This window comes from Streptomyces guryensis, from assembly GCF_021261325.1.
GTDB lineage: Bacteria > Actinomycetota > Actinomycetes > Streptomycetales > Streptomycetaceae > Streptomyces > Streptomyces guryensis.
Window position 1 is genome coordinate 79950 of the sequence record NZ_JAJSBI010000026.1, and the last position, 55331, is coordinate 135280.

The window sequence follows — 55331 nt, forward strand, 5'->3', positions numbered from 1 at the left end:
CCTGGCCGGCCGGCGCGACGCCTCCTGCACCCGCCCCGCCGGACGGCGCCCCCGAGGTGCGGACCGCCGCCCGGGCAGCGGCCGGGCCGCCTCCGGGCAGGACCGGCTCCCCGGCGGTGGCTCCGGGCACCGCGCCCCCGTGCGCCTCGGGCCCCGGCACGTACCCCATGGCCGGCGCAGCGGCGCCCGCGGAGAAGTTCACGCCCCGCTCGATCCGGTCGAGGCGGGCCATCACCGAACGCTCGTCCCCGTATGCGGCCGGCAGCAGCACGCGGGCGCAGATCAGCTCCAGCTGGAGGCGGGGCGAGTTGGCGCCGCGCATCTCGGTCAGGCCCTCGTTGACCAGGTCGGCGGCGCGGCTGAGCTCGGCGGCGCCGAACGTGCCCGCCTGGGCCTGCATGCGCTCGACGACATCGGCCGGGGCGTCGATGAGCCCCTTCTCCGCGGCGTCCGGCACCGCGGCGAGGATCACCAGGTCGCGCAAGCGCTCCAGCAGGTCGGCGACGAAGCGGCGCGGGTCGTTGCCGCCCTCGATGATGCGGTCGACGACCTCGAAGGCGGCGGCCCCGTCACCGGTCGCGAAGGCCTCGACGACGGAGTCGAGGAGCGAACCGTCGGTGTAGCCGAGGAGGGACGTCGCCATGGCATACGTCACACCCTCCTCCCGCGCTCCGGCGAGCAGCTGGTCCATGACGGACATGGAGTCACGCACGGAACCCTGACCGGCCCGTACGACCAGGGGCAGCACGCCGTCCTCGATCGGGATGTTCTCCTTGCCGCACACCTCGCCGAGGTACTCGCGCAGGGTGCCCGGCGGCACGAGACGGAACGGGTAGTGGTGCGTCCGCGAGCGGATCGTCCCGATGACCTTCTCGGGCTCGGTCGTCGCGAAGATGAACTTGAGGTGCTCCGGGGGCTCCTCGACGACCTTCAGCAGCGCGTTGAAACCGGCCGACGTGACCATGTGGGCCTCGTCGATGATGTAGATCTTGTACCGGCTGGCGGCGGGCCCGAAGAAGGCCTTCTCGCGCAGCTCACGCGCGTCGTCCACACCACCGTGCGAAGCTGCGTCGATCTCGATGACGTCGATGGAGCCCGGTCCGTTGCGCGCCAGGTCGAGGCAGGACTGGCACTCCCCGCAGGGCGTCGGCGTGGGTCCCTGTTCGCAGTTCAGGCAGCGGGCCAGGATGCGTGCGCTCGTCGTCTTGCCGCAGCCGCGCGGCCCGCTGAACAGGTACGCGTGATTGACCCGGTTGTTCCGCAGCGCCTGCTGCAGCGGGTCGGTTACATGCTCCTGCCCGATGACCTCGGCGAACGACTCCGGGCGATAGCGGCGGTACAGCGCGAGAGACGACACGCCTACGAGGTTATAGGCGCCCACTGACAACGCGGGCCGCCCGGATGCGCCCGGCAATCCCGGGGAACGCAAGACCCCCCACGCACCCGCCAGAGCCGACCTACCCTTGCTGCCTTCCGGCCCTGGGGGAGTTCAGTCAGATAGCGCCGCGTGAGGGGCTGAGGCCCAGCGTACCCGATCGCAGGGCGCCCGAACGAGTTCGCTAGCACCCTCCGACGTCATGTAATGTTTCCGGCGGAGGATTCGCCTAGAGGCCTAGGGCGCACGCTTGGAAAGCGTGTTGGGGGCAACCCCTCACGAGTTCGAATCTCGTATCCTCCGCCAGTGCCTCACCGGGCACGATGTCGAAGGGCCCCACCGTTCACGGTGGGGCCCTTCGACGTGCGTGGTTGCAGTTTTGGTTGCAGTTGCGGTCGGCGTACGCAACCGGACCAGGGCGGACGCGATGAGTGCCGACATCAAACGGCTCACATTCCCCTGGGCACGCGCAAACCCCGAAACGTCCGGAGGAGCACACTGGGAGGGCCAGGACGTCGGTGCTCGTAAGGGGGTGTCGACCGTGGCCAGGACGTGTCGCTCCAGCGTGTGGATGTGGCGGTGGCGGCGCAATGCGCTGCGACGCCGCAGCGACGTCTTCGAAGCGTGGCTCCTGCTCGCCGTATGGATCCTCGCCGCAGCGGGCAGTCTGTTCACGGCACTGGCGGTGGCGGGCTCGGTGGAACACAACCTGAACCAGCAGCGCCTGGAGCGCCACGCCGTCGCGGCCGTGCTCACCGAAAAAGCGGCCGGCCGGACATCAGCGGCGGCGGTGGACGACGAGCACGTGTGGGCCACGGCGCGCTGGACCGCACCGGACGGCTCCCCGCGCACCGGCCAGACCAAGGTGGCTCCTGACAGTGCGAAGGGCACGCCGGTCATGGTGTGGACGGACCGGCGGGGCCGGCTGACGCCCAAGCCGGCCGGCCCTGGGGACGCCCGGTTCCGGGGTGTCTGGGCGGGCACGATGACCGGGATCGGCGTTGGCACCGCCGTAATCGGGGCCGGACTGGCCGGGCGCGGGCTGCTGGAGCGCCGGCGCTTGCGGGAGTGGGCCGAGGAATGGCAGCGCGTCGACACCCGCTGGGGCCACACAACCGGCTGACCGCTCCTGGGGGAAATGATGTTGTTGCTCTGCTCGTTCATGGGGCGGTGATCCGGATGACGCAGCAGTACCTGGTCGGAGAGGCATCCGTGCTCCTTTCCGAGCTCCAGGCGTCGGGTACCGATCCGCTCGCCGTGCGCGAGCTCGCGCGGCTGCGCCACGAAGCGGAGACCGGGCCGGTCAGCGAACTGGGGTCGGTGGCGCTACGGGCCTTGGAACTGACCGACCATCTGTGCCGACAGTCGTTGCAGCGCGGAGATGTTCCCCACTTCGTCCGCCAGTGCGCCGGAGCTGCGGAGCTGCGCGAGTTCTGCCTCTGCGCGCAGCTACTGGCCGAGCATGACCCTTCCGGCGCCGAACGTCGGATGTCGGAGCGTCTACAGCGTCTTTCGCGGGCCTACCCTGGCCCTACAATTGAAGAGTTCTTCAATTGGTTAGTTGCCGTGATCTCTACATGATTCGCTACCCGGAGGTCTCAGTGAACGAAGTCGCCGAGGCGCTGCTGGCGCGGGTGCGCGCGGCGCGGGCGGGGCTGGCGGCTGCCGTGAGTGCCGGGGACGCGTACGAGGTGGCGGTGGCCGAGGACGAGCTGGACGACGCGGTGCGGCTGGCGCGGCGGCACGGGCTGGACGTCGAGGCGGCTGGCGTGGACGAAGGGTGATGGGGATGCCGGTTCCGCTGTATGAGGCGAAGGCCGAGTTCTTCCGGATGCTCGGCCACCCGGTGCGCATACGGGTGCTGGAGCTCTTGCAGGACGGACCGAAACCGGTGCGCGAGCTGCTAGCCGACATCGAGGTCGAGCCGTCGAACCTGTCCCAGCAGCTGGCCGTGCTGCGCCGCTCGGGCATCGTGACGGCGACGCGTTCCGGGTCGACGGTGGTGTACGAGCTGGCCGGGGGCGACGTGGCCGAACTCCTCGCCGCCGCGCGGCGGATCCTCGCCACGCTGCTGACCGGACGCCAGGACATGCTCGACGAGCTGCGCGCGACGGAAGTGTCCCGTTGACCGGCAGCGGAGGATTTCGGATGCCGTGGCCGCGTGGCAGACCGGCTGCGGCGACCGAGCATGTGCGGCCCGCGGTCCAGCGGCACATCGCCTCGTTCCGGTTGGGGCCCGAGGCGGTGCGGCGGGCCCGGGAGGCGGTGGCCGAGCACCTTCCTGCCGCAGGCGTCGCGCCGGGCTCCGCGTTCGCGGACGCGGTGCTGCTGGTGACCAGCGAGCTGGTCGTGAACGTGCTGCGGCATGCCCCTCGCTCGCCGGTGATGGATGTGGGGATCACTGCCGGGGCCGGGCAACTGGTCGTCAGCGTCGCCGACGCCGAGCCGAAGTTGCCGGATCTCAGCGCCGAGGGGATGGGCGCGGGGCTGCGGATGGTGGCCGAGCTGGCCGCCGACTACGACGGCGACATCAGCGCGGAGCCCGCCGTCGACCATGACGGCAAGGTCGTCCTCGTGCGGTTCATCGTGCCGTCGCAGGGACGTGGACAGCAGTGGACACCACAGGAGAGCAGGGAGACGACACCGTGACCGACCAGGCATCCGAGCAGTCCGCGGGCAAGCAGTCGACGTCCAGGACCAAGGACAGGGAGTGGCGGATCGAGCGCGGCGTCGCGATCCGGGCGGGCTTCTACATCTTCGGCACGCATCTGTTCGCCGGCTTCGTGTGGCTGCTCTTCTACCTGGGTGAACACGCGCACAAGTGACTCGGCGACGGCGTGCGCGGTCTGGGCCCAGGGCCGGTCGGCCCCGCTGTCGACCCGCCCGGCCTATGGATCCTCGCCCTGCAGCCAGGGAAAATCGACTGCCCCTCCTATGGGCTGCTGGACAGGACGGCCAGGGGACCATGCCCGAGTCAGATTGAAGACGTCTTCAACTGTGCACTTGCCGCCACCGATATGTACTCGACCGGCCGGAGGCTGCGGAACCGCACCTGGACGGGTTCGGCGCGGAGAAAGGACTGCCTGAGGTGATCGCTGTTGTGGGACATGCCGACCTCACCGCCCCCACGCTGGCGATGCTGGAGGAGGAGCTGTACTGGCGGCTGGCCGAGTTCGCCCGGGCGGGCAGGGCAGGGCTGGTGCGTGCCGGGCGGGGGCTGCCCGTCGCCTTCGGCAGGGCCGCTCGCGCCGCGGGGGTGGCGCTCGTGACCGTGTTGCCCTCCAGGAACGGCGTGCCCGAGGTGCTGGAGTCGTGCGACCGCCGGGCGGCCGGCGAACTGCTGCTGCTCTCCGAGCACGTGCGGCTGCTGGAGTACGACCCGTCAGACCGCGATGCCTGCGTGGGTGCGGACGAAAGCGTGCTGGGTTCCTGTGCCCGACTACTGGCCGTTTGGGACGGCTCCCCCTCCACCAGACGGGACGCCACGGCCCATCTCGTGGCTTTCGCCCGCGCCAGCGGCATAGAGGTCGAGATCCTGTGGCCCGAGGGAGCCGGCCGCATGGCACCGAACGAGGAGACGTCATGACCTCGACGCTGCCGGACCCCGCCTCGCCCGCGCGCATGGTGGAGCTGGGCCGTGACGAGGCTCTGAAGCTGCTGGGGAGTGTGCAGTTGGGGCGCGTGGCCTTCACGGATCAGGCGCTGCCGGCGATCCGCCCGGTCAACCACCTCGTGGACGAGGGCGACATCATCGTGCGCACACACGGCGGCTCTGCCCTGCTGGGCCACGCGTTGCAGTCCGAGGTGGTGGCGTACGAGGCCGACGAGATCGACGCGACGACCCAGACCGGGTGGAGCGTCGTGGTCACCGGCACGGCGACCCGGGTCGTGGACCCCGGGACGCTGGCCCGTTACCGGAGTCTGCTCATGCCGTGGATCGACGCGGAGATGGAGCAGGTGGTGCGGATCCGCCCGGAGATCGTCAACGGCTACCGGCTGGTGCAAGCCACAGGTTCGTGACCCGGGGAGCGACGCAGACCGACGACCATGCCGAGGCGCATGGAGCTCCGAATGCCCTGGAGTCGACGCCACTGGGGTTTCGGGTGTGGCGCGCTGCGCTGGGCCGAGCAGACGACGCCCGACCGGGTGCCGGCGACCTACCACCGTACCCACAGGGTGCGCTACTTCCACGGCTGCTACTCGGTCGGCGACGACCGTCTGTGGGGCGTCAACCGCCGCAAGAAAGGTGCCGCGAACACGCTGGCCGCGCTGAAGTCGATCCGCGCCGCCCGGCCCGACGGCGCACCCATCTATGTGATCCTGGACAACCTCTCCGCCCACAAGGGCGCCGACATTCGCCGCTGGGCGAAGAAGCACAAGGTCGAGTTGTGCTTCACCCCGACCTACGCCTCGTGGGCGAACCCGATCGAGGCGCACTTCGGACCGCTGAGGCAGTTCAGCATCGCCAACTCCAACCATCCCAACCACACCGTGCAGCCCCGGGCCCTGCACGCCTACCTGCGCTGGCGCAACGCCAACGCCCGTCACCGCGACGTCCTGGCCGCCGAACGCAAGGAACGCGCCCGCATCCGAAGCGAGAAGGGCATCCGCTGGGGCGGTCGCCCCCTCACCGCCGCAGCCTGAACTCGAGTAGGCCCTCGCGTCACCTTCGCCAGAACAGGTGGTGCGTCACGCCGCTCGGGCTGGGCACGACCTCCAGGTGGAAGCGGTCGAGCAGCTCATCGGGGGACTCCCAGAGTCGTAGTCCGGACCCGAGCTTTACCGGCGAGACCGCCACATGCAGAGTGTCGACGAGATCGGCGTCGAGGAACTGCCGGATGGTGGTGACCCCGCCGCCGAGCCGGACATCCTTGCCCTGTGCCGCTTCCCGCGCCCGTTCGAGGACCATGGCCGCATCGCCGTCGACGAAGTGGAACGTGGTGTCGGAGAGCGTGAACGACGGACGCTCGTGGTGGGTCATGACGAACACCGGGGTGTGGAACGGGGGCTCCTCCCCCCACCAGCCGCGCCACTCATCGTCTGGCCAGGGTCCGCGCTGGGGCCCGAACTTGTTGCGGCCCATGATCTCGGCGCCGATGTTGCGTGCGAAGTCTCGCGTGAAGTAGTCGTCGAGGCCCCGGCTCCCGCCGGGATCCATGCGCATGGGCCAGCTCGCCGTGGCTCCGGCCCAGGCGAACAGCCTCTCGGGATGGTCGTGGCCGAACGGCCGCTCGAGACTCTGGTGCTCACCGGCACCGATGCCATCACTCGAGATGTTGAAGTTCATGACTCTCAGCAGTTGATCCACGTTTTTCCTCGTCAGGTCCTGTCGCGTCACCGTGCGGCGAGGCGCCGCACATCATGACGTCGAACGGGACGTGGCCGGATCGACGGCGGCCCACAACTTTTTTCCAAGGCGTGTCAGGAAGCGACCCATGCGTCACGCCGGACGTCACCGCCCATCCAACCGCCAACCCGGCGAACCTAATCCGGTCAGAGCGCTAGAGGTCGTTGCCCGCGTAGGAGAGGTTGAAGCTCTTGTTGGTCAGCGGGAAGTCCGGCACGATCGTGTCCGCCAACGCGACCGGCAGGGCGGGCCAGTTGAAGAAGGACGGGTCGACGGGCTTGACGCGAGCCAGGGTGCCGTCGGGGGCGAGTTCGACGCGGGTGGTGATCGAGCCGCGCCAGCCCTCCACGAGGCCCACGCCGGTACGGAGGGTCGTCGTCCCGGACGCCGACGGAGGCGCCAGCACGGCCATCGGGGCCGACAGCCCCTCGGTGAAGTGCTCGATCAGGGCCAGGGAGACGTCGATCTCCTCGGCACGGACCAGGAAGCGTGCCAGGACGTCTCCGCTGTCGTGGACGGGCACGGTGAGCCTTGTGTCGTCGTACGGCGTGAAGGGGTGGGTGATCCGGGCGTCGGCGCCAAGGCCGCTGGCGCGGGCGACGTAACCGAGGCAGCCGATCGTGCGGGCTGCCTCGGTGTGCAGGATCGCGGTGCCGGTGAACCGGTCGTGGACGGTGGAATGGCCGAGGGCCAGGTCGGCGATCTCCCGGATGTCCTCGCCGATCGCCTTCAGGCGCACGAGGTCGGGCAGGGCGTGCAGTGCCGCGCCGCCGGGGACGACGCCGCCGCGCAGCAGCCGGTGTCCGGTGACTTCCTTGTTGAGGCGCAGGAGTTGCTCGCGCACCCGCTGGGCGTGGGCGTTGAGGATGCCGTGACCGACGTCGTTGCAGAGCATGCCGAGGTCGGCGACGTGGTTGTGGATCCGCTCCAGTTCCAGGAGCATCGCGCGGGCGTTCTGGGCCTCGAGGGGGACCTCGGTGCCGGTGGCCTCCTCGACGGCCAGGCAGTACGCGAGGGCGTGGCCGACAGCGGTGTCTCCGCTGATGCGTTCGGCCAGCGGGAGTCCGGCGGCCACCGAGCGCCCCTGGAAAAGCTTCTCCACGCCCCTGTGGACGAACCAGAGGCGGGCTTTGAGCTTGAGGATGGTCTCGCCGACCACGGAGAAGCGGAAGTGGCCCGGCTCGATCAGTCCGGCGTGCACCGGGCCGACCGGGATCTCGTAGACGCCGTCGCCTTCGACTTCCAGGAAGGGGTATGGCCCTTCCTGCTCGCCGAAGGCCGGCGTCGGTCCGGCCTGGGGGCGCATGGGGTACCAGCCGCGCGGCCAGTGGAAGTGCCGTACGAGGCGGCGCGGGAGCGGGTGGTCGAGGGGGACGATGCCGAACAGGTCGCGCATCTCGCGCTCGAACCGGCCTGCAGGGAAGGAGAGATGGGCGAGGGTCGGCACGGCCTCGGGCTGGTTCGGTGCCAGGCGGACGTGGAGTTCGGTGCGGGTGTCGGGCGGGCCGGCCACGAACAGGTACACCACGCGGAGCCCGTGCTCGTCGTGGTGGGCGGCGACCAGCGCGAGCCGGTGGCCGCCGGTCAGCAACTCCTCGGCGCGCTGTGGTAGTTCGGTGACGTCGATGTCGTGCGTGTTGCGCATCGCTTCAGCCTCCGATCGCCTGGGCGGCGGCGTGCAGCAAGTCGGTGAGCGGGCCCAGGGCCACGCCCAGGGCGGCGCAGGCGGCCAGGCCCAGCAGCAAAGGCCACACAGCAGACGGGCTTTCCTCGGATGGTGTGCCCGGCCCCAACAGCATGCGGGCAGTCCGCGCGGCGAGGGCTGCGAAGGCGACCAGCACGAGCAGCAGGGCCACCGCCATGACCCAACCCAAGCCCCCTCCGGCGGCGAAGCCGGCCCGGGCGATGCCCAGCTCGGAGGCGAAGAGGCTGAACGGCGGGAAGGCCATCAGCGCCACCACCGCAAGCCCGAACGCCCCTGCGAGCGGCGGCGCCTGGGCAAGCAGCCCGCGGACTAGCCCGATCCGCGCCGTACCAGTGATCTGCAGGATCCGGCCCGAAGCGCAGAAAGCGACCGACTTGGCCAGCCCGTGGCCGGCGATGTGCAGCAGCGCGGCGGACAGCGCGAGCGGGCTTCCGATCGCCGCGGCCAGCGCGATCAGGCTCATGTGCTCCATGGACGAGTAGGCCAGCATCCGCTTGTAGTCGCGCTGGGCGAGCAGCAGCCCGGCCGCGAGGGCGAGGGTGAGCAGCGCGATCCCGGCGAGCAGGACACGGGTGAAGCCGGGGCCGAGGGCGGCGTCCGCGATGACCCGGTAGCGCAGGATCGCCGCGAAGGCGACCGACAGCAGCACCCCCGACATAAGGGCCGAGACCGGTGCAGGGGCTTGGCTGTGGGCGTCCGGCAGCCAGGCGTGCAGGGGGATCAGACCGGCTTTGGCGCCGAAGCCGAGGACGACCAGGGTGATGCCGAGCCGGGTGACTGCCGGGTCGAGACGGTCGGCGCGGGCGACGAGGGTGGGCCAGTCCAGCGCCCACGCCTCCGCGATGCCGGCCTGCCGGGCCGCGTAGTAGATGAGTACCGTGCCGAGGAAGGCGAGCGCGATGCCGGCCGAGCAGATCACCACGTACTTCCAGGCCGCCTCCACCGAGGTACGGGTGTGGCGGTGGCCGACGAGGAAGGCGGTGACGATGGTGGTGGCCTCGATGGCGACCCACAGCACGCCAAGGTTGGCAGTGACGACGGCCAAGGACATCGCGGCCAGGAACGCCTGGACGAGGACGTGGTAGCGCGACACCGCCCGGGCGCTTGCCCGCCCCGCGTCGCGCTCGCCATGCAAATACGCGGGTGCCGAGCCGCAGGCGATCAGTGCGACCGTGCCGATGACCAGCAGCATCCATGCGGTCAGCGCGTCCGCCCGCAGGAGTCCGGAGTACGCCCGCTGGGATCCGCCGCTGTCGACGTCCGCCGCGAGCAGGCTCCCGCACGTGAGGATCACGGCGGGCGAGACGAGCCCGGCCCAGTCCTGCCCATGCCTCGCGGACACCTGGTCGGGCTCGGGGGCTTCCACCAGCAGGACAGGGCCCTGTGCGGACGCGCGCTGCCGAGCCTCGGTGAGTTCCGCGGCGAACGCTGCCGCCGTCGGGCGGGTGCGCGGTGTGGCCAGTGCGTACGCGCCGGCCACTGCCAGCGGCACGGCGGCGGGCGCGGTGAGGAGGAACGCGGAAGCGGTCGCCCCTCCTGATAGATGCAGCATCAGTCGTGCAGCTCCCGCAGGTCGTCGATGTCGGTGGTGCCGAACGCCTCCCGCATCCGGGTGGTGAGGATCTGCAGCACCAGTACCGCCAGCAACACGTCGAAGGAAACGCCGAGTTCGACGATCAGCGGCACTCCGGAGGTGGCCAGGAAGGCGGTGGCGGTGATGCCGTTGTCCAGCAGCAGGAAGCCGACCACCTGGGCCAGCGCTCGCCTGCGGGTCACCAGCACGAAGAAGCCGATCAGGACGACGGCAAGGCCGACCGGCAGGGCGTGGGTGGCCGGCGTCGGATGCAGTGCAGTCAGTGGCCGGGCCACCGCGTAGGCCAGCAGCGTCAGCAGCGAGGCGGTCAGCAGGGAGGCGGCGACGTTGACGAGGGGTTGTGTCTCCCGGGTCTCCGCGCCCCCGTCGGCGTAACGCCGCCGGTCCTGGGTGAGCGCGGCCAGAGCGCGGCGCATCAGATACGGCAGGACACCGGCCCTGAGGGCTCCGATACCGATCCCGACTGCGATCAGGTCCCAGCGTTCCTCGTGCGCGCCGAGCAGGACGGCGATCGCGGCGAGGGCGATGCCCTGCAGGGCGAAGACGCGGACGATCGAGGCCAGTTCGCGCATCCACAGCACGATCACGGCGGCCAGCAGGAAGGCCCCGCAGGCCAGGTCGAGGAGCTGGGTGTACAGGCCGCCGCTCATGACACCCCGCTCAGGAAGTACGAAGCGGTCACCGCGAGCAGCGCCAACAGGAAGGAACCGGCAAGAAGTTCGGGCACCCTGAACAACCGGACCTTCGCCCAGAACACCTCGGCCGCCGCGAGCACCGCGCCCAGCAGGCAGATCTTCGCCGCGAACAGCACCAGCGCCACGCCGAGGGCCACCCACGAGGAGCCGGTGGCGATCCCCCACGGCACGAACAGCGACGACAGCAGGCCGAGCAGCAGGGTGAGCCGCATCTGGGCGCCGAGCTCGACCAGCGCCAGGTCGGGACCGGCGTACTCCAGCACCATCGCCTCGTGGATCATGGTCAGTTCGAGGTGGGTGGACGGGTTGTCGACCGGGATCCGTCCGGTCTCCGCCAGTACCGCGACCGCGAGGGCGGCGGTGGCCAGCAGCCCCGCCGGGGAGGCGAGGCGGGCCGGTTCGTGGGCGGCGCCGGAGACGATCGCCGGGATGTTGGTCGTCCCGGCCGGTATCGACAGGGCGAACACCGACAGCAGGATGGTCGGCTCGACCAGTGCGGCGACCGTCATCTCCCGTGAGGCACCCATCCCACCGAACGCGGTGCCGGTGTCCAGCCCCGCCAGGGCGAGGGCCATGGTGCCCAGCGCGATCAGCGCCACCACCAGGATGAGGTCCGCGTGGGAGCTGACCGGGGTGTCGGTGGACAGCAGCGGTACCAGGGCGGCGGCCACGGCGGTGGTGGCGACCAACAGCGCGGGGGCCGTGCGGAAGGCGGGCCCGGTCCCTACGGGAGTGATGGGCTCTTTGCGCAGCAGCTTGCGGGCGTCCCGCCAGGGCTGGAGCACCCCGGCGCCGGCCCGGCCTTCCAGGCGGGCCCGCACCTGCCGCATCCACCCGGTCACCACGGGTGCCCCAGCACCGACCAGGACAACCTGGCCGGCCACGGCCGCGTATCCGACAGCAGTACTCATCTGTTCGCTCTCACCAGCCCACCGCCAACGCCAACAGCAGGACGACCAGGCCGACGAAGCCGTAGCCGAGATAGAGGTGGACACTGCCGCCCGCCAGTCGGCGGGCCGCCTGCCCGGCCCCGGCCAGCCCCCGCAGCACCGGCTCGTACAACCGGTGTTCGATCCGGTCCGGCACCCGACGCTGGAAACGCACCCGCTCCACCAGATAGGCCGACTCCCGCACCGGGGTGACGTTCAGGTCCTGCTCCGGGGCCAGGACGTCGTCGAAGACCCGCTGCAGCGGTTCGGCGAACGAGGTCGCGGTGTAGGCCATGCGCGGGGTCGGGGCGCCACCGCCGCAGTCCCACAGCCGGGCGTTCGCCCGGCGCCGACGGCGTCCGTACAGCCGTGGCAGCCCCGCGGCCACCATGAGTGCAGCCGCCAGGGCTGCGACCACCCACAGCGGCGACAGCGACGCGGAGATATCCGCGAGCCGCACCCGCACCCCACCGCCGGAAACAGCACCGGTGCCCGGCAGCCCGACCGCGCTCACGGCCCGGTCCAGGCCGTCACCGAGCAGTCCGGGCACCAACGCGAGCGCCACGCACGCGGCGGCAAGCAGTCCCATCCCGGCAATCATCAGGGGCGACGCCTCCCGCGCGGACGCTGCCTCGTCGCTGCGCGGCCGGGCGAAGAAGCCGACCCCGAGCGCCTTGACGAACGCGGCCGCAGCGATGCCCGCCGACAGCGCGATCAGCGCCACCGACAGCGGCAGGACGACCGCCACCGCGACGCCCGGCACCTGAAGCCCGTGGATCAACGACTGCAGCAACAGCCACTCGCTGATGAACCCGTTGCCGGGCGGCAGCGCCACCGCTCCCAGCGCGGCCAGTGCGAACAGTCCGGCGGTGGCCGGCATCCGGGAGCGCAGCCCGCCCAACCGGTCGAGGTCGAGCAGGCCGGTGGCCCGCAGCACGGATCCCGCGGCGCAGAACAACAGGGCCTTGAAGGCCGCGTGGTTGACCACATGCAGCAGCGCCGCCGCCAGCGCCAGCGCCGCCAGCGGCCGGTTGCCGTAGGCGGTGAACAGGCCGGACGCGCCTACGCCGATCAGGACCAGGCCCATGTTCTCGCTGGTCGAGTACGCCAGCAGCCGTTTCAGGTCGGAGGCCATCGCCGCCTGCAGGATCCCGTACACCGCGCTGGCCCCGCCGACCGCCATCAACCCCAGCCACCACCAGGCCGGGCCGCCGCCGAGAAGGTCGATGCCGGTACGGACGATGCCGTAGACACCGAGGTTGACCATGGCCGCGCTCATCAACGCCGAGACGGGACTGGGTGCTTCGGGATGCGCCCGGGGCAGCCAGGCGTGCAGCGGCACCGCGCCCGCCTTCGAGGTGAACGCCAGCCCGACCAGCACGAACACGAGCCCACGCACGGTGGGCGAGACGGTGGGCGCGCCCGCCCGCAGTGCGGCGAAAGTCTCGCCGCCCGCCTTGGCGGCGAACAGCGCGAGCCCGGCGAGCAGCAGCACCAGGCCGAGGTGCGTCATCACCGCGTACCAGACGCCGGCCTGCCGCACCGAGGCCCGCTCGCGGTGCTCGGCGAGCACCAGCAGCAGTGACGCGAGCGCCATCAGCTCCCACAGCACCAGAAACGTGGACACTGATGCCGCCACCGGCACGAGGACCAGCGTGAGCGCGAACGGCGGCAGCACCGCCTGCGCGGTCCGCGAGCCGAGTCCGTGCGACCCGTGCCCGGCCGCGTAGCCGATGCCGTACACCGCGACCGCGACGACAACCGCCCCCGCCACCGCCATGAACAGACCCGCCAGCGCATCCACCGCCACATGCGCCCCGGCCAGCGGCAGCAGCCCCGGGAGGCCGGCCGCCCAGCGGCTGCCTCCCGTCGCGGCCAGGCCCGCCGTGCCGCCCGCCGCCCCTACGCCCGCCGTCAGCACTCCCACGACCGGCACGCGCAGCCGGTACGGCAGCACGAACCCGGCCACCGCGCCTGCCCCGGCCATTGCGGTGGCCGTCGCCAGGGCGGCCGGGATCACGCTCACCGCCCGGTCACTCTCCTGAGCGCCGCCACGATCTCGTCCGGTTCCGGCGGGCACCCCGGCACGGCCAGGTCGACCGGTACGACATCGGAGACGGCGCCCTCGACGCCGTACCCGCCCGCGAACTCACCGCAGTTGATCGCGCAGTCGCCCACCGCGACCACCAGCTTCGGCTCGCCCATCGCGGCGATGGTGCGGCGCAGCGGTTCCGCCATGTTTCGGGTGACCGGCCCGGTCACCAGCGCCACGTCCGCGTGCCGGGGCGAGGCCACCAGCCGCGCCCCGTACCGCTCGGCGTCATACACCGGGTTGAAGGCCGCCGCGATCTCGATCTCGCAGCCGTTGCAGGAGCCCGCGTCCACGCAGCGCACCTGCACCGAGCCACCGAACTCCTTGGCCGTGGAGGGCTGTTCCTCCTCCGGCTTGGGCGGTGCGGGCTCGGCGACCCGCCCGGTGTCGCGGATCTTGCGCAACAGGCCCATGAACCCTCCCTGACACGGTGCGGACTTGTCCGCGGGTGTTCAGCAAGCCACCCGCGATCGGAGTTATGTCACTACGGGGGTGAAGGCGGCCACCCCTCGCACCACAGAGCGCTGTCAACTCCGAAAGAGGCGGCCGCCGATTGTGGGCCGTCGTTACGACGGCGGTTTCGCCTGCGGCTGGGCGGCCTGCAGATCGGCGAGGAGTTCGGCCTGCCCAGCCAGCACCCCGGACAGAATGGTCCGTGCCACCCGCAGCAGCTCGGCCACGTGCGGGCTGGTCAGCGAGTAGTACACGGTCGAGCCCTCCTTGCGGGTCGCGACCAGGTTCGCCCGCCGCAGCACGGCCAGCTGCTGGGACAGATGCGCGGCCTCGATGCCCACCTGGGGCAGCATTTCGGCGACCGCATGCTCGCGCTCGCTCAGCAGCTCCAGGACCCGGATGCGCGCGGGGTGACCGAGGGTTTTGAAGAACTCGGCCTTCAGCTGGTACAGCGGCGTACTCATCGTGCCGTCCCCTCCCCGGCGGAGCAGCACGGCCGTACCGGCCGGTCCTCGGCGCATCGCATCCACCCACTCGTCCAACACATGCGGCCCATCCTCGCCCGCGGCAGCGGCCACGCCGAATCCGCGCACGAGAACCGAACCGCCCGAAATCAGCGGTGACGACCTCAACAATTGCTAAGATTAGCAAGTCCATACGTGATGTGAGGGAGGCTTGCGTGAGAATCATTCCGCTGCGCGGCGCGGCCGTCGCCTGGTTCAAGTGCCCCGCCTGCCGCCTCAAGTGCCGCCCCACCGCCGTCGGCCCGGACGGCGCCTGCCCGCGCTGCGGCCAGGCCCGCATGCTGAAGCTGTCCTTCGGAGGCCGGACCGCCACGTCCGTGTCGGACGGCAAACAGGGCTGACCCTCGCACGGCACGCAGCTTCGGCAAGGGGGGTGGGGCATGGGTGACTGGGCCGTCCAGTCCGGCAGCGGAATCCGCTTCGAGTGGGGGCTTGCCGGAGCGGACCGCCTCGCCGCGGAGGCCGCCTGCCTGGTCATCGTGGATGTGCTGTCGTTCACCACGGCGGTGAGCGTCGCCGTTCGGACGGGTATCCGCGTTCTCCCGTTCTGGCTGCCGGACGGCCCCGCTGCCTCGGCCGAGAAGGGCGCCGCCGCGTACGCACGGCAGTCCGGTGCACGGCTGGCCGTCGCCCGCCACGCCGTCACGCCCGACAGTCCCTGGTCCCTCTCTCCGGCCCATCTGCGTACCGCCCCGTTCACCGCCCGTCTGGTGCTGCCGTCCCCGAACGGTGCCGCCATCGCAGCCGCCGCACCGCCGAACGTGCGGGTGGTCGCCGCCTGTCTGCGCAACATCACCGCGGTCGGCAGCTGGCTCACCGCCCATGGCTATGGCACGCCCAGCCGTCCGGTCGCCGTAATCGCCGCGGGCGAGCGGTGGCCGGACGGCAGCCTGCGGCCCGCGCTGGAAGACCTGCTCGGCGCCGGCGCCCTCATCTCCGACCTGCACCACCAGGGCACAGGACCGCCGTCGGTTGAGGCGGCCGCCGCGAAAGCGGCCTACGAGGGCACCGCCGACCTCACCCACGCGATCGCCGCGGGCGCCTCCGGCCGGGATCTGGCCGCGATGGGCTTTGCCGCCGACGTGGCCATCGCCGCGGAGGAGGACGTCTGCACCGTCGTGCCCGTACGGGACGCAGACGGAGCCTTCGCCTCCGGCTGAACCCGGCGGGTCACTCTCCCGCGTCGTCTCCCGCCCGCCATCCTGTCGTGCGCCACTCGTGGCGACCCTCCGACGGCTCGCCCTGCCGTGTGCTGTGCGCTGCGAGCGCGCCGGCCAGGTCGGCGTGCACGGGGATAGGCGGGCAGTCCCCGTCGGGGACGAGGGAGCCGTCGGCGGGGATTGCGGCCAGTTCCAGGCTGCGGCCTGCCGCGGCGAGACGGCGCGCGGCCTCGGTGATCGCCGTCTGGCCCTCGGCCGACCAGCTGCGCAGTTCGGTCAGGTCGACGATGACCGGGCCATCCCCGCGTCCCACCACCCAGCCGATGGCACCGGCGAAGCGATGCACGGCGTCCGGGCCCAGGTATCCGGAGACGGACAGGATGCCGAGGTCCTGCTTGACGGTGTAGCGCCACTCGATCGTCATGATGCTCAACTTCCTTGCGCGGTCAGCCTGTCGATTCGAAGGGGAAGGATGATCCAGATGCTCTTGCCCCTGCCGTCGGCGTCGCCCCGGACCACCGCGTTGCCGCCCAGGCCAAGCGTGAGCTCCATGACGGTGGCCAGGCCGCCCGTCCCCGCGTCGGTCACCGCGCCGTACAGCGCCGGCTGGAAGGGGTGGCGGTCGTGCACGCCGAAGGCCAGACAGTCCTTGCTCGCCGCGTAGATGACGGTCACCTGCGGGGAGAACACCGCGGCATGCCGGACGCTGTTCGTGACCAACTCGCTGAGGATCAGCAACGCCGGACCGATGGCGGGATGGCGCGGGTCGATGCCCCACTCAGCCAGGGCCTGCTCGGCGGTCTCCCGCGCCATGCGGACCGCGGACGGTTCGGTGGGCAGGGTCAGCACATGCCGGTAGGGCAGAGCTGCGAGTCGGCTGCTCATCACGGCTCCGCGCGGGCGAGACGGAATCCGCTCACCGTCTTGGGGTGCAGGCGCAGCAGGGTGTCGTGCGGGCCGTGACTCCAGCCGGCCAGCGTGCGCTGGTAATGAGCCGCCTCGTCAGCATCCGTGATCACGTCGACCGGTCCGGCGACGGTGACGCTCCAGCCGGTGCCGGTGGCCGCGCGGACCTCGTCCACGTGGTAGGTCGCGGTGGCGGGGACCGCGGCGGCCGGGGCCGGGGTGCGCACCACCAGGCGGCCGTACTCCCAGGTGTGCCGGCCGGGCCGGACGACGGTCAACTCCCGCTGGGTGTACACCAGCCGCCCCAGGGCGCTGCCCTCCAGCAGCCACAGGGCCTCGGCGCCGGAGATCTCGACCATGCGCAGGGGTGGGGGCGCAGTGCTCATCCGACGGTTTCCTCTGTTTCCTCGCTGACGGGCCGGGACGCCTGGGCGGGCAGCGGCGGCATCACGCCGGCGCACTCCAGGTAGGTGCGGGCGCCCTGGATCGCCTCCGGCGTGGTGGCGTACTCGCGTCCCTCCAGGCGCAGCAGCCCCAGCGCGCCGACCGAGTCCAGGACCTGGCGCTGGCCGGGGCGTATCCCGGACGTCATGACCGCGATGCCGCGCCGGTTCAGCTTCTCCACGACGTCCTTGAGGACGAGGGCGCCGGTGGCGTCGATCGTGGTCACCCGCGACATGCGCAGGATCACCACGCGGACGTCGGCGACCTCGGTCAGCTCGAGGAGGAAGCGGTGGGCGGCGGCGAAGAACAGCGGTCCGTCGATGCGGTAGGCGACGATGTGCTCGGCCAGCAGCGCGTGCTCCTCGGCACTGTGGTCCCCGCGGTCGAGCGGCACCTGGGCGAGGCGGGCCTGCTTGGCCACCGCGCGCAGGGCGAGCGCGCCCGCAACCACCAGGCCGATGATCACGGCGTACACGAGATCGAGGGCGAGGGTCGCGACGGCGGTCAGCACCAGGATCAGCGCGTCCGAGCGGGTGGCCTTCGCCATGGCCCGCAGGGAGCCGACCTCGACCATGCGGATCGCGGTGGCCAGCAGCACACCGGCCAGCGCGGCCAGCGGGATCCTGGAGACCAGGGGAGCGGCAGCGAACACGATCACCGCAAGGATCGCGGCATGGGTGAGCGCGGCCAGTCGGGAGCCGGCCCCGGTACGGACGTTGACCGCCGTCCGCGCGATCGCACCGGTCGCGGGCACCCCACCGAACAGCGGGGCCGCGATGTTGGCCAGTCCCTGCCCGAACAGTTCGCGATCCGGGTCGTGCTGCTGGCCCACGGTCATGCCGTCCGCCACCGACGCCGACAGCAGCGACTCCAACGCGGCCAGCGCCGCCACCGCCACAGCCGGGGCGAGCAGCGAGCCCAGCGCCCCCGGGTCGAGGAAGGACAGCGAGGGGGCCGGAAGCCCGGTCGGCAGATCACCGATCGGCTTGGCGCCGTCCAGGCCCGCCACCTGCGCCACGACGGTGGCCGCGATCACCGCGAGGATGGAGAACGGGACGGTGGGCCGCCAGCGGGCGCCGATCAACATCACGCCGGCGACCGCCCCAGCGAAGGCGACGGCAGTCCAGTTCGGATTCTTCGCGGACGCCTCCAGCGCGCTCCAGGTGACGACCAGTACGCGATCGCCCGCCGGCTTGGGCACCCCGAGCGCGTTCGGGACCTGCTGCAGGCCGATCACGCAGGCGATGCCGAGCGTGAAGCCCTCGACGACCGGGGCGGGTACGTACTGCATGTACTTCCCGGCCCGCAGCACCGCCAGAGCGACGAGCATGGCACCCGCCATCAGTCCGACGGTGAGCACCCCCGTGGGCCCGTACCGGCCGACGATCGGCACCAGGACCACCGTCATGGCGCCGGTCGGCCCGGACACCTGCAGGTTGGACCCGCCGAACACCGCCGCGAGCGCACCCGCGACCACCGCGGTCGCCAGACCCGCCTCCGCCCCCAGCCCGGAGGACACCCCGAAACCGAGGGCCAGGGGCAGCGCGACGATCGCCACGGTCAGGCCAGCCAGCAGATCCCGGCGCGGGTCGCGCCGCATCTCCGCAAGGTCGGCGCGACCCGGCAGCAACACCACGATCCGGGCCCACGCCCGGCCGATCGCCCCGGCGATCACGCGGCAGCCTCGCCTTCCCGCAGCTCGGCCAGCATCTCGTTGCGCCCGGTGAGCATCTCGGTCAGGATCCGCCGTGCGGCCTTCATCAGGTCGGCGACGTCGCCACCGGCGAGCTCGTAGACGACGGTCGAGCCCTCGCGGGTGGAGGTGACGATCCCGGAGCGGCGCAGCACTGCCAGCTGCTGCGACAGCCCGGAGGGCTCGACCTCGATCCGAGCCAGCAGGTCCCGCACCGGCATCGGCCCGTCCTGCAGCAGTTCCAGCACGCGTATCCGTACGGGATGACCGAGCATCCGGAAGAACTCGGCCTTGGCCTGGTACAGCGGAACGGACACGACCCCTCGAACTCCCTGCAAGGCCCCGCGCACGGGGCGGACACCAATGGCTGTGCCCGCGGCTACCTGCAGACACAGCCAACACAGCATCTAACCAATTGCGAAATTTTGCAATTCAGCATCAGGCTGCGGCCCTGGTGTTCCCGCCGTCCACGGGCCGGCCGGATCAGGCTTTCTTGACCACGCTGGCCTTCAGCTGCATCGCCCCGAACCCGTCGACCTTGCAGTCGATGTCGTGCCCGTCGACCCCGTCGACCAGCCGGATGTTGCGCACTTTGGTCCCGGCCTTGATCCCCGACGGGCTGCCCTTCACCTTGAGCGCCTTCACGACGACCACGCTGTCGCCGTCCTGCAGCACATTGCCGACCGCATCCTTGATCACGCGCTCGGCCTCGCCGCTCTCGGCGCCGGCCTGGACGGGGACCCATTCGTGGCCGCACTCGGGGCACACCACCAGGGCGTTCATCTCGTAGGTGTACTCACAGGAGCACTTCGGACAGGGCGGAGGATTCTCGTTCATCCGGTCAGGTTATCCGGCGCCGTTTCCGAACCGTCCCCCGTCCGACCTGCCGATATGAGCGCATCCCGCCATCGTGACCGACCGCAGCACACCTCTGGGCCATTGCGCCGCCCGCCCCTACCCTCAGACCGTGGACTGGGGGACTCTCGCGGGCACCGCACTCGGCGCCATCTTGGGCGTCAGCACCCCGCGGCACCGCCATCACCCCCACGCCATGAGGCACCGAAGAATGCTGCGGGACGCTCGCCCTCTCCTCGGCCCTGCGCGCCAAGAGGACCTCTCAGCGCGCTGAGACGCCGGAGGGGAGCCCGCTCCTCGCGCGCGGACGGCCGCCGTCGCCCGAATCGACGGCGGCCGTCCCACACACGCGTCAGCCGACCTCCACGTCTCCGTACTTTGCCGGGTTTCGCGCGCGGTCGACCGCCTCAGCACATGCCGCCACGACAGCAGCTGCGACAGCGGCCTTGTCCGTCCCGCGCACCTGGGCCTCGACCTCAAGCCCTGGGCGCTGTGTGGTGTGCCACCGCACCGGCAGGTCCGTGTAGAGGTCCGTTTCGAAGTCCCAGGCCGAGACGGACCATTGCTCCGGTACGCCCACGTTCAACCGCTCGCCTCCAGCCACGAAGAGGGCGTGGGCGTGGTGAACGATCCGGCGGTCCGGTATCCGGTCACGGAGAGCCCGGATACCGCCGGCACCCTCCTGCTCCCACTTCCGCCGATTCCACTCCTCCATCTCCGCAGGGTCATCGGGATGGTCAGTCCTCCACTGCGAGACCACGGCCTTGGCGTGCTCTCCGTGCAGGAACGGAATGCGGCGCTCGCCGAGACAGGCCACATACACCGTCTGCTCCTGCAGGCCAGAGTCCTGGTCCTGCCTGGACACCGAACCCGCAGGTGCCAGTTGCAGCACGTGTGGTGCCGGTCCCCACAGCAGGCCGCCGACCTTCGCAGCGGTCTGCTGGAGCACCGGGCTGGTGAGGTGCTGGTACCGGCTGCGCATCCGGGCGGACTTGCCAGGCTCCCAGCCCATGATCCGGTCGACGACCGTGTCGGGGACACCGAGGAGGAGCAGCACGGTCGCCGCGGTGTGACGGGCGTCGTGGAGGCGACCGTCGCGGACCTTCGCCGCCTTCAGCAGGTCCTTCCACCTGTGGAAGTCGGTGTTGGGGTTGAGCGGCTCGCCCGTCGGCGAGGTGAACACGTACCCCTTCTCCACCCACAGGTCGCGCGCGAGTGCCCGCTCACGTTCCTGCTGCTCTTTGTGCAGGCGCAGCAGCTTCAGCAGTTCCTCGGGCACGCCGATCGGGCGTTTGCCGGCGCGGGTCTTGGTGTCCTTCGTCTCGCGCCGGATGCTGATCTTCTGCGGGCAGTAGCCGGGCTTGCGCCCGCACTTGTCGCCGCAGCCGTGCTTGTAGCGGGGCCGCAGGCGGCCCCGGCGGACGAGAATCACTCCCGCGTCGAAGTCGACGTCCTCCCACTTCAGGCCGAGCGCCTCGCCCTGGCGGAGGCCCAGGGCGAGCGCGATGACCCAGCGGGCGGTGTTGCGGTGCTTGTCCGCTTCGAGGAGAAGGCGCTGCACCTCCTCGACCGTGTACGGCTCGACTTCCTCCTCTTCGATCTTTGGGGCCTTGGCGATGGAGGCGGGGTTGGTGGCGAGGTGGCGGCGGCGTACGGCCTCGTTGAGTGCCGTTCGGGCGGTGCGGTGCGCCTGGTGGGCGGTGCCTGCGGCGCTGCCGTTCGCCTGCATCTTCCGGTAGAAGCGCTCCAGGTGCTCGGGCTCCAGCTTCTCCAGGCGGTGGGCGCCCAGGCCGGGGATGAGGTGGTGGTAGACGGCGACGCGGTAGCCGTCGATGGTGTTCTCACCGACGCTGGGTGCGGCGATGTTCTCCACCCAGTGCGTCAGCCAGGTCTCGACGGTCCAGGTCTGACCTGCCTTGGCAACACCGGTGGAGTCGCGCTGCTTCTCCAGGTTGCGTACGGCCTTGGTGACCTCGGTACGCGTCTTGCGACTGACGTGCCGGCGGTCCGGAGTGCCGTCGTCCTTGACGCCGACGGTGACGTACCCGTGCCAACGGCCGTCCTTTCCGAAGAAGATCGAGGAGGCGCCGTTGGGCTGGCGGGACGTGCGAGGCTTCTTGGGCTGTGCCATGTACGCCCCGCTCAGGCCGCGGCGCCGAAGTCCGTGGTCCGGTAGCGGCAAGCTAGGAATTCTTCGATCGCCTCGGCAGGTATGCGGCGCAGGCTGCCGATCTTGACGGAGCGGATCTCGCCGGACGTGACGTACTCGTACAGCTTGGTGCGGCCGATACCGATCCGGCGGGCGGCCTCGGCGACAGTGAGGGCGACCAGGGTCGTGTCGCCGGCGGTTCGCCGCTCGGACATCAGGGTGCGCAGGGCGTCTTCGGGGACGTCCAGGAGCTGGGCTATCTGGGATATGGGCAGGGCGGGCTGCGACAAGAGGTACTCCTCCCCGGCGCGCACGGCAGCAGGGGCGGCAACCCCCGCCGGCCAGGCCGGTGGTGATGTCAGGGATGGGCGGTGTTGGGTTCTGGCTCCGTCGGAGCACTCCTCGGAGTTCGCAGCGCCGAGGACGGCCGTGACGGAGGATTAGGACAGCGGTGGGGGCAACCTGCCCTGCTCTCTGAGGTGGGCGAAGGCGGGGTGTTTGCGCTTGGCCCAGGCTTCTTCCTCTGCGGCGTCATGGGCCCTGAGCAGTTCCTCGATGTCGTCCTGCTGCTCTGGGTGTTCTTCCGCGTAGGCGTAGAGCGCCAGCCGGGCTTCGCGTACCTCCTGGTACAGCTGCTCCAGCGCGTCCTTCTGGACGAGGTACGCCTTCGACTTCTCCGTGAAGACCCGGATGAGCTGCCGGGCGGCCACGTCGATCTTGAGCGGAGGTCCGGTGAGGTCCGACATGGGGATGTCAAACACCTTGCAGAAGCCGAGCGCCTCGTCGAGGTTGACCCGGCGTCGCGGTTTACCGCTCTCGATGCGCCAGATGGCCGACTGATTGATCGGATGCCCGATCTCGGCCATCCGCTCGGCGAGGGTGACGGTGCTCCAGCCGCGGGCTTCGCGCTCCAGCTTGATGCGCGCAGCGACGTTGTCTTCCGGCTCCGGGCGGCCGGGGCCGGCGCGCGTCGCATCGTCCTCGCTGCTCACTCACACCTCCCTTCGGGCAACGGCAGGGTCCACTGCGGCCAGGGTCAAGAGTGAACCGGATTGCGGAGCGAAATGCAAGTCGTTGCATTATCGAAAATCTTCGGTATGGTGATCGTCCACCTCCGAACGGAGGTGGACACCGAGACGCAGAAAGCCCCTGGCGCTGCGAACGCCAGGGGCCCAAGCGAAGTCCTCGAACACAACCGCCCATCCCTGAACGATCGAACCGGCCGACCGAGGTTGCCGCCTCATATGGCCTGCCGGGTGAGGAGTTCTATGCCCCAGGGTACGACCCTGCAGCCCCAGACGCCATCCCGCTCCGCAGAAGGACCCGGCCCGCTTCCGGACGGGCAGACGGAGCCTCCCTTCAATGTGGAGGCCGAATGCGCGGTGCTCGGCGCCTGCATGCACAACAGCGACATCATCGACGCGATCCGGCCGATCCTGGGCGATGCCGCCTTCTACCGGCCCGCGCACGAGACCATCTGGCGTGCCCTGCTCGCCCAGCGCCGCGAGGACAAACCGACCGACCCGATCGCCCTCACCGAGCTACTCCAAGGGCAGGGTGATCTGCAGCGAGTCGGTGGCAACACCTACGTGTTCCAGCTCGCCAACCTGCACTACGGCACCAGCGGCGCAGAGCATCACGCGGAGATCATCCGCGAGAAGGCCAACCTCCGCCGCCTGCTCGCCTCCGCGATACGCACCGTCCAGCGTGCCCAGGAACCGGGCGCCGACCCAGAGGCCATACGCAGCGAGGTCGAAGCGGAGATGCGGGCCGAGCGCGAGCGGGCACTCGCCTCCGGCCAGGGGCGCCTGAACCGCTTCGCCAGGGATGGATGGTCCTTCGTCAAGGAGACCGGCGCGGACGCCGAGCCCTTGTGGGGCACCAGGGAGAAGACCCTCTGGGCGCCGGGCGAGAGCCTGATGATCGTCGGCGCACCCGGAGTCGGGAAGACCACCCTGGCCCACCAGGTGGTCTTCGCCCGCCTCGGCCTCACGCAGACCGTCCTGGAGATGCCGGTCGCCCCCAGCAGGCGGGTGCTCTACCTGGCCATGGACCGACCCCGACAGATCGCCAGGGCCATGGACCGCCGCGTTTTCCCCGCCGACGAGAAGATCCTTCGCGAGCGGCTCGTCGTCTGGGAGGGCCCGCTGCCCGCCACCCTCGACAAGGAGCCCGACCTCCTCGCCGACCTCGCCGCCGCCCACCGGGCCGACACCATTGTGATCGACAGCCTCAAGGACGCCGTCAGCACGATGGTCGACGACAGCCTCGCGGTCGCCTTCCACAACGCCCGCATGCGCGCCCTGCGAGGCGGCGTGGAGATCCTGGAACTGCACCACCAGCGCAAGGCCACCGCCGATGCCCCGCGCGGCCAGCGCCCCGCCCTGGACCAGGTCTACGGCTCCACCTGGTTCACCGCCGGCGCGGGCAGTGTCCTGTTCGTCACCGGCCGGGCAGGCGACCCCGCCGTGACCCTGCACCACCTCAAGACCCCCACCGGGGAGGTCGGCCCGCTCGATGTCACCCACGACCACGTGCGCGGTACCACCACGGTCGACCCCACCAAGGACCCCGCCGTCCTGCTGCGCAACGCCCCAGGCGGCATGACCGCCCGCGATCTGGCGGGCATCCTGATCGGCGGCGGCGAGCCCGAACGCGCCGACGTGGAGAAGGCACGGCGCCACCTGGGCCGCCTCGTCGACAGCGGCCTGGCCACCAGGGCCGACGGCGTCGCCGGAGGAGCCGGAGGCGGGCAGCAGACCCGCTACTACGCCACCGCACGCCACCTCACCGCCGTCGGCTGACCCCTCGCCGACCCCGCAAAAAGCGATCACGCGACCGTACACGCGGCCCTCACGCCCAGACGCCGCCGTGAACCGCTCACAACGTGCACGCTCACCACAAAACCGCAGGTCAAGCGATCACGACAGCGTTCACGCCGTACACGCGCCCTAGCGATCACGCGCGGGGCCCCCTTTAGAAGGGGGCCCGCGTGAACGCCCCCTGCGTGAACGCCCCTCACTCCCTCGCCACAAGCCCCACCGCACCGCCCCTGGAGCCCCGCCCTTGCACTCCCCTGCCCCGAGCACCCCGGCAGCCATACCCAGCCGCCGCAGCATCCGCGCCCGCTTCGCCTTCTTTCGCCCCGGCCGCCGAGCAATCGCACCCGCTGGGGGTCATCGCGTGAAGCGCAATGCACGCATCACCCTCGTCGTCGGCCTGGTGGCCGTCGTCCTCATGGCCTTCCGGGTCTCGTGGAACGCGCTGTCCGACGTGGCCCGCGCCATCGGCGCCGACTCCACCGCCGCCCTGCTCTACCCGATCGTGGTCGACGGGCTCATGGCCCTCGCGTTGGTCGCCACGCTCGTGCTGACCGACAACGAGCGGAAGGTTGCGCTGCGGGTCCTGGCGACCTACACGGTCGCCAGCCTCGTGCTGAACTACGTGCACGGCCTCGTTCCGGCCCTGCACGCCACGTCGCCCCAGTGGGGCCAGCTCGCCGACTGGAACCCCGTCAACTGGGCTCTCGTGCTACTGGCGACCTCACTCCCGGTCGGGTCGATCTACTTCGGGTCGGACCTCGTGGCGAAGGTGCTGCACCACAACCCCGAGTCGGCTCACCCGGTCGAAGAAGCGCCTGCCCAGTCGGTGAGTCAGCAGGCTGACGAGCAGGCCGCACAGTCGGGGTCTGACCAGGCCGAATTGGCCCCCACGCAGCCGACCGAGTCGACCCCTGTGAAGGTCGCCGAGACACCCGCGACGAGGCCGACCGGGGCCGACGAGTCAGCCCCCGCTACCCGACCGTCCCGGTCGGCTGCCGTGGCGGAGTCGATCGGAGCCGCCCCTCGTCGGGTGACCGGTCGGGCCCCCGCCACCACCAAGTCGACCGCCGACCGCACGCGCACCCGCACCGACGCCGAAGTCCTCGACGAGGCCCGACTCCTGACCGCCGATTGGAGCGACGACCGGCTGAGTGCCGAGCGTCTGCGCCGCGAACTACACATCAGCCAGAAGCGCGCCCGCGCGCTGCGCGACCAGCTGCAGGCCGAGCGCACCAGCCAGGCAGCCGGTCCCGTCGCGTTCGACACCTTCAAGGCAGCGCCCCTCGACGGACTCGACGAAGCCTCCGCCTCCCCGCGGCAGCCGCAACTCGACATAACCCCGATCGGCACCGCGTGACCCCCACAAACCCGCCGCTCGCCCCCGTTTACCCCGTGCCCCCCGCGCCACAGGCGCAGGGGCACGAGGGCCGCACACAGCGAAGCGCCCGGCACCAGCACCACACGGAGAACCACCCGATGCGCGACCCGCACCACGGACTCCCCACCCTCCACGGGGAGATGACCACCGGCCTGAACAGCGCAGCAAGTTGTCGGATAAGGAGTCCTTACCCGGCCCCCGCCCTGGAGGGTGCGGAGGCGCCCGGCGCAGGGGCGCCGGGGTCGGCTGGCCCGGGGGAGCCGACCGAGGGAGGGGGTACTGAGCTGTCGTCGAGCGTGCCGCAGCAGCCTGCGCCGCGTCGCCGTCTGCGTGACAAGCAGCTGCGCGAGCACCGCGTCCATCCCCGCTACAACGACGACGAGATCGCTCTCGTGAAAAACGCCGCCGCCCTGAGCCGCATGAAGCCCGGCGGCTACGTCGCCGAGTGCGCGCTCGCCGCCGCCCGCGCCGACGACCCCACCGCAGCCGTCGCCGACTACCGCGCCCTGGTGCAGACGCTGATGGCCGCCAACCGGCAGCTCGGCGGCATCGGCAACAACCTCAACCAGCTCACCTGGCACCTCAACAAGGACGGTGCCTGGCCCCACCCCGATACCGTCCAACGGCTCCTGGACCGCGTCGAGGCGTCCATCGCCGCGGTGGACACCGCCGTCGCCCAGATCACAGAGGCGCGGTGAAGCATTGATCCCGAAAATCATCCTCGGCAAGGGGCCACACGCCACGCGTCGCACGATCGGCTACCTCTTCGGCAAGGGCCGGGCCAACGAGCACGTCGACCCGCACCTGGTGGCCTCCTGGAACGACTTCGCCCCCGATCCCGGCCGCAGCCCGCAGCGCGACCCGAAGGAGGTGGAGGCCCAGCTCGCCGCTCAGCTCGACCAGCCCGTGAGGATGCTGGGCGACAAGGCACCCCAGTACACCGTGTGGCACTGCCCCGTCCGTGCCGCGCCCGAAGACCCGATCCTCACCGACGCTCAGTGGGCGGACATCGCCCGTCGGATCGTGGCCGCCGCCGGCATCGCCCCCGAAGGCGACGCCGAAGCGTGTCGCTGGGTGGCCGTCCGCCACGCCGACGACCACATCCACATCGCCGCCACCCTCGTCCGCCAGGACGGCCGCCGCCCCCAGCGCGACTACGACCAGCGCGCCGTGCAGAGCGAAGCCCGCCAGATCGAAATCGACTACCGGCTGAGGCGGTTGAAGCCGGGCGACGGCACCGCCGCCAAACGCCCCACCAGCAAGGAGCACTTCAAGGCCAAGCGCCTGGGTCAAGACGCCACGTCCCGCGAGATCCTGCGCCTGCGTGTCCGCCGCGCGATGGCAGCCGCCTCCACCGAGGCCGAGTTCTTCGCCCTGCTGGAGGCAACGGGCGTGACCGTGCGCCTCAAGCTCGGCCCGTCCGGCGATGCACTCGGCTGCAACTTCGCCCTGCCCGGCGACACCAACGACAAGGGCGAGCCCGTGTTCTACGCCGGTTCCACCCTCGCCGGCGACCTCTCCCTGCCCAAGATCCGCCAACGCCTCGCCAGCACCAGCCCCGAGCCCGCGACCGTCCGGCCGGGCAACCCCTGGCACCAGGCCACCGCCGCCACCGAACGCATCCCCCACCACCTCACCCACAGCAACGACGAAGTAGCCCAGGGACAGCTGGCCGCGCTCGGCGGAGCACTCGACCTGCTCCCGCTCACCGCCCCCGCCACGGTGCGGGCTGAACTCGAACTCGCCGCCGTCGCCTTCGAGCGCGCCACCCGCTCCCGCATCGCCGCCGACCACGCCAGTGCCTGTGTCCTGCGCCGTAGTGTCCAGGCGATCTGGAAGGACCCCGCGCGGCAGGACGACGGTGCCGGGCTGGCCATGCTGCTGGACGTCGCGCTCACCGCGGTCGCCTACGCGATGCACTGGCACCGCACCCGCCAGCACGCCCAGCAGCAGGCGGCAGCCGAGCAGACCCTCATCCACCTGCAGACCGCGTACGCGCAGATCACTGGACCGGTACTGGCCGGCCTCGCCAGCCGGGCACCCAGCCCGCACACCCAACACCGATACGCCCACCACCTGAGGGCGGCCGTGCCCGAGCACGCCGAACGCATCCTGGTCGACCCCGCCTGGGACGCCCTGACCACCGTGCTCGCCCAGGCGGAAGCAGCCGGACACAACCCAACCGCGATCCTCGACCAAGCCCTCAACCAGCGCACGCTCGACGACGCCCACAGCCCCGCCCGCGCCCTGACCTGGCGCATCCGCCGCCTCGGCGAACGCCACGCACCCGGCCCACGAGCCCAGGCAGCCAACACCAGCCACGCCGCAGCGCACCCCACCGCACCACGCCCGCAGGCACCCCAGACACGGCGGCGCTGATCACCCCTACGCCCGGCCGCCACCTTCACCGACACCGATCACACGGCACCGCACAAGGAACCGCCCATGCCCCACCCCTCTGTCCGCCCCAACGTCGTCGTCCTCCTCACCGAAGTGGACAGCGCCCCCCGCGATGACCGCTCGCGCCTGTATCGCCGCGACGGGACCGTGTTCACCGACGCCGAGCACGACCTGATCCGCACCTGCACCCCGGAAGAGATAGACGCCGCGAATGAGCAGAGGTGGCTCGAGGCCGAGTGGGCACGTGAAACCCACGAGATAGAGAAGGCCCTCGTCGACCTAGTCACGAAGTACATCGAGCAGCTCCCCGACGGCTCCCTGTGCAGCAACATCTACGCCACCATGACCGACGAGGACTACGCGGAATGCGACCGCTTGGCCAAGATCGTCGCCGCACGACGAGGCATCGAGTACCCCGCCGAGCACGAAGACAGCTGACCGTACGCACACCAACGGCGGCCCACTGGGTGGGCCGCCGTTGCGGCAGGGCTGAAGCGGCTGCCGATTCACCCCGCAGACCTGACCACCGTGGCCTTGGTGACCGCCTTGCGCACGTGGGCATCGACCAGGCCAGGACTACCGGAGACCTTATGGGGGTCTTTCATTCCTGTCCGTTGTCCGCTCCACTCACCCGCAGCTCGCACGCACGAGTCCGCACGGACAGCCGACCCGGGTTGTTCTCCCTCTGTCTCTGTCACTCAGCGCAACCGCGGCCCCTTGCGAGCCCACGCGGCCCAGCCAGGCTCAGCGCATATGACTCGGCATGTCGGCAGCGCTAATGGCCTTTGTCTGCGGCCTTCGACAGCGTCTTCGCTCAGTCCCCGAGGTTGCCTGCTCAGCCGCACCGGCGAGCGTGTCGGCGCTTTCCCCCAGGTTCCTGAGGGCGCCAGCGGCTTTCGCCAAGGTGCTGGTGTTGCGTGCGGCCGTGGTTGGAGGTCCGGGGCCCGCCGGGCGGGCAGTGACGCCATCGGGGGGCCACCGGTCACCATGGGGCGGACGGTGTGCCGTCAGGCTCGAGGCCGTGGGGCCACAGGTGTTCCATGTCGCGGGCGAGGGGGAGTTCTAGGTAGTGCCCGGCATCGGCGACCTGGCGCCACATGTGCTCGGCCTCATCAGGGTTGGTCCACTGCATGTGCGCGGCGGCCTGAATCATGACGACCGGGTCACCGGCGTCGGCGGCTTGCTGGGCAAGGCGCTTGGACTCCGCCAAGTCGCCGGCCGCCGCTCGCAGGCTGGCAAGGTCGCGCATCGCGAAGTAGTTGCCGACCTCGCAGGCCCGCCGGAGCCAGTACTCAGCGCCCTCCCTGTCTCCGGCCGACTGCCGCATCATGGCGAGGTGGTACCGGGCGTTGGAGTGCCCGGCGTGCGCGGCCGGCAGGTAGGCGCGGTCGGCCCCCTTCCGGTCATTGATCTGCCGCGCCCAGCCGAGTTGGAATGCGATGCCGGGATGGCCGGCCTCGGCGGCCTGCCTCGCCAGTCGTTCGGCTCCTTCCTGGTCTCCGGCTTCCTCCAGCATCCAGGCGATCAGGAACATGGCCTGGGGGTCGTGATCGTCCGTGGCGAGCCGGTGCCACCGCTCGAGTTCGTCCTTGTCCGCGCTCTTTGTCAACAATCCGGCGTACCCGCCGATGGCGAATTCGGATGCGTCGACGTCTTGCCGGTACAGGCGTTCGAAGCCCACCCAGTCCCCGGCCTCTGCCGCCAGGTGGGCACGCTCGAATGCGGACGTGCCGACGTCGGTGTGCGCGGCCCGCTGGAAAGGCCGTGCAGCTCCCGGCTGCCACCCGACCCCTGGGCGCGGAGGCGGCGGATAGCCGGCGTCGGCGGCGAGCTGGTGCAGGCGCTCGGCGGTGGCCCAGTCGCCTGTCTGCCGCAGCCTTCCCGCAATCTCAATCAGAGTGTCGGGGTGACCGGAAGCACGGCCTTCCGCGTACAAGCGGCCGGCCGTGTCCCACTCATCGTTCAACCACGCGACGTAAGCCAGGACGTCAGGATCGCCACTGCTGGCGGCCTTGTCCAAGAGCCGGAGGACAAGGCGCAGGCGAAACCGTCGCAGAGCCGCTTCGGCAAGGATGATGAGGTCGCTGGGGAAGAGGTGGTCGAGCGCGGCCTCCCAGAAAGATGCCGGGGGGCACAGGCGTGCACGGTCGGCGCGAGCGTGCTGTTCCAGGTAGTCGGCGAGGTCGTAGAGGAGCCCGGGCGGTGACGCCGTCGCACGCCCCCGGGCTTCATGGGTGCGGTCGGAGCGGATATGGAACAGGGGGGCCAGGTTGCCGTGGACGGTGGCAGTCAGCTCCGCCAGGGCCCGCTCCAGCCAGTCATCGGCCAGGGCGTGGTACTCGGTGTCGGTGAGATAGTCCGGGGCTGCGTGTTCAAGGAAGGCCGTCGGCAGAGGCAAGTTCGCACCCAGACGGCGGGCGTCCATGGCGGCGAGGAGGACGGCGTGGCCGGCCGGGGAGGCGGTGCGGTAGCGATGCAGCAGTTCAGGTGCTCCGGCCAGGAACTGGGTCACCGCACCGGCCTCGGAGCGTTCCAGAGCCTGGGCGATTTGCCGGTCGCCGTCCGACGCCAGCGTCCGGGCGGACTCCAGGGCGGCGGCATCGAAGGTCTCCGGCACGTTGATGCGGCGGCCGGCCAGGAGCGTGCGGGCCTGGGGATGGGGATCCGGTTCCTGGGGATCGGGGCGCCGGGTGTAGGCACGGGCGTACTCGGGCCACAGCGTGCCCAGCACCAGGACCGGACCGCGGCCGGGATCGGTGAGCAGGCCGTACAGGGCACCAGCGATACGCTCGCCCATGCCGGAACCGGCACCGAGATAGTGCTGGGCCTCGTTGAGCCACACCACCGTGTGCGCTTCCACTTGGGCGATGCCGGCGAGTGTCGCCTCGGCGCGGGTGGGATCGAAGGGGTGCCACAGCCGCCACCCCAGAGGCGCAAGCGGCTGAATGGCTTCCCAGCAGGCCCGAGTCTTGCCCGCAGAGGAGGAACCGACCAGCACGGCCATCGCGCTCTTGCCTGTCACCGCACGCTCGACCACCGCCGCCAGGTCCTCGTCGTGCGCTCGCCGCACATACGCGGGTAGTCGCGCAGCTCCACGACCGGCTCCAGCCGCTGCCGGGACGTCGATGGCGGGGTGGATCTCCAGATCCAGCGGATCCCACTCGTTGATCGGCCGCCCGAGCCGGCTGCGTTCCGCCGTTTTACGGCCGACCGCGTCGGCGTGCAGGTCAAGCAGCGCATGGACGTCCAGCTGCAGCACCTTCGCCAGAGTGCCGACGGTCTCGGGACTCGGCGCTGGCGCCGAGTCACTTAACGCCTGACTGACCGTGGTACGGCCCAGCTCGGCAGCGCGTATGAGCTCATGCTGTGTACGGAACGTCGATGCGGCAAAGCCCTTCCTCAGCCGAGCCCGCAGCTCGGCCAGCGCCGCCGGATCCTGCACCCCGTCCGACACGAACAACCCCCGCTCTACGTACGGTCCAGCTCCCGTTCGACAGTGTTCATCATCGTTCACCCGAACGGCGTCGAACACCGACTGGTCCAACTTGTCTCTCGTCACCACTGCATACGACGAAGAGGACAACATCCGTGACCGACCACGCCGCCGTGATCCTCCTGGGCTGTGCGCTGATCTTGCTGATCGCAGTCCTGGTCGCGGTCGCCGCCGGCTACCTCGCCCGCCGTGACCACGCGACCCGCGCTGCTGCTCTCACCCGCGGAGCCGTAGCCTTCGCTGCCACCCTGACCCTCGCCGCCACCCTCACGGGCACCCTCGCGGGTCTGTTGCACCATTGACAACACGGGACACACGATCACGAGCCCGTCACCGGCACCGAGGATCTGCTCCGCGATGTGCTTCGTTTCTCCCGCACGGTACGCCGGAACCTGTCACACAGGGTTCCTACACCGAGCAAAGATCACTACGGTCGAGGCCGAGCAGCCTCAGCTACCCACGAAGCGGCGGAACCGCTTTGCAGCTCTTGGACATGTCCGCACCTGCATAAGAGACCACGACGACCACCGTCCCGGTGCGGACGGCCGTCTGCTTGACGATGCTGCTGCGCCCGCCAGCGGCAAAGGTCAGCAGCTGGCTCCACTGCTCGTCGCCCAGGCGGGCGACGAGCACCTTCCGAGTCGTCACCGTGACGGGCGTACTGCCGGTGAGGACCTGGTAGGTGGGGTAGGAGGTCATCGCCTCGAAGATCCGGCCCACGCTCCGGGAGAGCTTGTCCTCGGCGTCGCTGTACAGCTCCTCGGCCACCTCGGAGTCGCTGGCGCCCGCATAGGTGAAGGACGCCTTCGCCTTGTGCGGGAAGTCGAGGCTGCCGCCGATCGCTGCCTCGCTGCCGAGCTTCTCCAGCGCCGGACAGCCGATAACGGTCACGTCGTCGTGCTGCGCGGCGCGCTGCGGCGTGCGGGTGTAGCCCTCGCCCAGATCGTTCTCGTCCAGGAGCCGCTTGGCCAGTGCGGCCGAGGAAAGCGGAGCGGACGCCGGAGCACTCTCGTCGTCCGGGTGCGCCGAGACGGTCGTAGAGGACGATGAGGCGCTGGAATCAGCTTTGCCGGTCGAACAGCCGGTCAGGGCAAGGACGGCAAGGGCACCGAGGCTGAGGACGGTCGTGGTGTGAAAGCGCATGTGAACCCCTAGTGGTCTGCGAAGCGGACAGGTTGACCAGGCCGGTCCTCCGGAGGCCGGCAATGCGAAGAGATGGAGGGGCTTCGGGGGTTCAGTGGCCGAGGTGGCGCAGGCCCTCTTCGAGGGTGGGGTGGAACCTGTCGACGGGGCCGGAGTGGCGGTTGTACCAGGCCGCGTCCAGACGGGGCTCGTTCGTCTCGTGGCCGGCGCGGCATCGCAGCCAGATCGAGTCGTCACGCATGCAGAAGACGATCCAGTCCCGGTACGCGCCACACCCGGGGCATGTACGGACCTCTCCGTCGATGACGAGCGGCTGTTTACAGGGCATCATCAGTCCGGCCACCTCCTGCCGGGACGGCACCCGCAAGTCCGGCGGCAGGAAGTCTGGCGCCACCACTTCCTCCTCAGCCGGAGCCGGTGCGTTCTGCTCGGGGGCATCGAGCCACGGCTGCGTGGCCTGCAGCTGCAGAAGCAGCGCAAAGCCCGCACGCTGGGCCTCACGAAATGCGCGGTCCTCGCGAGCGCGTCGAAAGAACAAAATCTCTTCCTCTCTGTTATGTGGCAGGCACGGGAAACGTGCGGCTGCTGGGAAAGACTGGCGAACGAGCCGCACACCAACGGCTCCAAGGGGGCGGAGGTCGTCAGCTGCGACGGACGACGGTGAGCCGCCCCTCGGCGCTCTCGGGCACAGTGCGGCGAGGCACCGGAACCGGCGAGGCGAGCGAGGAAGCGAACGCGGCAACCAGGCCGTGAGGGACGCTGGCGCTGAAGCTGGCACACCACAGATACGGGACGCCAGATACGGGTGCCGCCCACGCCTGCCAGCCCACCAGGTCGGGCCGCGGGTCTGCGTCTTCGATGAGCGGTGGCAGCATCTCCAGGGACACACTTGAGGAGAACCCGGGGTCCACCGCAGTGGTGCGAGGCCGATCCACGTCACGGATCCAGCCACGGGCACAGAGCGCGTTGAGGACGGTCTCGGGCCCTTCCAAGCCCACGTCGGGGGTCTTGCGGCTATCGATCTCCATGAGGAGGTCGGCGAGCGCCTCGTACGGGACGCCGGTGGTGAAGTACGCGTTCCACTCCGGCATCACGGACGTGGGATGCGATCGGGCGCTCAGCTGCCAGGCCGCCGGCAGTCCGCCCAGCTCGAACGGGTAGGCCGCGAGAATCCATTCAGCGCCGCACAGCCCATCCGGGCTGACGTACAGCAGGGTGTGGCGGGCGGTGGGCCACATGCGCCAGCCGAGGCCGGCCAGGGTGTCGCCGATCCGCTCGGCAAGCGCATCGTCATCTCCAGCCAAGTGACGCGGAGTGACCCAGTACACCGGGTCCGATGGTTCGGGTCGGAAGGGATCGCTGGAGTGGTGCGGTTGCAGGGGCGCCTCCGTAGGTTCGGGGAGAGGTCACTGACGGACGGTCGTTGACCTGGGGGTTCGGAAGGTCGTCCACGTTGACATGCTTGGTCGCCGTGCACCAGTAGTTGCGGGATCTTCCCTGTCTGCCTGCGGCGAACTGATGAGCCGCCGAGGTGGAACGCATCCGCGCCCCCTGCGCGTCGACCAGGTGCTGCTGGTCGGGGCACCGTCCGAAGTCCTGGCAAGTTTCGGCAAGTTCCTGGCCTCAGGGCTCGGTCGCGGGCAAGCTCTGGCACAGAGATCGTTACCGGCTTCCGAGGAGGACATCATGGCTCTGCGTAAGCTCGGCAAGGACCCGGAGAGTCCCAGTGGCGGCTCGCCCACCATCTACCTCGATGAGGAGAAGGACAGCTACCTCGTGCAGGGGTGGAAGGTGGAGGACGCAGAGCGCCTCGGGCAGATGGACATCCCCGGACACGAGTCGGTGGTGGAGATCCCCCGTCGCATGGTGCAGTTCTTCCTGGAGGTGAAGAAGGATGACGAGGCCCCCGACGTTTGAGGAGTTGTTCCGCGACTGCCAGAGGACGGCTGTCCATCTGGAGATGCGCGACGCCTACATGAAGTCGGACCCGGCCTTCATCGACTGGAAGGCCGGTGTGGTCCTCGATCCCGCCGAGCGCTGGGCTAACTGGCACGCCATCGTCACGGAGGCGACCGCGCGAGGCGTCCAGGTTCGACGTGCCCGCGTCATGTCGACACCGGTCAGCGAGTACATCCGCTTCGAGCACGACGTGACCAATGGGCTGAACATCGCTGCCGGCGAAGAGGTGCGTTGGCTCTCGCGCCGCAACGCGACCGACCTCGCGCTGCCGGGCAATGACTTCTGGCTTTTCGACTCCAGCGTCGTCCTCGTCAACCACTTCGACGGCGAGGGCGAGAACATGGAGGTGGAACTCACGGAGGACGCTGAAGTGGCGAAGCTCTGCGAGTCAGCCTTCGAAGCCGTGTGGAAGCGCGCGACGCCGCATGCACAGTTCGAGCTGGCCTGACGGCTCGAACAGCATCCACGCACCGACATGACATCACCCTCATCGAGCGTCCAGGAAGCCCGCAAGGCGCTCGGGCAACGCCTGGCTGAGATCCGGACAGCGGCCGGACTCACCAAGCGAGCGCTGGCCCAAAGTCTGGGCTGGCACGAGTCGAAGGCATCGCGCTTCGAGAGCGGCGCCCGTTCGCCCTCGGAGCGCGACCTTCGCGATTGGTGTTCCGCCTGCGGCGCGGCGAGTGAGGCAGAGGACCTCGTCTCGACAGCCCGCGGAATTGAGGGCATGTATGTCGAGTGGCGCAAGATGGAGCGCCATGGGCTGAAGTGGGCGCAGGAGTCCGTGGTTCCCCTGTGGGAGCGCACCGAGCGCTTTCGTATTTACTCACCCTGGCTCATCCCCGGCCCCGTGCAGACGGCTTCGTACATCACCGCGATTCTGACCTCCATTCGTGACCGCAGAGGGCTCATCGACGATGTGCCGGCGGCCGTCAAGGTGCGTGTGGAGAAGCAGCAGGTCGTCTACGGGAACCACAAGTTCGCCATCCTCTTGGAAGAAAGCGTTCTGCGGTACCGCATCGGCGGCACCGACGTGATGGCCGGCCAACTCGGCTATCTCCTCAGCGTCATGGCCCTCCCGTCCGTGAGCATCGGCATCATCCCCCAGGACGCCGACCGTTCGGGCCTCTGGCCCGTAGAGGGATTCTTCCTATACGACGACGAGTTGGTGAACGTCGAATTGATCTCGGCACATCTCACCGTCGTCCAGAAGCACGAACTTGCCATGTATGCCAAGACGTTCGGCGAGCTGGCCGAACTTGCCGTCTACGGCCCCGCAGCGCGTGAACTCATCACCTCTGCCATCGAATCTCTAGGGTGAATGCCCGGCAAGTTCCGGCACACTCGTGGAGCCCCACCCAGCTCCCTTCCTAGCTTTATAGGCACGGCTGAAAGCGTGCTCCGGAAGGGCCAGAGATGACTGTGGCAAGTACCGGCAAGACGATCGAGACGGCCGAGGACACCGAGGGCGACGACACCCCCATCGATGTAGAGGCGATCTCCTCGCGAACGAACACCGTCCTCGGCCTGCGAATGGACACCACGACCCGTGTGGCGATAGACAGGCAGTTGCCGGCGATCGCTGGTGACCTGAACCGGCTGCTCCGTGAGGACGTGGGCGCCGACGACGACAGCGAGGTTCGGAACCTGCTCCGCGAGGGGACCAGGCTGGTCGACCTCACGAACCGACCGACGGCCGAGACTCCCACCTTCGGGACGTACCTCTACCTCCGCGATGTCGCCCTACTGACGCAGCGACTGCTGTGGATCTACGCCGAGCGGAACGGGCTGGATGCCCCGTGAGCGTCAGGGACGACCAGATCGTTCGGGAACTCTCCCACTACCTCCACGAGCACCCTGCCGACAGGATGGCGCTGCTGCCGGTCTACGACGCGGCCCGCGACCACTCGCAGCGCCGCGCCTGCACCCACGACCGGCGCTGCCCCGTCGTGGTCACGGGAGCCGTCATCGTCGACGAGCGCAATCGCGTCCTGTGTCTGCGGCACGAAGGAGGCTATGCCCTCGCGGAGGCGGAGCCGGAGGACGCGGATGACTCCCTCAGCGAGGCGGCCCTGCGCCTGCTGGCCGAGGAGGTCGGCATCCGGGACGTGTGGACGCAGCCCGGCGCCGAGGGTCCCTTCCTGGTCGACGTGACCCGGCCGGGGCACCACAGGTACGGGCCCCGCCTCCGGGTCGGCATCCGTTACCTCTTCCGCGCCCATTCGGGCGCCGTGCTCCCGTCGATGCTCGACACGGGTGCAGCGGCCTGGGTGCCCCTCACCGAGGTAGGCATCCCGTCAGTCCGCCGTCACGTGGAACACCACTTGATCGGAACCCGATGAGCCCCCGACACGAACAAATCGCCTACGCGGTAAGCCTCCTCGCCCTCGGCGGCTCCCTCCTGCTCGGCATATGGAGGGGCTGATGTACGAGCGCCGGACCAACGAGCCACCCTCCATACCGCCTCCGCCTCGCGGAACCATAGGAAGCAACCGACCGCCCAGCGATGTCCGCATCGGTGACTTCATCTACCTCGCCGGCGCGTACCAGCGAGTCCGGGACATGCGCTCGGCCGGCACCGCAGCCCACCGCGTACTGATCTTTGCCGGGCGGGAGCCCTGGATCATGCGAGAACCCCGGGTCACGTACCGGCCCATCGACTTCCGCTGACCAAGCCCGGTTCAGGCGTCGCATCGTCACTCTCACCTCACCATGCGAGGAGCTTTGCCATGCGCTTTCGCAAGATCCATGGCGCCGGAAACGACTTCGTCCTGCTCTCCGACCTCGGCCCGGAGGGCGACAAGGAGTGGCCCAAGGAAGCAGAACGCCTGTGTGCCAGGCGTACCGGTGTAGGTGCGGACGGCCTTGTCATCAGCAGGCTGATCAGCGACCGCCCTGCCGTCCTCGAAGTCGCCTGCTTCAACGCGGACGGCTCGATCGCAACCATGTGCGGCAATGCCCTGCGGTGCTCCGCCTGGGCTGCCCACCGCGATTACGGCTTCCAGCAGCTGACTCTTCACATGGCCGGTGTGGTGCACGAGGCACTCGTATCCGACGATTCCGTGTGGGTCACGGCCGAGGTGAGTGAAGTCCTCCCTCGCCGCTTACAGGTCGTCATCAACGGCAGGCCGACCTGGTTCGACAGCGCCGACACTGGCACGGAACACGTCGTAGCCATCGTGGACGACGTAGACGCCATCGACCCGGTCATGGTCGGGCGCCTCGTCCGCCACCACGCCGACGTTGCCCCACTGGGGACGAACGTCAACTTCGTCCAGGCCGTCGGCCACCAGGCGCTGAAGATCCGCACCTACGAACGTGGCGTCGAGGCGGAAACCCTGTCGTGCGGAAGCGGGGCAGTCGCAGCCGTCGTCGTCGCCACCATGCGCGGACTGGTGGCGCGACGCGCCGTCACAGTCCACAACCGCGCCGGTCAGCCGCTCACAGTCCGGCCCCACGACGCCCGGCCGACCCGAACTCAGTGGGTCGGCGGCCCGGTCACGCACACCTTCGAAGGAGTACTCGCATGACTCTCTTCCTCAACCCCAGCTCGGACCTTGCAGTACAGAAGGCCGCCGAGGAGCTTCGCGAGTGGGGGAAGAGCCGCCAGGGCCTCGGCGTCGCCCTCATCTACGGGCCAGTGTCGGCCGAGGACAGGCTCTACCACTCGAAGTGCCCCGTCGAGCAGCGTTCTGTCACCGCCCTGGCCGAGGCGCTGGAAGAGATCGGGGCCCGCTGGAAGGTGCTGAACCCGTGCGAGCCCGACTTCATCATGGAACTGGTCGAGTACGACGTGGCCCTCTCCAACCTGCACGGCCCGTACGGCGAGGACGGCCGACTACAGGGCCTGCTCGACTACCTGCGCGTGCCCTATTGCGGCAGCGGAGTCGGGGCGTCCGCGGTAGCCGCCGACAAGATCCTCTGCAAGCGGGTGATGCTCACCCTCGGCGTCCCCACGCCCGGCTGGCACGTCTGGTCCGGCGGCCCCCTTACCTGGAACGGGCGCCCCGTGATGGTCAAGCCACCCTTTGGCGGGTCCAGTGTGGGTATGAGCCTCGTACGCGATCCGGCGGACCTGCCCGGCGCTCTGGCGGACGCCGCCGGCGACGAGGGCGCGGCCGTGCTCGTCGAGGAGTACGTGACCGGCACGCCGATGACTGTGGGGCTCTTGGAGCTGCCGGGCAACTCGGTCGTCGTCTTCCCGCCACTGGCCACCGAGGCCACCGAAGCCGACTTCTACGACGCCGACACCAAACTCGACGCGGACTCCAGGGGCACCGTAACCGTACGCGCCGCCGACCTGGCGCCCGATGTGCTGGACAAGCTCACCGAGGACGCCCGGACGCTGTGGGACGGCCTCGGGCTGCGCGGTGCAGCGCGCATCGACTTCATCCTCACCAAGGACAACGAGCCGTACGTACTGGAGGTCAACAGCACACCGGGCATGTCCCGCGACAGCAACTTCGCAGTGGGGGCCGCGATGGTCGGACTCACGCACACGGACGTCGTGTTGGCGATGCTGCACGAGGCGCTGGCCCGCCCGCCATACGATGTCCCCCTGCCCACTCCCGCCTTCTCTAGCACCACACTGACGCGGGAGGCTGCCGTCTCGCCGTAGGAGCCTACCGCTGTGCCGCGCGTCCACGATGTCCCCATGTGCCGTCAGCTCATCGACCCTGCCGAGTGGGATCTGCACGGGGGATGGGCACTCGGGGACAGAATCGAGTGGTCCAACCGGGCGTGCGGCCTGGCCTCGCTGAGAATGATCCTGCTCGCCTACGGGTGCGAGGCACCCACGGTGACGGAACTGCTGAAACTCGCGGTCAAGAATGAGGTCCTGACCCCACGTGGAGCACTCCACGCGGGGATCGCGAGCCTGGCGACTGAACTCGGAGTTGCCTCGACCGCCGAGCCCGTCCCGGTTGAAGACCTGACGAGGCGGCTCGACGACGCCCCGCTCATCGTGTCCGTGACCGAGCAGTTCCCCGACGATGGCCGCGCCGGCGGCCACCTCGTCATCCTTCGTGGCTACGAGGACGGCCCCGACCCAACAATCCACTTCCGGGATCCGTCAGCCTGGGGCCAGACGCACGACCGAGTCCCCCTCAGCCGCGTGTCCGCTTCCTACACCGGCCGCGCAGTCACCTTCACGCCCCTCATTCACAACGGAGAGTCTTGATGACCGAGACAGACGGCGACACGACCGAGGCCGCAGATGGCCGCAGGATCGCCGTACTCGGAGAGATGTTGGAACTGGGCGACGAGTCCGTCGAAGCCCATCGCGAGGTTGGGCGCATGGCAGCCGAGAACGGCGTCGATCTCGTCGTGGCAGTCGGCAACGCACTCGCCAAGCAACTCGCCCTCGCGGCGGGAGCTGCAGGCGTACCGGACATCGCGATGGTCGGTGACAACGCCACCGCCGCCGCCTACCTGAAGTCCATCATCCGCCCCGGCGACGTCGTCCTCGTGAAGGCGTCGCGCGGCGGCCAGCTCTGGCAAATTGCCCAGGAACTCACAGGGCAGCCTGTTACGGGGTTGTGAGTCGTCCTCAGCTGTTGCGAGTGGACTCTGACCTGCTCGTCGAACTGAACGACCCATCCGCCTTTCAATGCGGCTACGCCGCAGGCAACTCAGCTGGAGGCTCCATTTCTGCTGACAGGCTGCCGATAGTGAGGCCCAACATGAGGGCGCCTTCGAGGGCCGCGAGGATGCCCAAGAGCTGACTCTTCTCCTCGGGTGTCCCCTGATCAGCGTGCTTCATCTTCTGCAACTGATTCCGAATGGAAACCAATGCAATAGCGACCACGTCGTGGATGAAGTCGGGACCTTGACCATCGTCGTTTTCGCTAGCCTCTCGCGGCGTGATGGGGTCTCCGCCGTAAACAAAACACAAGGCTTCCGCACGCTTGGTCGGGCGCCTTTGCCCTTGCACTTCGTGTGTCAGATCTTCGATACCCGGAAGATTAGCATCCACCCAGGTCAACACTTCCGCAGGCTTGAACGTTTCCCGCATGATGCGGTCAAGCAATTCGATAAGAGAGTTGGCTGCTTGAGAGACGCCGTCCTCTGAGAACCGAAGAGCGTCCCGCGCACCTCGAATCTTCCGCACGAGGGGAGAGTTCCTGCGCTCCACACGCTTGACCGAAGCGTCCGCCACCATGGACCGAAAGCTGGCCACAAGATCGTCTATGCCTTCTGGGGCCAGCATCGCGAGATCAGAATTCTTCGCACTCGTCACCTCCATGGGCAGAGAGGCAAGGACCTTCTCCCCAAGGAAGTTGTCGAGCGACACCAGCATTTCGACAGCGTTCACCGTAAGAATGTTGGCCGGCTGGATATCTTTGAGCTGATTTTTCGAAGAAACCTTGACGGCGTCATTCCACGCCACAACGAAAGGAGTGAGTGCACGCACTCCTCGCCTAACGGCCAATGCGATCACAGCACCATCTTGCTTCAGGGAATCAATCAAGCGCTTATACGTTGCCGCCCCCAGAAGGCGCTCAACGAAGCGGCTGTAATTCTGGTTCTTAAACCTCTCCCCCCAGCGCTGCAGCGGTTCACCCTCGCATTCATCAACGAAAGCCTGGACTATCTCCTTCAACTGCTCTTCCGTAACCTCTGAAAAGCAGTCCTCAACCCGCTCCTGCCAGGGCCTCGGGTCGCTGTCGTTGGTCAGCGCCTTGCACAGCGATACGAAAGCCTCCATAACAAGCACGGCAGACTCACTGATACGCAGTGTCTCGAGCAGCCCAGGATCCAACGTCCGCACGCAGGCGGCAAAGTTGGACTGGTAGACGGTGACAGGTACGGGTTCTTGCACTGTGTCTCGCCTCGCTCTGACAAGTACGCGCGCTCATCAAAGAAAGTACCGATGTACGCAGCGATGCGGTACGGAATTTTGTCTACGGAGCTACCGGCCAGAACCGGCAGGGGTCTCCTGTGAGCGGACTGTATGGCACGCCACTGACATCGCTCAGTGGCCGTCGGATACCGGCGCCGTCCGTAACTCGACGTGACCGCCACCTTTTTGGGCAGACACCGAGCAGTGAACGGCCCCTCAACGTGAGGCCATGATGGGGTGGTGGCTGGGGCGTGCACCTGGTCCGGCGAGCCGTGCGTAGCCGACTCCCTGGCCCGCTCCCGCTCCAACACCGCGAACCGCATCTCATCCGGTACAGACCGCGTCGAGAGCAGTAGTGAGGGCCGCGGCCAAGGTGAGGGTCGCTCCAAACGCCACGGCCGCTCGTGTCACTGCCTGCGGATAGGTGGCATGGTCGCGACGGGCCAGATACCCAGCCGCCCCGGCGACCAGTACGGCGACAAGCACGGTCAGGGTGCAACAAACCATGACTATTGCTGCCCGAACAGACACGGAGGGGACTCCTTTACGGCGGTGAGGGCGTCGTTGTCGTGGTCAAACCTGCGTCAGAACGTGTTCGCAGGTGTTCAGCACGGAGAAGATGAACACCTGCGAACACGTTCTGCCTCAAGCATCGATACGGGAGTGAGCGTGACCTTGGACGGTCCATCCGAAAGGGCGGCCGCGCGCCGGCGGTTGCAGGCGTGCCTGGAAGAGGGCCTGGCCGCCGCACGGATGACCAAGTCTCAGCTGGCGGTCCGTGTGGGTTTGGGTCGAACGACCGTGAGCCAAGCGTTCAGCAGCACCGCCCCTGTGCCGTCAGCGCAAACTGTGGCTGCTCTGGCGCGGGCACTACGTCTGGAAGTTCGTCCTCTGCTGGACTTGCGCGCCGTCGTAGTTCATGCCGCGCCGCCACACATACCGGTCCCGGAGCTCACCGACATCCCGCAGCCTCTGGGAAGGCCCATCGACCGCTGGGATCCATACGACTTGGGGGTGCAGCCGACCGCTGATGTGGCGAACGGCGACGAATCCTCTGAGTCCAGCGGAGTGTCCATATCCCCGCGCCCGGGCGCGGGAAGCATGCCGGTCTATGTCGGCCGTTCGCACGACAGACGGCTGGCCAAGGTAGTGGCGGCCGCAGTTGATGGGGACAGCGCGATGGCCGTGATGGTGGGTTGGTCCTCAACAGGGAAGACCCGGGCGTGCTGGGAGGCTATACGACCGCTGAGCGACCTTGGATGGAGACTGTGGCGCCCAGTCGCTCCGAGCGACGCGGAAACGGCACTCGCCGGAGTCTCGCGCCTGGGCCCCCGCACGGTGGTGTGGCTGAATGAAACTCAGCGTTTCCTAGACGCAGGCGGTGGACTGGGCGAGCGCATCGCCGCGGGTCTCCGGCGCTTGCTCAATGACCCGGAATGCGCTCCTGTGCTGATGCTAGGCACATTGTGGCCCGTGCACGCCAATCGATACACCGCAGTGCCTCAGCATGATGCCGACGACCCGCACGCGCACGCACGAGAGCTGCTCGCAGGTCGATTGATCACTGTCCCGAACCAGTTTGATCACACAGCAATCGAAAACGCCGAACGACTTGCTGCCGACGGCGATCAGCAGCTCGCCCACGCTCTACGGCACGCCAGCGATAGGCAGCTGACACAGTTCTTGGCTGGCGCCCCAGAACTTATGCGCCGCTATCGCAGCGCCTCACCGAAAGCTCGGGCCGTGCTTCACGCCGCGATCGACGCTCGCAGGCTTGGCACAGGTCCGGACCTCCCCTTGGACTTCCTCGCGCAGGCGGCCGAGGACTACCTCACGGACGAGGAGTACGACCTGCTGGATGACGACTGGGTCGATCAAGCCGTAATCGAGTCGACGGGATCCGTCCGCGGCTATCTCGCCCCGCTGCGTGTCATGCGACCTCGACGAAGCGGCCACACCACAGATGAACAGCAGTCCCCACACGATGTACGCCTGCGGTTGGCGGACTACCTCGAGCAGCTCGGTCGGCTGGAGAGATGGCCGCTTTGCCCACCCGAGTCATTCTGGGCGGCAGCGCACGAGCTCATCACAGATGCGGATGATCTCGCGCAGCTCGCAACCGCCGCTGCAAACAGACACCGAACCTACTGGGCCACACAACTGACTGTCCGGGCAGGCGCTCTCGGTGAGCCCGGCGCACTTCTGCACTTCGCCCATGTACTCAGGAGATCTGGACGCCACGACGTCGCGGAAGAGCTCTACGCGCAGGCCGCACAGACAGGTTTCAGGCACGCCCAGGCAGCGCTGGTCGAGATACGTGAACAGGCGGGTGAGGCCGACGAAGCGGAGGACATGGCGAGAAGGGCTGCGTCAAGGGAAGAGGCCACCGCTCTGGAGCGACTCGCGACACTGCGGGGCGAGAAAGCTGACTTCGTGAGCGCCGCGCGTTTGGCACGCGAGGCGGCGGACATGGGCCATACATACGCACTGGTCGCGGTGTCAGAGATGTGCGAGAGGGGCGGTGACAGGGACACTGCCGAAGTACTCGCATGGGAGGCCGCCGCGCTCGACGAGCCTGCTGCTCTCGTCGGGCTAGTGACGCAACGATTGGAGACCAGTCGCGACGACGAGGCGTATCGCCTTGCGCTGCAGGCCGCCGAGACTGGCGAGCCCGCATGCATGCTTCTTCTGGGGTTGTTCCAAGCGGAGGCGGGTCAGCATGCCACAGCGCGCAGGTTGTACGAGCAAACCCTTCGAATGTGCCCAATCGACGCTGGCACTTCGGCACTGCAGTTGAACACCCATGCGACCCTCCTGGAGGTTCTCGGAGAGCAGGCCCAGGCTGAGGAGCTGTACCGGCGGGCTGTCGAACTGGGCGACGGGTCCTCTCTGCTCAGTCTGCTGGCGATACGCGAGAGATCGGGTGACCACGCCGACGCCGAGGCCATGGCGCGGCAGGCTGCTGAAGCCGGTGACCCCGGCAATCTGCTCTACCTCGCAGAACTGCGGGGCACCGTCGGCGACACCATCGCAGCTGAAGCCCTCGCCTGGGAGGCAGCTGGCTACGGCTATCCGTTAGCTCTGGCCCATCTGGCTCGTATGGCAGAACAAGCCGGTGACACTGCCAAGGCGGAGAGCCTGGCGCTGCTGGCCACTAACGCTGGAGATGTCAACGCGATCCATTTCCTCAGCGAGAACCGGGCTCGGCTTTGGCCTCACGGCCTTGAGCCCGACGGCACCCCCTCCAACCCGTGGTGATCATTGATGCAGCCCGATGTACGGCTGGCTACACGCCCCCCGGCACAGTGGGCTCAGTGTGCCGGGACACACCTGGCGGGAGGGTCGCTGCAAGGCCGTCCCCTCGGGTTGGGATGCGGAGGCCGACAGGAACAGGGGTAACAGCGCCGACCGGCCACCCGCGCGCCAATCGGGGCCTCTGACCAGCCGAACGCTGAGAGGGGCTGGTTGCAGTTCTGGTTGCATTCACCCCCGTCCAGCGCCGTACGCCCTCCCGCAAGCTGGCCTCTCCGCCGCAGGTCAGAACGCTCCTGGCCTCCTCCGGATCCCCGGACGAACATTTGGAAAGCGTGTTGGGGGCAACCCCTCACGAGTTCGAATCTCGTATCCTCCGCCAGTGCCTCACCGGGCACGATGTCGAAGGGCCCCACCGTTCGCGGTGGGGCCCTTCGTCGTTGTCCGTCTCAGTTTCCGTCTCAGCCGGCTTCCGCGGAGTACCAACCCGGGGCACTGTCTTCGGTGACAACCGGCTCCGCCCAGGCCGCGACCGCAAGGACGTCTCGCTTCACCATGTGTCCGTCGACGACCTCGTAGAGCAGCCGCCGCATCTCGTATCCTCCGCAGCCGCCTGAACAGGCGAGACGAGAACCCCGGACCGCTCAGCGACCGAGGTTCTCGGCATGCCCTGGTCTCAGTTCTGGTCTCGTTCCGGTCTCAGTTCTGGTCTCATTTATTTCCGGCATAGAGCGTTTTTCGCCGCATCGCTTTGCCGCTGGTGGGTCGATCCACGGGACAACGCCTTCACTCACAAGCGGCTTCTTGCCGTCGCAGGACTCAGGTGCCCCCGCGATGCGCCATTCTGGAGCGTGCGCAGGACCGGCTCCGGTTCCAAGAGCAACGGCGTCGTCTTTGTGAGGTGCCCCATCGGCAAGCCCAGCGGATCAACTCTGGCCTCGTGGCTGAGCGGTCTGGAAGTCGATCGACTTGAGCGAGTCCTGGCGACTCGCCCGGATGCCGTGTCCCCGCCGGAGCCACGATCGTTCGGCGAACTCGCGGACCGCCTTCAGCGCCCGGCGTCGGTTGCCCCCGCGGTGGCGGAGCTCGCGCTGCCACAGCTGCAGGTGGCTGAGGCTCTGGCGGCATTGGGACCCGTTCCACGTACCGCTTTGGCCGATCTGCTGGACGTGACCGAAACCGAGAGCGATCGCGGGCTGGACGCGGTCCTGGAGACACTGGCCGATCACGCGCTCGTCTGGCCGGACGGCCAAGGGCTGCTGCACATGGCGGCGCCGTTGCGGCAGGCGTGGGATGCGCCGCTGGGACTGGACGCGCCGCTGGCCCGCCTGCTGGCGGACACGACCTCCGAGGAACTGCGGCGCATGCTGGTGGCCCTGGTCATCCCGGCGCCCGGCACCACCAAGAAGGATCGGCTGGCCACCCTGCTGGAACACCACAGTGACCCGGCGCGGGTGGCCGCGGTGGTCGCTTCGGCGCCTGCGGCCACTCGGAAACTGCTTGAGCGACGAGCCCGTCACCAGGGTGAACAGACGCAGGCACAGGCGGAGTTCATCATGCTCGGGGCCCCACGGGCCGACTCCGAACCGGGTGCGCGGTGGGCGCTGGAGCGGGGACTGCTGGTCCAGGACCGGTACTCCGGGTACGGGCCCGCACGAATGCCGGCCGAGGTGGCGCTCGCGCTGCGAGGGGCCGACTGGCACGCCCCGTTCGAGCCGTGCCCGCCCATCGTGCAGACGGTGTCCGTCACCGAGGCGGAGGTGGATCGGGAGGCGGCGGCGGCCGCCACGACGTTCGCCGCCCACGCCGCCTCGGTTCTGGCGGCGTGCGCCGCGTCTCCGCCGACCCGTCTGAAGTCCGGCGGGGTCGGGGCGCGTGAGCTGTCCCGGATCGGCAAGGCCACGCAGTGCGACGACATCGTCGTACGCCTCGTCCTGGAGACGGCGTACGACGCCGGGCTGCTGGCCCGGGACGGTGACCGGGTCGCGGCGACGAAAGGCTACGACGCCTGGGCGGAGCGGGAACCGGCGGAGCAGCTCACCGTGCTTCTCCAGGCGTGGCGGACGCTGCCGCTGACGCCGACCCAGGCCCGCGACGAAGACGGCAAGGCGCTGCCCGCACTCGCCGGAACACCACCCTGTGGCGGCTGTGTGCAGGCCCGGGACGGGCTTCTCGCCGCAGCTGTAGCGCTCCCGGCGGACCAGGGGGTGCGGAGCCCCGTGGATCTGGGGCCGCTCGTCGCCTGGCACCGTCCGCTCGCCGACCAACTCCCCCAGGACTCCACGCTTTTCGCCTCCGTGGTCCGCGAAGCGGAACTACTCGGTGTGATTGCCCGGGGCTCCCTCTCCCGCATCGGAGCCGCCTTGCGGGCCGATGACGGCGAAGCACTGGCCGCGGCCAGTCGGCGGCTGCTGCCGACGGCCACCAGCACGGCCCGCTTCGGCGCGGACCTCACCGCCGTCGTCACAGGCACACCGTCAGCCCGCCTGGCCGCCCTGCTGGACGCCGTCGCAGAACGGGAAGCCGTCGGCACCGCGTCCGTGTGGCGGTTCAGCCCGGGCACCATCCGCGGCGCCCTGGACACCGGCCGTACACCCGACGCCATCGCCGCCGACCTGGCCGACGTCGCCGTCGGCCCCCTCCCCCAGCCGCTGTCGTATCTGATCCACGACACCGCGCGCGCTCACGGCCGTGTGCGCATCGCCGCCGCGGCCTGCGTGATCCACGGCGAGGAACCCTCCCTCCTCGCCGAACTCGCCGCCCACCGCAAGCTCGCCGAGCTCGGGCTGCGGCAGCTGGCACCGACCGTGCTGGTCTGCCGGACTCCGCTCGACAAGACGCTCACCGCGCTCCGGGCCGCCGGCTACGCCCCCGTCGCCGAGAAGGCCGACGGCACCGTACGCGTCGAGAAGACCCGGAGCCGACGTGCCTCCGACCCGACTCCGACCCCAGTCCCAGGCCAACGGCGGCGGTCTGTGCCGACACAGACCCCGGTGGACCTTGATCTGCGCACCCTGGCCGCCAGGCTGCGGGACGCCCCGACGACACTTCCGGCTCCCGACCCGTTCGGCACCGGGGTCCCCTATGGCACGGACACCGAGGAGATCATCGCCGGGTACGCGAAGAACCTGACGTACAGCGATGTCCGCCAGCTCGCCCACGCCGTCGACGCCCGCACGGCCATCACGGTCGAGTACGTCGCCGCCTCGGGCAACCGGACCGTACGTACCCTCAGCGAGCTCGATCTCGACCCGCCCCATCTGTATGCCTGGTGCCATCTGCGCGAGGACGAACGGGTCTTCACCCTCTCCCGCATCCTCGGCGTCACGCCCGCGTAGCCCTCGACCTGGCCCACCCCGTGCACGGATCAGTGTTCGACCAGCCGCCCCTACGATCGCCGGTCATGGACCGGGTCGAGCGCACCGCGCAGCTGAGGCAGTGGACGAGGAGTGGGGTGCGGGCTCCGCACAGCCGTTGCTGTTCCTGTAGGCGCTCAGCCGGTTCCGGCAGGACGCCGACGGCGAGCTGCGGTACAGCGCGGTGGAGCAGGACCTGCGGCGGCTGCTCGCCGAGTACGGGCCCGGTAGCCGGACGACGCCCGCTGCTTCCGGAGTCGATCGTCCGCCAGTGCCTCACCGGGCACGATGTCGAAGGGCCCCACCGTTCGTGGGGCCCTTCGACGTCGTCCGTCCCAGTCGGCTGCCGCCCTCTGACGCTGAGCCTTCCTCGACCGCGCTCGTGATGCCTCGTCGTTACGTCTGTCGCCAGGGGGTACCCGTGGGGCGCTGCCGCATCACGTCGGCGTAGTACCCGTCCTCGGCGGAAGGCACCGGGCTGATGGAGACACCGATGACCACCACCTGCGGCTCGATCGTCGCGGGCCCGCCCCGTTGCTGGGTCCCGCGGGGTGTCTATTCCCCGCAGACCGACACGGGGCTGCTGCGGCGGGCGATGCACCGCGAGGCGATCACGGAACGTACGGATGTGCTGGACCTGGGGACCGGCAGTGGCGTGCTCGCGGTGGAGGCGGCGCGGCTCGGCGGCCGGGTCACCGCGGTCGACATCTCCTGGCAGGCGATCGCGGTCACCTGGTTCAACGCCCTGCTGAACGGCCAGACCCTGCGGGTGCGCCACGGCGACCTCGCCTCGGCGGTGCCCGGCCGCCGTTTCGACCTCGTCGTCGCCAATCCGCCCTACGTGCCCGCCCGGGGCGAGGCGCCGCCCCTCGGCCCCGCCCGGGCCTGGGACGCCGGTCCGGACGGCCGGCTGCTGATCGACCGCATCTGCGACACCGCGTCGACGTTCCTGCGGCCGACGGGCGCTCTGCTCATCGTGCACTCGCATCTGTGCGGCATCGACGCCACGCTGGCCCGCCTCGCGAACGCCGGTCTGTGCGCCGAGGTCGTCGACCGGACCCGGCTCCCGTTCGGCCGCGTGCTGCGTTCACGGCTCGACTGGCTGCGCGAGCGAGGTCTGACGGGCGTCGATACGACGGAGGAGCTGGTGGTGATCCGTGCCGAACGCATCTGAACGGCCCCGCCGGGTTCGCGTCCAGCGCGACGGGCCCCTGCTCATCGAGGGACCGGTCGAGGTGGTGGACGAGAACGGCGAGGTGACGGTCTCCCGGCGCTTCACCGTGGCCGTCTGCACCTGCCGCCGCAGCCGTACATACCCCTGGTGCGACACCAGCCATCGCCGCCGCGACAGGCGAACCGGCGAAGGCGGGCCCGAATGAGCACGGCCAGCCCCCGGGTCCAGTCGCGGCACCGGCCGCCGCCACTGCCCGAACCGCGGGGTCCGCTCTCCGCCGCCGTGCTGTCCCTGCTGCGGGGGTCGGACCCCGGAACCATTCCTCCCCCAGCGCGCTGTCCGCCATACGGCGAGGACCTGCAGCTCGCCCTCTACGTCCTCTACGAGCTGCACTACGAGGGCTTCCAGGGCGTGCCCGGGGGTCTTGAGTGGGACAGCGGTCTGCTGGCCCGCCGCGGTGCGATGGAGGACCGCTTCCTGGGCGCACTGCGCGCGGACGTGCCGATGGACGGCGCCGACTCGGCCCGCCAGGCGCTGGACGAACTGCAGGTCGAACCGGTGGACGGCGCCGGCAGCGTCTCGCACTTCCTCCGCGACGAGGGCGATCTCGGCCAGTTGCGGGAGTACGCGGTGCTGCGCTCGCTCTATCACCTCAAGGAAGCGGATCCGCACGCCTGGGTGATCCCCCGGCTGCACGGGCGGGCGAAGGCGGCGATGGTCGCGGTCGAGTTCGACGAGTTCGGCGCGGGCCGTGCCGACGAGATCCACGCGCAGCTGTACGCCGACCTCATGGCGGACCTGGGGCTGGAGACGGCGTACGGGCACTACGTCGACGCCGCCCCTGCCGAGGCGCTCGCCACCGTCAACCTGATGTCCCTGTTCGGCCTGCACAGGGCGCTGCGCGGCGCGCTCGTCGGGCACTTCGCCGCCGTCGAGGTGACCTCGTCCCCCGCCTCCCGCCGCCTCGCCGAAGCGATGCGCCGCGCCGGGGCCGGACCGGCGGCCGTACGGTTCTACACCGAGCACGTCGAGGCCGACGCGGTGCACGAACAGGTCGTACGGCATGACGTCGTCGGCGGTCTCCTGGAGGGCGAACCGGGTCTGGAGGCCGATGTCGTCTTCGGGATTCGTACCACCACTCACCTGGAGGACCGGTTGGCCGCCAGGCTGCTGGCGGACTGGCGGCGGCGGGGCCGGGTACCCCGAGGCCCATGAGACCGAGCGTGCTGGACGTCGGTTCGAACACGGTCCGGCTCTAGGTGATCGACGCGGGTGCGGGAGTGCCGCCCCATGCGGGTGGCCGGCTCGTCGCCCCTGCCGTAGCGCCCGGGCGACCTGCTGCGCTCCGGAGGCGTGGCAGCCCCGTCGCCGCCGTGCGCGTCGGTAGCGTCGTCACGCAGAGGAGTCGCCGGTTTCCCCTCGGTCGAGGCGGGCACTTGCCAGGCGCTTCTCGCTCTCGGCACGGCTGAGGAGAACCACGGCTGAGGAGAACAATGACCGAAGCGTCCCAACGTCTCGACGAAGGCGCGAGGCGCGCGTCCCGCGGCGCCGCCGTCCCGCTGGGGCGCACGCTGCTCGCCTGGGCCTCGACCACCGACCACAAGGTGATCGGCCGCCTGTACATGGTGACCTCGTTCTGCTTCTTCCTCCTCGGTGGTCTGCTCGCCCTCGGCATGCGCGCCGAACTGGCCCGCCCTGGGCTGCAGTTCATGAACACGCACACCTACAACCAGCTCTTCACCGAGCACGGCACGATCATGATGCTGCTGTTCGCCACTCCGATGTTCGCCGGGTTCACGAACGCCGTGATGCCGTTGCAGATCGGCGCCCCGGACGTGGCGTTCCCCCGGCTCAACGCGCTGTCGTACTGGATGTATCTGTTCGGCGGTCTGATGGTGGTGTCGGGGTTCGTGGTGCCGGGCGGCGCGGCGGCCTTCGGCTGGTTCGCCTACGCCCCGCTGAACAGCGCGTACTTCTCGCCCGGCGCCGGGGGCGACCTGTGGGTGATGGGGCTGGTGGTCACCGGGGTGAGCACCACGCTCGGTGCGGTCAACTTCATCACCACGATCCTGTGTCTGCGCGCCCCGGGCATGACGATGTTCCGGATGCCGATGTTCACCTGGAACGTGCTGTTCACGTCCATCCTGGTGCTGCCCGCGTTCCCGGTGCTCACGGCCGCGCTGCTCGCCCTGGAGTGCGACCGGAAGTTCGGCTCGCACGTCTTCGACGCCCACAACGGCGGCGCCCTGCTGTGGCAGCACCTGTTCTGGTTCTTCGGGCATCCCGAGGTCTACATCGTGGCGCTGCCGTTCTTCGGCATCGTCTCGGAGATCATCCCGGTGTTCTCGCGCAAGCCCCTCTTCGGGTATCTGCCGATGATCGGGGCGACGACCACGATCACCATGCTGTCGGCGGTGGTGTGGGCGCACCACATGTTCGCCACGGGCGCGGTGCTGCTGCCGTTCTTCTCGCTCATGTCGTTCCTGATCGCGGTGCCCACGGGCATCAAGTTCTTCGCGTGGATCGGGACGATGGTGAACGGGTCCGTCTCCTTCGAGACGCCGATGCTCTGGTCGCTCGGATTCATGGTGTCGTTCCTGCTGGGCGGGCTCAGCGGAGTGCTGCTGGCCTCGCCGCCACTCGACTTCCACGTCACCGACTCGTACTTCCTGGTGGCCCATCTGCACTACGTGCTCTTCGGCACCGTGGTCTTCGCGATGTTCGCGGGCTTCTACTTCTGGTGGCCGAAGTTCACCGGGAAGATGCTCGGCGAGCGGCTGGGCAAGCTGCACTTCTGGCTGCTGTTCCCGGCGTTCCAGCTGACCTTCCTCGTGCAGCACTGGCTGGGCGAGTCGGGCATGCCGCGCCGGTACGCCGACTATCTGCCCTCCGACGGGTTCACCCTGCTCAACACCCTGTCGTCGACGGGCGCGTTCCTGCTCGGCGTGTCCACGCTGCCGTTCCTCTACAACGTGTGGCACACGTCCCGCCACGGCCGGACCGTCGACGAGGACGACCCCTGGGGGTACGGGCGGGGCCTGGAATGGGCGACCGCCTGTCCGCCGCCCCGGCACAACTTCACCGCGCTGCCCCGGGTGCGCTCGGAGTCCCCGGCCTTCGACCTGCACCATCCCGACATCGTCCAGCAGGCCAGGCAGGAGGGACTGCAGTGAAGGTGGAGGCCGTGCTCTTCGGTGTCGTGGCCGCCTTCTTCGGCGGCTCGGCGGCGCTCTACGGCGTGTGGTCCCACTGGGATCCGCCCGGCACCGCGGCACTCGTCGTGGCGTTCGGCATGGCCGGGCTCGTGTCGTTCTTCTGCGCCGTGCAGTACGCCCGGCACGGCCGGCGCCCCCAGGACCGCGGCGACGCCGAGGTGGCCGACGCCGCCGGGCCGCTGGAGTTCTTCCCCCCGCACAGCCCCTGGCCGATCGTCACCGCGCTCGGTTTCGCGATCACGGCGACCGGCGTGGTCTACGGCCTGTGGCTGTTCCTCATCGGCTTCGGGGTGCTGGGCCGGGGAGCTCTGGGTCTGGTGTTCCAGTACGTGGACCGGGGCGCCGGTCCGCAGGACTGATCGGGGCGCGGGGGGCGCCCGGCCGGAAGTCGGTGACGGGGCGGTGGCCGCTCTCGTAGCCCCCGGCCACGTTCTGCCGCACCTCTCCGGTCTCCTCGCCCTCGGTGAGGCGCTCGTGCTCCGCGTCCAGCAGGGCGTGGCACAGCGCGCGGGTGACCACGAAGGCGAGCACCGGGCCCACGATCAGGGCGATGCGCAGGATCCAGGTGAGCGCGTTGACCGAGATGCGGAAGGTCGCCGCCATCACGTCGTTGCCGCCGGCCAGCAGCAGTACGCCGAAGAACGTGGTGCCGGCGACGCCGAGGCCGGTGCGGACGGGCCGCTCGCGGGGCCGGTCGCACAGGTGCTGTTCGCTGACCCACTCGCCGGTCAGCCGCTGCTCGACGAAGGGGTAGGCGTACAGGACGGCGAAGAGAAGTCCGGGCAGGACGACCGCGGGCAGCAGGACGTTCCACATCAGCGTGTGGCCGGCGAGGGTCGTCTCCCACGGCGGTACGAGCCGCAGCGCGCCCTCCAGGAAGCCGACGTACCAGTCGGGCTGGGACCCCGTCGACACCTGGTCCGGCCGGTAGGGGCCGTACACCCAGACCGGGTTGATCTGCGCGACGCCGGAGAGGACGGCCAGCACCCCGAACACGATGAGGGACAGGCCGGCGGACATGGCCGTGAAGCGCGGGTACAGGGGCCTTCCGACGGCGTTCGCGTTCGTGCGGCCCGGGCCGCGCCACTGGGTGTGCTTGAGGTGGAAGACGAGGATCAGATGCACGGTGACCAGGGCGATCAGCGCTCCCGGCAGCAGCAGGATGTGCAGGCTGTACAGCCGCGGAATGACGTCGTGGCCCGGGAACTGGGACCCGAAGACGAAGAAGGCGAGGTACGTCCCCACCACTGGGATCGACAGCATGATCCCCTCGGCGATGCGCAGCCCGGTGCCGGAGAGCAGGTCGTCCGGCAGGGAGTAACCGGCGAAGCCCTCGGCCAGGGCGAGCATGAACAGGGTGACGCCGATGGCCCAGTTCGCCTCCCGCGGCCTGCGGAAGGCGCCGGTGAAGAAGATCCGCAGCAGGTGGAGGCCGATGGCGGAGACGAACACCAGGGCGGCCCAGTGGTGCAGCTGACGGATCAGCAGTCCGCCACGTACGTCGAAGCTGATGTGCAGCGTGGAGTCGAAGGCCTGCGACATGCGCACCCCCCGCAGCGGGGCGTACGGCCCGGCGTAGACGACCTCCCGCATCTCCGGCTTGAAGAAGAACGTCAGCCACACACCGGTCAGCACCAGGACGAGCAGGCTGTAGAGCGCCAGCTCGCCGAGCAGGAACGACCAGTGGTCCGGGAACGCCTTGCGCAACAACCCGCCGCCCCCGTCGTACAGGGGCAGCCGGGCGTCCACCGCGTCCGCCAGTCGCTCCCCGGGGCGGGACCGGCCCGCCGGCTCGGACGCGGTCACGACCGGTCCGTCACGCGGCCGAAAGCTTCCTCGCAGGGCACCCACCTCACGGCCGCTCTCCCTTCGACACCGCATGCTCCCGGCATCCCTTGCCCGGAGCGCGCCCGGCGAGTACCCCTCGGTCACGAAACACTCGTGCGCCGCAGGTGCCGCACCCGATCGGCTGACGCTCACGCCCCCAGAGCGCGGGCGAGCAGCATTCCGCGGTTGTTGGTCGACGTCTTGGCGAAGATCGACTTGAGGTGGTCCTGCACGGTGTGCTCCGAGAGGGACATCCGGCAGGCCAACTCGTGTCTGTCGCCGCCCTTGGCCAGGTGGCCCAGGAGGACGCTCTCGCGAGGGCTCAGGGCGTGGGCCCGGGCGAACACGGCGAGGCGCTCCGTCGGTGAGGTCTCCTCGATGGTGACGGCGATGGCCCGCCGCCGGGCCGGCGACGCCGCGTCGCCGATCCGGGCGGCGCTCAGGGTCAGCCACAGGCCGTCCGCCAGGTGGACCCGGGAACGCGGCGGGTTCGCGTCGACCCCGGCCTCGACCGCCAGCAGCTGGGCGGCGACGTCGTAGGCGCTCGCGG

At 69.6% G+C, this 55331-nt stretch carries 59 protein-coding genes, 1 tRNA gene, 1 other RNA gene and 2 pseudogenes (1 of these 63 only partly in view); 36 read left to right on the plus strand and 27 right to left on the minus strand.

Annotated elements, in window-relative coordinates; all coding sequences use genetic code 11:
* Window positions 1-1357 (minus strand): DNA polymerase III subunit gamma and tau (locus LJ657_RS37190; RefSeq protein ID WP_232653370.1); only part of this gene is annotated, 1357 nt, incomplete at its 3' end.
* Window positions 1358-1423: 66 nt separating this feature from the next.
* An RNA gene (gene ffs / locus LJ657_RS37195) (signal recognition particle sRNA small type) lies at window positions 1424-1520 on the minus strand.
* Window positions 1521-1593: 73 nt separating this feature from the next.
* On the opposite strand from ffs, the gene LJ657_RS37200 reads away from it, so the two are divergent.
* From LJ657_RS37200 to LJ657_RS37245, 10 genes and pseudogenes are all read left to right on the plus strand, one after another.
* Window positions 1594-1681: transfer RNA gene (locus tag LJ657_RS37200), tRNA-Ser, on the plus strand.
* Window positions 1682-1916: 235 nt separating this feature from the next.
* Window positions 1917-2498, plus strand: coding sequence for an Rv1733c family protein (locus tag LJ657_RS37205; protein WP_232653372.1), 582 nt, complete (start codon window positions 1917-1919; stop codon window positions 2496-2498).
* A gap of 56 nt (window positions 2499-2554) precedes the next feature.
* Window positions 2555-2956, plus strand: coding sequence for a hypothetical protein (locus LJ657_RS37210; protein WP_232653374.1), 402 nt, complete (start codon window positions 2555-2557; stop codon window positions 2954-2956).
* Window positions 2957-2976: 20 nt separating this feature from the next.
* On the plus strand, window positions 2977-3159 hold the full coding sequence (locus LJ657_RS37215) for a hypothetical protein (RefSeq protein ID WP_232653376.1): 183 nt from the start codon (window positions 2977-2979) through the stop codon (window positions 3157-3159).
* A 5-nt stretch (window positions 3160-3164) separates the two neighbouring features.
* Complete coding sequence (locus LJ657_RS37220; RefSeq protein WP_232653378.1) at window positions 3165-3503, plus strand: ArsR/SmtB family transcription factor; 339 nt, start codon at window positions 3165-3167, stop codon at window positions 3501-3503.
* A 20-nt stretch (window positions 3504-3523) separates the two neighbouring features.
* Window positions 3524-4024 carry an ATP-binding protein gene (locus LJ657_RS37225; protein ID WP_232653380.1) on the plus strand — a complete coding sequence of 167 codons (501 nt, stop codon included), beginning with the start codon at window positions 3524-3526 and terminating at the stop codon, window positions 4022-4024.
* On the plus strand, window positions 4021-4200 hold the full coding sequence (locus LJ657_RS37230) for a DUF6126 family protein (protein ID WP_232653381.1): 180 nt from the start codon (window positions 4021-4023) through the stop codon (window positions 4198-4200). The genes LJ657_RS37225 and LJ657_RS37230 overlap by 4 nt, the downstream gene beginning before the upstream one ends.
* 263 nt (window positions 4201-4463) lie before the next feature.
* Complete coding sequence (locus LJ657_RS37235) at window positions 4464-4961, plus strand: hypothetical protein (RefSeq protein ID WP_232653383.1); 498 nt, start codon at window positions 4464-4466, stop codon at window positions 4959-4961.
* Complete coding sequence (locus LJ657_RS37240) at window positions 4958-5395, plus strand: pyridoxamine 5'-phosphate oxidase family protein (RefSeq protein ID WP_232653384.1); 438 nt, start codon at window positions 4958-4960, stop codon at window positions 5393-5395. The genes LJ657_RS37235 and LJ657_RS37240 overlap by 4 nt, the downstream gene beginning before the upstream one ends.
* A 99-nt stretch (window positions 5396-5494) precedes the next feature.
* Window positions 5495-6019, plus strand: a pseudogene (locus LJ657_RS37245) (transposase); the annotation flags it as partial.
* A 19-nt stretch (window positions 6020-6038) separates the two neighbouring features.
* Here LJ657_RS37245 and LJ657_RS37250 read toward each other — a convergent pair.
* From LJ657_RS37250 to LJ657_RS37285, 8 genes are all read right to left on the minus strand, one after another.
* Window positions 6039-6683, minus strand: coding sequence for a dihydrofolate reductase family protein (locus LJ657_RS37250; protein ID WP_232653386.1), 645 nt, complete (start codon window positions 6681-6683; stop codon window positions 6039-6041).
* 193 nt (window positions 6684-6876) lie between these two features.
* Window positions 6877-8367, minus strand: coding sequence for a hydrogenase large subunit (locus tag LJ657_RS37255; RefSeq protein WP_232653387.1), 1491 nt, complete (start codon window positions 8365-8367; stop codon window positions 6877-6879).
* Between the two features lie 4 nt (window positions 8368-8371).
* Window positions 8372-9979 (minus strand): proton-conducting transporter transmembrane domain-containing protein, encoded by a 1608-nt coding sequence (locus tag LJ657_RS37260; protein WP_232653389.1) that lies wholly within the window; start codon window positions 9977-9979, stop codon window positions 8372-8374.
* Window positions 9979-10671, minus strand: coding sequence for a hypothetical protein (locus LJ657_RS37265; RefSeq protein WP_232653391.1), 693 nt, complete (start codon window positions 10669-10671; stop codon window positions 9979-9981). Before LJ657_RS37265 ends, LJ657_RS37260 begins: the two co-directional genes overlap by 1 nt.
* Window positions 10668-11627: a respiratory chain complex I subunit 1 family protein gene (locus LJ657_RS37270; protein ID WP_232653392.1), complete on the minus strand. Its 960-nt coding sequence runs from the start codon at window positions 11625-11627 to the stop codon at window positions 10668-10670. The genes LJ657_RS37265 and LJ657_RS37270 overlap by 4 nt, the downstream gene beginning before the upstream one ends.
* Window positions 11628-11637: 10 nt before the next feature.
* Complete coding sequence (locus tag LJ657_RS37275) at window positions 11638-13671, minus strand: proton-conducting transporter transmembrane domain-containing protein (RefSeq protein WP_232653394.1); 2034 nt, start codon at window positions 13669-13671, stop codon at window positions 11638-11640.
* Window positions 13668-14150: an NADH-quinone oxidoreductase subunit B family protein gene (locus LJ657_RS37280; protein WP_232653397.1), complete on the minus strand. Its 483-nt coding sequence runs from the start codon at window positions 14148-14150 to the stop codon at window positions 13668-13670. Before LJ657_RS37280 ends, LJ657_RS37275 begins: the two co-directional genes overlap by 4 nt.
* A 153-nt stretch (window positions 14151-14303) precedes the next feature.
* Window positions 14304-14654: an ArsR/SmtB family transcription factor gene (locus LJ657_RS37285; protein ID WP_232653409.1), complete on the minus strand. Its 351-nt coding sequence runs from the start codon at window positions 14652-14654 to the stop codon at window positions 14304-14306.
* 215 nt (window positions 14655-14869) lie between these two features.
* On the opposite strand from LJ657_RS37285, the gene LJ657_RS37290 reads away from it, so the two are divergent.
* The gene (locus tag LJ657_RS37290) at window positions 14870-15055 is read left to right on the plus strand and encodes a hypothetical protein (protein WP_232653411.1); all 186 of its coding nucleotides are present in this window, start codon (window positions 14870-14872) and stop codon (window positions 15053-15055) included.
* A gap of 39 nt (window positions 15056-15094) precedes the next feature.
* A complete protein-coding gene (locus LJ657_RS37295) occupies window positions 15095-15874 on the plus strand; it encodes a 2-phosphosulfolactate phosphatase (protein ID WP_232653414.1) in 780 nt (259 codons plus the stop codon).
* Window positions 15875-15884: 10 nt separating this feature from the next.
* Here LJ657_RS37295 and LJ657_RS37300 read toward each other — a convergent pair whose 3' ends face one another.
* The 9 genes from LJ657_RS37300 to LJ657_RS37340 form a co-directional block, all read right to left on the minus strand.
* Window positions 15885-16298 carry an anti-sigma factor antagonist gene (locus LJ657_RS37300; RefSeq protein WP_232653417.1) on the minus strand — a complete coding sequence of 138 codons (414 nt, stop codon included), beginning with the start codon at window positions 16296-16298 and terminating at the stop codon, window positions 15885-15887.
* 5 nt (window positions 16299-16303) lie between these two features.
* Window positions 16304-16759, minus strand: coding sequence for an ATP-binding protein (locus LJ657_RS37305; protein ID WP_232653419.1), 456 nt, complete (start codon window positions 16757-16759; stop codon window positions 16304-16306).
* Window positions 16759-17166 (minus strand): pyridoxamine 5'-phosphate oxidase family protein, encoded by a 408-nt coding sequence (locus tag LJ657_RS37310; RefSeq protein WP_232653421.1) that lies wholly within the window; start codon window positions 17164-17166, stop codon window positions 16759-16761. Before LJ657_RS37310 ends, LJ657_RS37305 begins: the two co-directional genes overlap by 1 nt.
* Complete coding sequence (locus tag LJ657_RS37315; RefSeq protein ID WP_232653569.1) at window positions 17163-18824, minus strand: SulP family inorganic anion transporter; 1662 nt, start codon at window positions 18822-18824, stop codon at window positions 17163-17165. The genes LJ657_RS37310 and LJ657_RS37315 overlap by 4 nt, the downstream gene beginning before the upstream one ends.
* 71 nt (window positions 18825-18895) lie before the next feature.
* A complete protein-coding gene (locus LJ657_RS37320) occupies window positions 18896-19234 on the minus strand; it encodes an ArsR/SmtB family transcription factor (RefSeq protein ID WP_232653424.1) in 339 nt (112 codons plus the stop codon).
* A 166-nt stretch (window positions 19235-19400) separates the two neighbouring features.
* On the minus strand, window positions 19401-19754 hold the full coding sequence (locus tag LJ657_RS37325; protein ID WP_232653438.1) for a zinc ribbon domain-containing protein YjdM: 354 nt from the start codon (window positions 19752-19754) through the stop codon (window positions 19401-19403).
* A gap of 370 nt (window positions 19755-20124) precedes the next feature.
* On the minus strand, window positions 20125-21903 hold the full coding sequence (locus tag LJ657_RS37330; protein WP_308117111.1) for a tyrosine-type recombinase/integrase: 1779 nt from the start codon (window positions 21901-21903) through the stop codon (window positions 20125-20127).
* Window positions 21904-21914: 11 nt separating this feature from the next.
* A complete protein-coding gene (locus LJ657_RS37335; RefSeq protein WP_232653440.1) occupies window positions 21915-22211 on the minus strand; it encodes a helix-turn-helix domain-containing protein in 297 nt (98 codons plus the stop codon).
* A 150-nt stretch (window positions 22212-22361) separates the two neighbouring features.
* A complete protein-coding gene (locus tag LJ657_RS37340) occupies window positions 22362-22913 on the minus strand; it encodes an XRE family transcriptional regulator (protein WP_232653443.1) in 552 nt (183 codons plus the stop codon).
* A 276-nt stretch (window positions 22914-23189) separates the two neighbouring features.
* On the opposite strand from LJ657_RS37340, the gene LJ657_RS37345 reads away from it, so the two are divergent.
* The 5 genes from LJ657_RS37345 (at window position 23190) to LJ657_RS37365 (ending at window position 28959) form a co-directional block, all read left to right on the plus strand.
* Window positions 23190-24725: a DnaB-like helicase N-terminal domain-containing protein gene (locus tag LJ657_RS37345; protein ID WP_232653445.1), complete on the plus strand. Its 1536-nt coding sequence runs from the start codon at window positions 23190-23192 to the stop codon at window positions 24723-24725.
* A 379-nt stretch (window positions 24726-25104) separates the two neighbouring features.
* A complete protein-coding gene (locus LJ657_RS37350; protein ID WP_232653448.1) occupies window positions 25105-26100 on the plus strand; it encodes a DUF2637 domain-containing protein in 996 nt (331 codons plus the stop codon).
* Window positions 26101-26417: 317 nt separating this feature from the next.
* A complete protein-coding gene (locus LJ657_RS37355; RefSeq protein ID WP_232653450.1) occupies window positions 26418-26819 on the plus strand; it encodes a plasmid mobilization protein in 402 nt (133 codons plus the stop codon).
* A 4-nt stretch (window positions 26820-26823) separates the two neighbouring features.
* Entirely contained in the window at window positions 26824-28500 is a 1677-nt protein-coding gene (locus LJ657_RS37360; protein ID WP_232653451.1) for a relaxase/mobilization nuclease domain-containing protein, read from the plus strand.
* Between the two features lie 66 nt (window positions 28501-28566).
* On the plus strand, window positions 28567-28959 hold the full coding sequence (locus LJ657_RS37365; protein ID WP_232653453.1) for a hypothetical protein: 393 nt from the start codon (window positions 28567-28569) through the stop codon (window positions 28957-28959).
* 544 nt (window positions 28960-29503) lie between these two features.
* On the opposite strand, the gene LJ657_RS37370 is transcribed toward LJ657_RS37365, so the two are convergent.
* Complete coding sequence (locus tag LJ657_RS37370) at window positions 29504-31975, minus strand: SEL1-like repeat protein (protein ID WP_232653455.1); 2472 nt, start codon at window positions 31973-31975, stop codon at window positions 29504-29506.
* 134 nt (window positions 31976-32109) lie between these two features.
* Here LJ657_RS37370 and LJ657_RS37375 point away from each other — a divergent pair, with 134 nt between their 5' ends.
* Entirely contained in the window at window positions 32110-32316 is a 207-nt protein-coding gene (locus LJ657_RS37375) for a hypothetical protein (protein ID WP_232653457.1), read from the plus strand.
* A gap of 151 nt (window positions 32317-32467) precedes the next feature.
* Here the strand turns inward: LJ657_RS37375 and LJ657_RS37380 are convergent, their stop codons facing one another.
* From LJ657_RS37380 to LJ657_RS37390, 3 genes are all read right to left on the minus strand, one after another.
* The gene (locus tag LJ657_RS37380; protein ID WP_232653460.1) at window positions 32468-33157 is read right to left on the minus strand and encodes a hypothetical protein; all 690 of its coding nucleotides are present in this window, start codon (window positions 33155-33157) and stop codon (window positions 32468-32470) included.
* 91 nt (window positions 33158-33248) lie between these two features.
* On the minus strand, window positions 33249-33551 hold the full coding sequence (locus LJ657_RS37385; RefSeq protein ID WP_372488024.1) for a hypothetical protein: 303 nt from the start codon (window positions 33549-33551) through the stop codon (window positions 33249-33251).
* 247 nt (window positions 33552-33798) lie between these two features.
* Window positions 33799-34485 carry an SPDY domain-containing protein gene (locus LJ657_RS37390; protein ID WP_232653466.1) on the minus strand — a complete coding sequence of 229 codons (687 nt, stop codon included), beginning with the start codon at window positions 34483-34485 and terminating at the stop codon, window positions 33799-33801.
* A 358-nt stretch (window positions 34486-34843) separates the two neighbouring features.
* On the opposite strand from LJ657_RS37390, the gene LJ657_RS37395 reads away from it, so the two are divergent.
* From LJ657_RS37395 to LJ657_RS37440, 10 genes are all read left to right on the plus strand, one after another.
* On the plus strand, window positions 34844-35074 hold the full coding sequence (locus LJ657_RS37395; RefSeq protein WP_062723440.1) for a hypothetical protein: 231 nt from the start codon (window positions 34844-34846) through the stop codon (window positions 35072-35074).
* On the plus strand, window positions 35052-35564 hold the full coding sequence (locus LJ657_RS37400; protein WP_232653469.1) for a DUF6879 family protein: 513 nt from the start codon (window positions 35052-35054) through the stop codon (window positions 35562-35564). Before LJ657_RS37395 ends, LJ657_RS37400 begins: the two co-directional genes overlap by 23 nt.
* A 27-nt stretch (window positions 35565-35591) precedes the next feature.
* On the plus strand, window positions 35592-36437 hold the full coding sequence (locus LJ657_RS37405; RefSeq protein WP_232653472.1) for a helix-turn-helix domain-containing protein: 846 nt from the start codon (window positions 35592-35594) through the stop codon (window positions 36435-36437).
* Between the two features lie 95 nt (window positions 36438-36532).
* The gene (locus tag LJ657_RS37410; protein WP_232653475.1) at window positions 36533-36919 is read left to right on the plus strand and encodes a hypothetical protein; all 387 of its coding nucleotides are present in this window, start codon (window positions 36533-36535) and stop codon (window positions 36917-36919) included.
* Window positions 36916-37458, plus strand: coding sequence for an NUDIX domain-containing protein (locus LJ657_RS37415; protein ID WP_232653478.1), 543 nt, complete (start codon window positions 36916-36918; stop codon window positions 37456-37458). The genes LJ657_RS37410 and LJ657_RS37415 overlap by 4 nt, the downstream gene beginning before the upstream one ends.
* Before the next feature lie 82 nt (window positions 37459-37540).
* Window positions 37541-37786, plus strand: coding sequence for a hypothetical protein (locus tag LJ657_RS37420; RefSeq protein ID WP_232653481.1), 246 nt, complete (start codon window positions 37541-37543; stop codon window positions 37784-37786).
* Window positions 37787-37845: 59 nt separating this feature from the next.
* Window positions 37846-38646 (plus strand): diaminopimelate epimerase, encoded by an 801-nt coding sequence (gene dapF, locus LJ657_RS37425; RefSeq protein ID WP_232653484.1) that lies wholly within the window; start codon window positions 37846-37848, stop codon window positions 38644-38646.
* Window positions 38643-39734 carry a D-alanine--D-alanine ligase family protein gene (locus LJ657_RS37430; RefSeq protein WP_232653487.1) on the plus strand — a complete coding sequence of 364 codons (1092 nt, stop codon included), beginning with the start codon at window positions 38643-38645 and terminating at the stop codon, window positions 39732-39734. Before dapF ends, LJ657_RS37430 begins: the two co-directional genes overlap by 4 nt.
* Window positions 39735-39770: 36 nt before the next feature.
* The gene (locus LJ657_RS37435; RefSeq protein ID WP_232653491.1) at window positions 39771-40295 is read left to right on the plus strand and encodes a C39 family peptidase; all 525 of its coding nucleotides are present in this window, start codon (window positions 39771-39773) and stop codon (window positions 40293-40295) included.
* Complete coding sequence (locus tag LJ657_RS37440) at window positions 40295-40657, plus strand: glutamate ligase domain-containing protein (protein WP_232653494.1); 363 nt, start codon at window positions 40295-40297, stop codon at window positions 40655-40657. Before LJ657_RS37435 ends, LJ657_RS37440 begins: the two co-directional genes overlap by 1 nt.
* A 73-nt stretch (window positions 40658-40730) precedes the next feature.
* Here LJ657_RS37440 and LJ657_RS37445 read toward each other — a convergent pair whose 3' ends face one another.
* Window positions 40731-41936, minus strand: a complete 1206-nt coding sequence (locus LJ657_RS37445) for a hypothetical protein (RefSeq protein WP_232653496.1) — start codon at window positions 41934-41936, stop codon at window positions 40731-40733.
* Between the two features lie 1494 nt (window positions 41937-43430).
* Between LJ657_RS37445 and LJ657_RS37450 the strand changes: the two genes are divergently transcribed.
* Window positions 43431-45215 (plus strand): tetratricopeptide repeat protein, encoded by a 1785-nt coding sequence (locus tag LJ657_RS37450; protein ID WP_232653508.1) that lies wholly within the window; start codon window positions 43431-43433, stop codon window positions 45213-45215.
* Between the two features lie 455 nt (window positions 45216-45670).
* Here LJ657_RS37450 and LJ657_RS48350 read toward each other — a convergent pair whose 3' ends face one another.
* Window positions 45671-45802, minus strand: coding sequence for a hypothetical protein (locus tag LJ657_RS48350; RefSeq protein ID WP_269787363.1), 132 nt, complete (start codon window positions 45800-45802; stop codon window positions 45671-45673).
* A gap of 303 nt (window positions 45803-46105) precedes the next feature.
* On the opposite strand from LJ657_RS48350, the gene LJ657_RS37455 reads away from it, so the two are divergent.
* From LJ657_RS37455 to LJ657_RS37485, 7 genes and pseudogenes are all read left to right on the plus strand, one after another.
* Window positions 46106-48547, plus strand: a complete 2442-nt coding sequence (locus LJ657_RS37455; protein ID WP_232653571.1) for a helicase-associated domain-containing protein — start codon at window positions 46106-46108, stop codon at window positions 48545-48547.
* A gap of 65 nt (window positions 48548-48612) precedes the next feature.
* Window positions 48613-48812: pseudogene (locus LJ657_RS37460) on the plus strand (phosphorothioated DNA-binding restriction endonuclease family protein); the annotation flags it as partial.
* Between the two features lie 246 nt (window positions 48813-49058).
* Entirely contained in the window at window positions 49059-49739 is a 681-nt protein-coding gene (locus tag LJ657_RS37465) for a HemK2/MTQ2 family protein methyltransferase (protein ID WP_232653511.1), read from the plus strand.
* The gene (locus LJ657_RS37470) at window positions 49723-49944 is read left to right on the plus strand and encodes a CDGSH iron-sulfur domain-containing protein (protein WP_232653514.1); all 222 of its coding nucleotides are present in this window, start codon (window positions 49723-49725) and stop codon (window positions 49942-49944) included. Before LJ657_RS37465 ends, LJ657_RS37470 begins: the two co-directional genes overlap by 17 nt.
* Window positions 49941-50954 (plus strand): iron-containing redox enzyme family protein, encoded by a 1014-nt coding sequence (locus tag LJ657_RS37475; protein WP_232653517.1) that lies wholly within the window; start codon window positions 49941-49943, stop codon window positions 50952-50954. Before LJ657_RS37470 ends, LJ657_RS37475 begins: the two co-directional genes overlap by 4 nt.
* Window positions 50955-51232: 278 nt before the next feature.
* A complete protein-coding gene (ctaD, locus tag LJ657_RS37480) occupies window positions 51233-52912 on the plus strand; it encodes an aa3-type cytochrome oxidase subunit I (protein WP_269787364.1) in 1680 nt (559 codons plus the stop codon).
* The gene (locus tag LJ657_RS37485; RefSeq protein WP_232653520.1) at window positions 52909-53313 is read left to right on the plus strand and encodes a cytochrome c oxidase subunit 4; all 405 of its coding nucleotides are present in this window, start codon (window positions 52909-52911) and stop codon (window positions 53311-53313) included. The genes ctaD and LJ657_RS37485 overlap by 4 nt, the downstream gene beginning before the upstream one ends.
* Here the strand turns inward: LJ657_RS37485 and qcrB are convergent.
* Window positions 53231-54760, minus strand: coding sequence for a cytochrome bc1 complex cytochrome b subunit (gene qcrB, locus LJ657_RS37490; protein WP_232653523.1), 1530 nt, complete (start codon window positions 54758-54760; stop codon window positions 53231-53233). The two genes, LJ657_RS37485 and qcrB, sit on opposite strands and share 83 nt — an antisense overlap.
* A 170-nt stretch (window positions 54761-54930) precedes the next feature.
* Window positions 54931-55331, minus strand: partial view of a helix-turn-helix transcriptional regulator gene (locus tag LJ657_RS48770; protein WP_232653525.1) — the 3' portion only. The gene runs 139 nt beyond the window's last position; the window shows 401 of its 540 coding nt (coding positions 140-540); the start codon falls outside the window, past its right edge — the gene reads right to left on this strand; the stop codon is at window positions 54931-54933.

What these genes read in the sequence shown, in the direction of transcription:
- LJ657_RS37475 (WP_232653517.1), top strand. Translation starts at nt 49,941, where the DNA reads ATGAGCACGGCCAGCCCCCGGGTCCAGTCGCGGCACCGGCCGCCGCCA.
- LJ657_RS37280 (WP_232653397.1), bottom strand. Translation starts at nt 14,150, where the DNA reads ATGGGCCTGTTGCGCAAGATCCGCGACACCGGGCGGGTCGCCGAGCCC.
- LJ657_RS37440 (WP_232653494.1), top strand. Translation starts at nt 40,295, where the DNA reads ATGACCGAGACAGACGGCGACACGACCGAGGCCGCAGATGGCCGCAGG.
- dapF (WP_232653484.1), top strand. Translation starts at nt 37,846, where the DNA reads ATGCGCTTTCGCAAGATCCATGGCGCCGGAAACGACTTCGTCCTGCTC.
- LJ657_RS37315 (WP_232653569.1), bottom strand. Translation starts at nt 18,824, where the DNA reads ATGCGGCGCGACCCGCGCCGGGATCTGCTGGCTGGCCTGACCGTGGCG.
- LJ657_RS37420 (WP_232653481.1), top strand. Translation starts at nt 37,541, where the DNA reads ATGTACGAGCGCCGGACCAACGAGCCACCCTCCATACCGCCTCCGCCT.
- LJ657_RS37405 (WP_232653472.1), top strand. Translation starts at nt 35,592, where the DNA reads ATGACATCACCCTCATCGAGCGTCCAGGAAGCCCGCAAGGCGCTCGGG.
- LJ657_RS37210 (WP_232653374.1), top strand. Translation starts at nt 2,555, where the DNA reads ATGACGCAGCAGTACCTGGTCGGAGAGGCATCCGTGCTCCTTTCCGAG.
- LJ657_RS48350 (WP_269787363.1), bottom strand. Translation starts at nt 45,802, where the DNA reads ATGCGGCGGCTGCTCTACGAGGTCGTCGACGGACACATGGTGAAGCGA.
- LJ657_RS37465 (WP_232653511.1), top strand. Translation starts at nt 49,059, where the DNA reads ATGACCACCACCTGCGGCTCGATCGTCGCGGGCCCGCCCCGTTGCTGG.
- LJ657_RS37410 (WP_232653475.1), top strand. Translation starts at nt 36,533, where the DNA reads ATGACTGTGGCAAGTACCGGCAAGACGATCGAGACGGCCGAGGACACC.
- LJ657_RS37330 (WP_308117111.1), bottom strand. Translation starts at nt 21,903, where the DNA reads ATGGCACAGCCCAAGAAGCCTCGCACGTCCCGCCAGCCCAACGGCGCC.
- LJ657_RS37285 (WP_232653409.1), bottom strand. Translation starts at nt 14,654, where the DNA reads ATGAGTACGCCGCTGTACCAGCTGAAGGCCGAGTTCTTCAAAACCCTC.
- LJ657_RS37260 (WP_232653389.1), bottom strand. Translation starts at nt 9,979, where the DNA reads ATGCTGCATCTATCAGGAGGGGCGACCGCTTCCGCGTTCCTCCTCACC.
- LJ657_RS37265 (WP_232653391.1), bottom strand. Translation starts at nt 10,671, where the DNA reads ATGAGCGGCGGCCTGTACACCCAGCTCCTCGACCTGGCCTGCGGGGCC.
- LJ657_RS37310 (WP_232653421.1), bottom strand. Translation starts at nt 17,166, where the DNA reads ATGAGCACTGCGCCCCCACCCCTGCGCATGGTCGAGATCTCCGGCGCC.
- LJ657_RS37345 (WP_232653445.1), top strand. Translation starts at nt 23,190, where the DNA reads ATGCCCCAGGGTACGACCCTGCAGCCCCAGACGCCATCCCGCTCCGCA.
- LJ657_RS37300 (WP_232653417.1), bottom strand. Translation starts at nt 16,298, where the DNA reads ATGACGATCGAGTGGCGCTACACCGTCAAGCAGGACCTCGGCATCCTG.
- LJ657_RS37365 (WP_232653453.1), top strand. Translation starts at nt 28,567, where the DNA reads ATGCCCCACCCCTCTGTCCGCCCCAACGTCGTCGTCCTCCTCACCGAA.
- LJ657_RS37380 (WP_232653460.1), bottom strand. Translation starts at nt 33,157, where the DNA reads ATGCGCTTTCACACCACGACCGTCCTCAGCCTCGGTGCCCTTGCCGTC.
- LJ657_RS37400 (WP_232653469.1), top strand. Translation starts at nt 35,052, where the DNA reads ATGACGAGGCCCCCGACGTTTGAGGAGTTGTTCCGCGACTGCCAGAGG.
- LJ657_RS37395 (WP_062723440.1), top strand. Translation starts at nt 34,844, where the DNA reads ATGGCTCTGCGTAAGCTCGGCAAGGACCCGGAGAGTCCCAGTGGCGGC.
- LJ657_RS37435 (WP_232653491.1), top strand. Translation starts at nt 39,771, where the DNA reads ATGTGCCGTCAGCTCATCGACCCTGCCGAGTGGGATCTGCACGGGGGA.
- LJ657_RS37255 (WP_232653387.1), bottom strand. Translation starts at nt 8,367, where the DNA reads ATGCGCAACACGCACGACATCGACGTCACCGAACTACCACAGCGCGCC.
- LJ657_RS37430 (WP_232653487.1), top strand. Translation starts at nt 38,643, where the DNA reads ATGACTCTCTTCCTCAACCCCAGCTCGGACCTTGCAGTACAGAAGGCC.
- LJ657_RS37220 (WP_232653378.1), top strand. Translation starts at nt 3,165, where the DNA reads ATGCCGGTTCCGCTGTATGAGGCGAAGGCCGAGTTCTTCCGGATGCTC.
- LJ657_RS37270 (WP_232653392.1), bottom strand. Translation starts at nt 11,627, where the DNA reads ATGAGTACTGCTGTCGGATACGCGGCCGTGGCCGGCCAGGTTGTCCTG.
- LJ657_RS37240 (WP_232653384.1), top strand. Translation starts at nt 4,958, where the DNA reads ATGACCTCGACGCTGCCGGACCCCGCCTCGCCCGCGCGCATGGTGGAG.
- LJ657_RS37225 (WP_232653380.1), top strand. Translation starts at nt 3,524, where the DNA reads ATGCCGTGGCCGCGTGGCAGACCGGCTGCGGCGACCGAGCATGTGCGG.
- LJ657_RS37305 (WP_232653419.1), bottom strand. Translation starts at nt 16,759, where the DNA reads ATGAGCAGCCGACTCGCAGCTCTGCCCTACCGGCATGTGCTGACCCTG.
- LJ657_RS37295 (WP_232653414.1), top strand. Translation starts at nt 15,095, where the DNA reads ATGGGTGACTGGGCCGTCCAGTCCGGCAGCGGAATCCGCTTCGAGTGG.
- ctaD (WP_269787364.1), top strand. Translation starts at nt 51,233, where the DNA reads ATGACCGAAGCGTCCCAACGTCTCGACGAAGGCGCGAGGCGCGCGTCC.
- LJ657_RS37325 (WP_232653438.1), bottom strand. Translation starts at nt 19,754, where the DNA reads ATGAACGAGAATCCTCCGCCCTGTCCGAAGTGCTCCTGTGAGTACACC.